Annotated in this window: 59 protein-coding genes (2 of these 59 running past the window's edge); 29 read left to right on the forward strand and 30 right to left on the reverse strand. The window is 59.1% G+C overall.

Features of this window, described 5'->3' with window-relative positions; genetic code table 11:
• From PR017_RS25175 to glpK, 7 genes are all read left to right on the forward strand, one after another.
• Positions 1-592, forward strand: partial view of an ABC transporter ATP-binding protein gene (locus PR017_RS25175; RefSeq protein WP_111221475.1) — the 3' portion only. The gene continues 485 nt to the left of window position 1, outside the view; only the last 592 of its 1,077 coding nucleotides appear in the window; its start codon lies beyond the left edge, outside the window; its stop codon occupies positions 590-592.
• Positions 593-602: 10 nt separating this feature from the next.
• Positions 603-1,679, forward strand: coding sequence for an ABC transporter ATP-binding protein (locus PR017_RS25180; protein WP_111221474.1), 1,077 nt, complete (start codon positions 603-605; stop codon positions 1,677-1,679).
• On the forward strand, positions 1,676-2,542 hold the full coding sequence (locus PR017_RS25185) for a carbohydrate ABC transporter permease (RefSeq protein WP_111221473.1): 867 nt from the start codon (positions 1,676-1,678) through the stop codon (positions 2,540-2,542). The genes PR017_RS25180 and PR017_RS25185 overlap by 4 nt, the downstream gene beginning before the upstream one ends.
• 1 nt (position 2,543) lies before the next feature.
• Positions 2,544-3,392 carry a carbohydrate ABC transporter permease gene (locus PR017_RS25190; protein ID WP_240539075.1) on the forward strand — a complete coding sequence of 283 codons (849 nt, stop codon included), beginning with the start codon at positions 2,544-2,546 and terminating at the stop codon, positions 3,390-3,392.
• Positions 3,393-3,394: 2 nt separating this feature from the next.
• Entirely contained in the window at positions 3,395-3,682 is a 288-nt protein-coding gene (locus PR017_RS25195; RefSeq protein WP_111221586.1) for a DUF2160 domain-containing protein, read from the forward strand.
• Between the two features lie 75 nt (positions 3,683-3,757).
• Positions 3,758-5,482 (forward strand): ABC transporter substrate-binding protein, encoded by a 1,725-nt coding sequence (locus PR017_RS25200; RefSeq protein ID WP_111221472.1) that lies wholly within the window; start codon positions 3,758-3,760, stop codon positions 5,480-5,482.
• Between the two features lie 142 nt (positions 5,483-5,624).
• Positions 5,625-7,118, forward strand: a complete 1,494-nt coding sequence (gene glpK, locus PR017_RS25205; protein WP_111221471.1) for a glycerol kinase GlpK — start codon at positions 5,625-5,627, stop codon at positions 7,116-7,118.
• A 1-nt stretch (position 7,119) separates the two neighbouring features.
• Here the strand turns inward: glpK and PR017_RS25210 are convergent, their stop codons facing one another.
• From PR017_RS25210 to PR017_RS25225, 4 genes are all read right to left on the reverse strand, one after another.
• Positions 7,120-7,407, reverse strand: a complete 288-nt coding sequence (locus tag PR017_RS25210; protein ID WP_275113038.1) for an RES domain-containing protein — start codon at positions 7,405-7,407, stop codon at positions 7,120-7,122.
• Positions 7,408-7,414: 7 nt separating this feature from the next.
• Positions 7,415-7,705: an RES domain-containing protein gene (locus PR017_RS25215; RefSeq protein ID WP_275113037.1), complete on the reverse strand. Its 291-nt coding sequence runs from the start codon at positions 7,703-7,705 to the stop codon at positions 7,415-7,417.
• Positions 7,702-8,349: a hypothetical protein gene (locus PR017_RS25220; protein WP_240539074.1), complete on the reverse strand. Its 648-nt coding sequence runs from the start codon at positions 8,347-8,349 to the stop codon at positions 7,702-7,704. Before PR017_RS25220 ends, PR017_RS25215 begins: the two co-directional genes overlap by 4 nt.
• A 476-nt stretch (positions 8,350-8,825) precedes the next feature.
• On the reverse strand, positions 8,826-9,389 hold the full coding sequence (locus PR017_RS25225; protein WP_111221469.1) for a TetR/AcrR family transcriptional regulator: 564 nt from the start codon (positions 9,387-9,389) through the stop codon (positions 8,826-8,828).
• Positions 9,390-9,495: 106 nt separating this feature from the next.
• Between PR017_RS25225 and PR017_RS25230 the strand changes: the two genes are divergently transcribed.
• The 6 genes from PR017_RS25230 (at position 9,496) to PR017_RS25255 (ending at position 14,497) form a co-directional block, all read left to right on the forward strand.
• Positions 9,496-10,905, forward strand: coding sequence for an amidase (locus PR017_RS25230; RefSeq protein ID WP_111221468.1), 1,410 nt, complete (start codon positions 9,496-9,498; stop codon positions 10,903-10,905).
• A 260-nt stretch (positions 10,906-11,165) separates the two neighbouring features.
• Entirely contained in the window at positions 11,166-11,471 is a 306-nt protein-coding gene (locus tag PR017_RS25235; RefSeq protein ID WP_111221467.1) for a BufA1 family periplasmic bufferin-type metallophore, read from the forward strand.
• A 37-nt stretch (positions 11,472-11,508) separates the two neighbouring features.
• On the forward strand, positions 11,509-12,435 hold the full coding sequence (gene bufB, locus PR017_RS25240) for an MNIO family bufferin maturase (RefSeq protein ID WP_111221466.1): 927 nt from the start codon (positions 11,509-11,511) through the stop codon (positions 12,433-12,435).
• Positions 12,422-13,231: an HvfC/BufC N-terminal domain-containing protein gene (locus PR017_RS25245; RefSeq protein WP_240539073.1), complete on the forward strand. Its 810-nt coding sequence runs from the start codon at positions 12,422-12,424 to the stop codon at positions 13,229-13,231. The genes bufB and PR017_RS25245 overlap by 14 nt, the downstream gene beginning before the upstream one ends.
• Positions 13,228-13,728 carry a DoxX family protein gene (locus PR017_RS25250; RefSeq protein WP_111221583.1) on the forward strand — a complete coding sequence of 167 codons (501 nt, stop codon included), beginning with the start codon at positions 13,228-13,230 and terminating at the stop codon, positions 13,726-13,728. Before PR017_RS25245 ends, PR017_RS25250 begins: the two co-directional genes overlap by 4 nt.
• Positions 13,729-13,855: 127 nt before the next feature.
• Positions 13,856-14,497 carry an NrsF family protein gene (locus PR017_RS25255; RefSeq protein WP_111221465.1) on the forward strand — a complete coding sequence of 214 codons (642 nt, stop codon included), beginning with the start codon at positions 13,856-13,858 and terminating at the stop codon, positions 14,495-14,497.
• Between the two features lie 25 nt (positions 14,498-14,522).
• Here the strand turns inward: PR017_RS25255 and PR017_RS25260 are convergent, their stop codons facing one another.
• A complete protein-coding gene (locus PR017_RS25260; RefSeq protein WP_240539072.1) occupies positions 14,523-15,104 on the reverse strand; it encodes a sigma-70 family RNA polymerase sigma factor in 582 nt (193 codons plus the stop codon).
• A 223-nt stretch (positions 15,105-15,327) separates the two neighbouring features.
• Between PR017_RS25260 and PR017_RS25265 the strand changes: the two genes are divergently transcribed.
• Positions 15,328-16,281 (forward strand): LysR family transcriptional regulator, encoded by a 954-nt coding sequence (locus tag PR017_RS25265; RefSeq protein ID WP_111221464.1) that lies wholly within the window; start codon positions 15,328-15,330, stop codon positions 16,279-16,281.
• Here PR017_RS25265 and PR017_RS25270 read toward each other — a convergent pair.
• Positions 16,267-16,911: a peroxiredoxin-like family protein gene (locus PR017_RS25270; protein ID WP_279619570.1), complete on the reverse strand. Its 645-nt coding sequence runs from the start codon at positions 16,909-16,911 to the stop codon at positions 16,267-16,269. The two genes, PR017_RS25265 and PR017_RS25270, sit on opposite strands and share 15 nt — an antisense overlap.
• A gap of 141 nt (positions 16,912-17,052) precedes the next feature.
• Here PR017_RS25270 and PR017_RS25275 point away from each other — a divergent pair, with 141 nt between their 5' ends.
• On the forward strand, positions 17,053-18,396 hold the full coding sequence (locus PR017_RS25275; RefSeq protein ID WP_111221462.1) for an NAD(P)/FAD-dependent oxidoreductase: 1,344 nt from the start codon (positions 17,053-17,055) through the stop codon (positions 18,394-18,396).
• 202 nt (positions 18,397-18,598) lie between these two features.
• Entirely contained in the window at positions 18,599-19,531 is a 933-nt protein-coding gene (locus PR017_RS25280; RefSeq protein WP_111221461.1) for an alpha/beta fold hydrolase, read from the forward strand.
• Between the two features lie 318 nt (positions 19,532-19,849).
• Here the strand turns inward: PR017_RS25280 and PR017_RS25285 are convergent, their stop codons facing one another.
• The 4 genes from PR017_RS25285 to PR017_RS25300 all read right to left on the reverse strand — a co-directional run bounded on the left by PR017_RS25285 (position 19,850) and on the right by PR017_RS25300 (position 22,490).
• On the reverse strand, positions 19,850-20,704 hold the full coding sequence (locus PR017_RS25285) for an alpha/beta fold hydrolase (RefSeq protein WP_111221460.1): 855 nt from the start codon (positions 20,702-20,704) through the stop codon (positions 19,850-19,852).
• A 75-nt stretch (positions 20,705-20,779) separates the two neighbouring features.
• A complete protein-coding gene (locus PR017_RS25290; RefSeq protein ID WP_206423206.1) occupies positions 20,780-21,250 on the reverse strand; it encodes a nuclear transport factor 2 family protein in 471 nt (156 codons plus the stop codon).
• Positions 21,250-21,879, reverse strand: coding sequence for a pyridoxamine 5'-phosphate oxidase family protein (locus PR017_RS25295; protein WP_111221458.1), 630 nt, complete (start codon positions 21,877-21,879; stop codon positions 21,250-21,252). Before PR017_RS25295 ends, PR017_RS25290 begins: the two co-directional genes overlap by 1 nt.
• Positions 21,880-21,941: 62 nt before the next feature.
• Entirely contained in the window at positions 21,942-22,490 is a 549-nt protein-coding gene (locus tag PR017_RS25300; protein ID WP_111221457.1) for a carboxymuconolactone decarboxylase family protein, read from the reverse strand.
• A gap of 119 nt (positions 22,491-22,609) precedes the next feature.
• Here PR017_RS25300 and PR017_RS25305 point away from each other — a divergent pair, with 119 nt between their 5' ends.
• Positions 22,610-23,557, forward strand: coding sequence for a LysR family transcriptional regulator (locus PR017_RS25305; RefSeq protein ID WP_111221456.1), 948 nt, complete (start codon positions 22,610-22,612; stop codon positions 23,555-23,557).
• Between the two features lie 286 nt (positions 23,558-23,843).
• Here the strand turns inward: PR017_RS25305 and PR017_RS25310 are convergent, their stop codons facing one another.
• The 8 genes from PR017_RS25310 to PR017_RS25345 form a co-directional block, all read right to left on the reverse strand.
• Positions 23,844-25,091 carry an SfnB family sulfur acquisition oxidoreductase gene (locus PR017_RS25310; RefSeq protein ID WP_111221455.1) on the reverse strand — a complete coding sequence of 416 codons (1,248 nt, stop codon included), beginning with the start codon at positions 25,089-25,091 and terminating at the stop codon, positions 23,844-23,846.
• A 31-nt stretch (positions 25,092-25,122) separates the two neighbouring features.
• A complete protein-coding gene (locus PR017_RS25315; RefSeq protein WP_111221454.1) occupies positions 25,123-25,917 on the reverse strand; it encodes an ABC transporter ATP-binding protein in 795 nt (264 codons plus the stop codon).
• 76 nt (positions 25,918-25,993) lie between these two features.
• Positions 25,994-27,325, reverse strand: coding sequence for an ABC transporter substrate-binding protein (locus PR017_RS25320; protein WP_111221453.1), 1,332 nt, complete (start codon positions 27,323-27,325; stop codon positions 25,994-25,996).
• A gap of 91 nt (positions 27,326-27,416) precedes the next feature.
• Positions 27,417-28,460, reverse strand: a complete 1,044-nt coding sequence (locus tag PR017_RS25325) for a branched-chain amino acid ABC transporter permease (RefSeq protein ID WP_111221452.1) — start codon at positions 28,458-28,460, stop codon at positions 27,417-27,419.
• 3 nt (positions 28,461-28,463) lie between these two features.
• Positions 28,464-29,360 carry a branched-chain amino acid ABC transporter permease gene (locus PR017_RS25330; protein WP_111221451.1) on the reverse strand — a complete coding sequence of 299 codons (897 nt, stop codon included), beginning with the start codon at positions 29,358-29,360 and terminating at the stop codon, positions 28,464-28,466.
• Positions 29,360-30,262 carry an ABC transporter ATP-binding protein gene (locus PR017_RS25335; protein ID WP_111221450.1) on the reverse strand — a complete coding sequence of 301 codons (903 nt, stop codon included), beginning with the start codon at positions 30,260-30,262 and terminating at the stop codon, positions 29,360-29,362. Before PR017_RS25335 ends, PR017_RS25330 begins: the two co-directional genes overlap by 1 nt.
• A gap of 120 nt (positions 30,263-30,382) precedes the next feature.
• Positions 30,383-31,483 carry a dimethylsulfone monooxygenase SfnG gene (sfnG, locus tag PR017_RS25340; RefSeq protein ID WP_111221449.1) on the reverse strand — a complete coding sequence of 367 codons (1,101 nt, stop codon included), beginning with the start codon at positions 31,481-31,483 and terminating at the stop codon, positions 30,383-30,385.
• Positions 31,484-31,911: 428 nt separating this feature from the next.
• On the reverse strand, positions 31,912-32,811 hold the full coding sequence (locus tag PR017_RS25345) for a LysR family transcriptional regulator (protein ID WP_111221448.1): 900 nt from the start codon (positions 32,809-32,811) through the stop codon (positions 31,912-31,914).
• A 127-nt stretch (positions 32,812-32,938) separates the two neighbouring features.
• Here PR017_RS25345 and PR017_RS25350 point away from each other — a divergent pair, with 127 nt between their 5' ends.
• The 4 genes from PR017_RS25350 to PR017_RS25365 all read left to right on the forward strand — a co-directional run bounded on the left by PR017_RS25350 (position 32,939) and on the right by PR017_RS25365 (position 37,126).
• Positions 32,939-34,126 (forward strand): MFS transporter, encoded by a 1,188-nt coding sequence (locus tag PR017_RS25350; RefSeq protein ID WP_111221447.1) that lies wholly within the window; start codon positions 32,939-32,941, stop codon positions 34,124-34,126.
• Between the two features lie 106 nt (positions 34,127-34,232).
• Positions 34,233-35,312, forward strand: a complete 1,080-nt coding sequence (locus tag PR017_RS25355; protein WP_111221446.1) for an alpha/beta hydrolase — start codon at positions 34,233-34,235, stop codon at positions 35,310-35,312.
• Between the two features lie 143 nt (positions 35,313-35,455).
• The gene (locus PR017_RS25360; protein ID WP_111221581.1) at positions 35,456-36,643 is read left to right on the forward strand and encodes a (R)-mandelonitrile lyase; all 1,188 of its coding nucleotides are present in this window, start codon (positions 35,456-35,458) and stop codon (positions 36,641-36,643) included.
• A gap of 72 nt (positions 36,644-36,715) precedes the next feature.
• Positions 36,716-37,126, forward strand: coding sequence for a cyclophilin-like fold protein (locus tag PR017_RS25365; RefSeq protein ID WP_111221445.1), 411 nt, complete (start codon positions 36,716-36,718; stop codon positions 37,124-37,126).
• A 164-nt stretch (positions 37,127-37,290) separates the two neighbouring features.
• Here PR017_RS25365 and PR017_RS25370 read toward each other — a convergent pair whose 3' ends face one another.
• The 6 genes from PR017_RS25370 to PR017_RS25395 form a co-directional block, all read right to left on the reverse strand.
• Entirely contained in the window at positions 37,291-38,163 is an 873-nt protein-coding gene (locus PR017_RS25370; protein ID WP_111221444.1) for a GGDEF domain-containing protein, read from the reverse strand.
• Positions 38,063-39,232, reverse strand: coding sequence for a PDC sensor domain-containing protein (locus PR017_RS25375; protein ID WP_133255636.1), 1,170 nt, complete (start codon positions 39,230-39,232; stop codon positions 38,063-38,065). The genes PR017_RS25370 and PR017_RS25375 overlap by 101 nt, the downstream gene beginning before the upstream one ends.
• Before the next feature lie 360 nt (positions 39,233-39,592).
• Positions 39,593-39,997: a host attachment family protein gene (locus tag PR017_RS25380; protein ID WP_111221442.1), complete on the reverse strand. Its 405-nt coding sequence runs from the start codon at positions 39,995-39,997 to the stop codon at positions 39,593-39,595.
• A 162-nt stretch (positions 39,998-40,159) separates the two neighbouring features.
• Positions 40,160-40,909, reverse strand: coding sequence for an ABC transporter permease (locus PR017_RS25385; RefSeq protein WP_111221441.1), 750 nt, complete (start codon positions 40,907-40,909; stop codon positions 40,160-40,162).
• 1 nt (position 40,910) lies between these two features.
• Positions 40,911-41,816 carry an ABC transporter permease gene (locus PR017_RS25390; RefSeq protein WP_279619571.1) on the reverse strand — a complete coding sequence of 302 codons (906 nt, stop codon included), beginning with the start codon at positions 41,814-41,816 and terminating at the stop codon, positions 40,911-40,913.
• 7 nt (positions 41,817-41,823) lie between these two features.
• Positions 41,824-42,939, reverse strand: coding sequence for an ABC transporter substrate-binding protein (locus PR017_RS25395; RefSeq protein WP_111221579.1), 1,116 nt, complete (start codon positions 42,937-42,939; stop codon positions 41,824-41,826).
• A gap of 297 nt (positions 42,940-43,236) precedes the next feature.
• On the opposite strand from PR017_RS25395, the gene PR017_RS25400 reads away from it, so the two are divergent.
• Both PR017_RS25400 and PR017_RS25405 read left to right on the forward strand, forming a co-directional pair.
• Positions 43,237-44,061 carry a metallophosphoesterase family protein gene (locus tag PR017_RS25400; protein ID WP_111221440.1) on the forward strand — a complete coding sequence of 275 codons (825 nt, stop codon included), beginning with the start codon at positions 43,237-43,239 and terminating at the stop codon, positions 44,059-44,061.
• A gap of 121 nt (positions 44,062-44,182) precedes the next feature.
• On the forward strand, positions 44,183-44,449 hold the full coding sequence (locus tag PR017_RS25405; protein ID WP_111221439.1) for a hypothetical protein: 267 nt from the start codon (positions 44,183-44,185) through the stop codon (positions 44,447-44,449).
• An 83-nt stretch (positions 44,450-44,532) separates the two neighbouring features.
• On the opposite strand, the gene PR017_RS25410 is transcribed toward PR017_RS25405, so the two are convergent.
• Both PR017_RS25410 and PR017_RS25415 read right to left on the reverse strand, forming a co-directional pair.
• The gene (locus tag PR017_RS25410; RefSeq protein WP_111221438.1) at positions 44,533-46,617 is read right to left on the reverse strand and encodes a carboxy terminal-processing peptidase; all 2,085 of its coding nucleotides are present in this window, start codon (positions 46,615-46,617) and stop codon (positions 44,533-44,535) included.
• Between the two features lie 277 nt (positions 46,618-46,894).
• Positions 46,895-47,614: a tellurite resistance TerB family protein gene (locus PR017_RS25415; RefSeq protein ID WP_111221437.1), complete on the reverse strand. Its 720-nt coding sequence runs from the start codon at positions 47,612-47,614 to the stop codon at positions 46,895-46,897.
• Positions 47,615-47,802: 188 nt separating this feature from the next.
• Between PR017_RS25415 and PR017_RS25420 the strand changes: the two genes are divergently transcribed.
• From PR017_RS25420 to PR017_RS25430, 3 genes are all read left to right on the forward strand, one after another.
• Positions 47,803-48,045, forward strand: a complete 243-nt coding sequence (locus tag PR017_RS25420) for a type II toxin-antitoxin system VapB family antitoxin (protein WP_111221436.1) — start codon at positions 47,803-47,805, stop codon at positions 48,043-48,045.
• A gap of 76 nt (positions 48,046-48,121) precedes the next feature.
• The gene (locus tag PR017_RS25425) at positions 48,122-48,451 is read left to right on the forward strand and encodes a type II toxin-antitoxin system VapC family toxin (protein WP_240539070.1); all 330 of its coding nucleotides are present in this window, start codon (positions 48,122-48,124) and stop codon (positions 48,449-48,451) included.
• Between the two features lie 154 nt (positions 48,452-48,605).
• Positions 48,606-49,505, forward strand: a complete 900-nt coding sequence (locus tag PR017_RS25430) for a bestrophin family protein (RefSeq protein WP_111221435.1) — start codon at positions 48,606-48,608, stop codon at positions 49,503-49,505.
• Between the two features lie 18 nt (positions 49,506-49,523).
• Here PR017_RS25430 and PR017_RS25435 read toward each other — a convergent pair whose 3' ends face one another.
• The 3 genes from PR017_RS25435 to PR017_RS25445 form a co-directional block, all read right to left on the reverse strand.
• On the reverse strand, positions 49,524-50,285 hold the full coding sequence (locus tag PR017_RS25435; RefSeq protein ID WP_111221434.1) for an amino acid ABC transporter ATP-binding protein: 762 nt from the start codon (positions 50,283-50,285) through the stop codon (positions 49,524-49,526).
• On the reverse strand, positions 50,282-50,962 hold the full coding sequence (locus tag PR017_RS25440) for an amino acid ABC transporter permease (RefSeq protein WP_111221433.1): 681 nt from the start codon (positions 50,960-50,962) through the stop codon (positions 50,282-50,284). The genes PR017_RS25435 and PR017_RS25440 overlap by 4 nt, the downstream gene beginning before the upstream one ends.
• 102 nt (positions 50,963-51,064) lie before the next feature.
• The gene (locus PR017_RS25445) at positions 51,065-51,838 is read right to left on the reverse strand and encodes an amino acid ABC transporter substrate-binding protein (RefSeq protein WP_111221432.1); all 774 of its coding nucleotides are present in this window, start codon (positions 51,836-51,838) and stop codon (positions 51,065-51,067) included.
• A 411-nt stretch (positions 51,839-52,249) separates the two neighbouring features.
• Between PR017_RS25445 and PR017_RS25450 the strand changes: the two genes are divergently transcribed.
• Genes PR017_RS25450 through PR017_RS25460 form a run of 3 tightly spaced genes read left to right on the forward strand, consistent with a single transcriptional unit; the run spans position 52,250 to position 54,871 of the window.
• Entirely contained in the window at positions 52,250-53,047 is a 798-nt protein-coding gene (locus PR017_RS25450) for an ABC transporter permease (protein WP_161959360.1), read from the forward strand.
• Complete coding sequence (locus tag PR017_RS25455) at positions 53,044-53,832, forward strand: ABC transporter ATP-binding protein (RefSeq protein ID WP_111221431.1); 789 nt, start codon at positions 53,044-53,046, stop codon at positions 53,830-53,832. The genes PR017_RS25450 and PR017_RS25455 overlap by 4 nt, the downstream gene beginning before the upstream one ends.
• 19 nt (positions 53,833-53,851) lie before the next feature.
• Positions 53,852-54,871: an ABC transporter substrate-binding protein gene (locus tag PR017_RS25460; RefSeq protein WP_111221430.1), complete on the forward strand. Its 1,020-nt coding sequence runs from the start codon at positions 53,852-53,854 to the stop codon at positions 54,869-54,871.
• Positions 54,872-55,105: 234 nt separating this feature from the next.
• Here PR017_RS25460 and PR017_RS25465 read toward each other — a convergent pair whose 3' ends face one another.
• A protein-coding gene (locus tag PR017_RS25465) for an SMP-30/gluconolactonase/LRE family protein (protein WP_111221429.1) crosses the window boundary here: on the reverse strand, positions 55,106-55,777 show its 3' portion. Its footprint extends 243 nt past the window's final position; only the last 672 of its 915 coding nucleotides appear in the window; its start codon lies off the right edge, out of view; it ends in the stop codon at positions 55,106-55,108.

Below are 55,777 nucleotides of genomic sequence, written 5' to 3' on the forward strand. Positions count from 1 at the left end.
AGATTACAAGCTCCGCGAGGAGTTGCGCGAGGAACTGCCGCGCCTGTTTGCGGCCTCGGGATCGATCTTCGTTTATGCCACGACCGAACCGTCCGAGGCCCTGCTGCTCGGCGGCAACACCGCGTCGCTCAGCGAAGGGCGTATCAGCCAGTTCGGTCCGACCATAGACGTCTATCGCAATCCCGCCGATCTCGTCACCGCCCGGACCTTCGCCGATCCGCCACTGAACACGATCGCACTGGTGCGCGCCGGCAATGCGCTGCAGCGCGACGGAGAAACGATCCTGCAGCTGCCGGACCACCTCGCCAGCGTGCCGGAAGGTCCGTGCGTCATAGCCTTCCAGCCTCACCATCTGTCCGTCGGAAGGCGGCACGAAACTTCGGCAGCCCTCAAGGCCCGGGTGATCATCTCCGAAATCGCCGGGTCCGAAAGCTTTATCCACGTGGAGGCGGCAGGCTCGCGCTGGGTGATGCTGGAACATGGCATCCACGATATCGATCCCGACACCATCGTCGACCTGTTCGTCGATACCCGCCACCTGATGGCCTTCGATACCGTGGGGCACTCGATTGCCCGCGCGGCGAACGGATAGGAGACCGGAAATGGCACGCATCACGCTCGATCACATCCGCCATGCCTATGCGCCGAACCCGACGGCAGACAAGGATTATGCGCTCCGCGAAGTCCACCACGAGTGGCGCGACGGCGGCGCCTATGCGCTGCTGGGGCCTTCCGGTTGCGGCAAGACGACCTTGCTCAACATCATCTCGGGCCTGCTGCGCCCTTCGCACGGCCGCATCCTCTTCGACGGTCGCGATGTCACCGACCTGCCGACGCAGGAGCGCAACATTGCCCAGGTCTTCCAGTTTCCGGTCGTCTACGACACCATGACGGTCTACGACAACCTGGCATTTCCGCTGCGCAACAGGGGCATGGTGGAAGCAGATGTAGACCGCCGGGTGCGCGAGACGCTCGACATGATAGATCTTGCGAGCTGGGCGAACCGCAAGGCGAGCGGTCTTACCGCCGATCAGAAGCAGAAAATCTCCCTCGGCCGTGGTCTCGTGCGCAACGACGTCAGCGCGATCCTGTTCGACGAGCCGCTGACGGTCATCGATCCGCATATGAAATGGCAGCTTCGGTCGCAACTGAAGCTGCTGCACAAGCAGTTCGGCTACACCATGGTCTATGTGACCCATGACCAGACGGAGGCGCTCACCTTCGCAGACAAGGTCGTCGTCATGTACGACGGACAGATCGTCCAGATCGGGACGCCGGCCGAGCTGTTCGAGCGGCCAAGCCACACTTTCGTCGGCTATTTCATCGGCTCGCCGGGCATGAACGTCATGGCGGCGCGCGTCGAAGGCAGCTCCGTGCATGTCGGCGACCAGACCCTGGCGCTCGGCTATGCGCCCGACACCGGCAAGGCCGTGAAGACAGAGCTCGGTATTCGCCCTGAATTCATCCGCATCGCCCGCGACGGCATGCCGGTGACGATCAGCAAGGTCGAGGATATCGGCCGCCAGAAAATCGTACGCGCAGAGTTTTCGGGCCAGCCGATTGCCATCATCGTCCCCGAAGACGGCGAGATCCCATCCGAGCCGCGGATCACCTTCGATCCCGCCGCCATCAGTATCTACGCCGATTCCTGGCGTGTCGGCCGTGAGGAACGGGCATGAACAAGCCATGGAACAACAAGGCCTGGTTCCTCGTCATGCCGGTGCTGGTGCTGGTGGCCTTTTCGGCGGTGATCCCGCTGATGACGGTGGTCAATTATTCGGTCCAGGACACGTTCGGGAACAACCAGTTCTTCTGGGCCGGTACCGACTGGTTCGTCCAGACGCTGAAATCCGACCGCTTCTGGTCGGCGCTGGAACGCAACCTTGTGTTCTCTTTCATCATCCTCGCGCTCGAAATTCCGCTCGGGATATTCATCGCGCTGAACATGCCGAAAAAGGGGCTCGGCGTCCCCGTCTGCCTGGTGCTGATGGCGCTACCGCTGCTCATTCCCTGGAACGTGGTCGGAACGATCTGGCAGGTGTTCGGACGCGGCGATATCGGGTTGCTTGGGCATACGCTGAACTCCATGGGCATCGACTACAACTACGTGCGCAATCCGCTCGATGCCTGGCTCACCGTCATCGTCATGGATGTCTGGCACTGGACGAGCCTCGTGGTGCTGCTGTGCTATGCCGGACTGGTGTCAATTCCGGATGCTTTTTACCAAGCCGCCAAGATCGACGGCGCGTCCGGCATGGCGGTATTCCGCTACATCCAGTTGCCGAAAATGAAGCGGGTGCTGACCATCGCCATCCTGCTGCGCTTCATGGACAGCTTCATGATCTACACCGAGCCTTTCGTCGTCACCGGCGGCGGACCTGGCAACTCGACCACGTTCCTGTCGATCGATTTGGTGAAGACCGCGCTCGGACAGTTCGATCTCGGCCCGGCTGCGGCCATGTCGATCATCTACTTCCTGATCATCCTGCTGCTCTCATGGGTTTTCTACACCGTGATGACCAGCTACGACGCGGAGACCTGATATGGCTATCGCTCACGCTCCATCCGCCAATCCGGTCCTCAAGGCAGAGGGATCGCGCTTCGGCTTCCTGATCCCGACGATCTATATTCTGTGCCTGCTGCTGCCGATCTACTGGCTGGTCAATATGAGCTTCAAGACCAACGAGGAAATCGTTTCCTCGATGACGCTCTATCCCCACGCCCCGACGCTGCACAACTATGTCATCATCTTTACCGACAGTGCCTGGTATTCCGGCTACATCAACTCGATCATCTATGTGGTCATGAACATGGTGATCTCGGTTTCTGCTGCGCTGCCGGCCGCCTATGCCTTCTCACGCTACCGCTTCCTCGGCGACAAACACCTGTTCTTCTGGCTGCTGACCAACCGCATGGCACCGCCAGCGGTCTTTGCCCTGCCGTTCTTCCAGCTCTACTCGGCCTTCGGACTGATCGATACGCACATCGCCGTCGCTCTCGCCCACTGCCTCTTCAACGTGCCGCTGGCGGTGTGGATTCTCGAGGGTTTCATGTCCGGTGTGCCGAAGGAGATCGATGAGATGTCCTATATCGATGGCTATTCCTTCCCGCGTTTCTTCGTGAAGATCTTTATTCCGCTGATCGCCAGCGGCATCGGGGTGGCGGCGTTCTTCTGCTTCATGTTCTCCTGGGTTGAGTTGCTACTCGCCCGGACGCTGACGACGACCGACGCCAAGCCGATAGCGGCAACGATGACCAGAACCGTCTCGGCTGCCGGTATGGACTGGGGACTGCTCGCGGCGGCAGGCGTGCTGACGCTGATCCCCGGTGCGCTCGTTATCTACTTCGTTCGAAACTACATCGCCAAGGGCTTTGCCCTCGGGAGGGTATGATCATGAACCTCGATTTCAGCTGGATGGCATGGACGCCGCCGACGATCATTTTCTTCGTGGTGATATTCGCCCTGCTGCTGGGCATGGGGCTTTGGGAATATGTCTCGCCGGGCGGGAATCCGCGCGTTGGCATCCTGCATTTCGAAACGACCCGCGGCGATCGGTTCTTCGTGTCGCTGCTCGGTTCCGCATTCATTCATCTCGCATGGCTGGGTCTTGTCGGACCCAACCTGTGGTGGGCTCTTGCTCTCTCCGTTGCCTACGCCGTCGGCGTATTCCGCTTCGTCTGAGGCAAGTCGATACGGGTCGCCGATATTCGGCGCTCCGGGACTGACACAACTGCAATCGCAATTCGGGAGGATATTATGCGAACGCATCTACTGACGACAACGGCAGCCTTGTTGCTGGCCGTGACTGGGACTGCCTATGCGGGAATGGAGGAGGCAAAGACCTTTCTCGGCAAGGAAATCGGCGACATGTCGACGCTGTCGCCGGCAGAGCAGGAAAAGGAAATGCAGTGGTTCGTGGACGCTGCCAAGCCTTTCAAAGGCATGGAAATCAAGGTCGTCTCGGAATCCCTGACCACCCACCAGTATGAATCGCAGGTGCTGGCACCGGCCTTTACCGCCATCACCGGCATCAAGGTCACCCACGACGTCATCCAGGAAGGCGACGTCGTCGAAAAGATCCAGACGCAGATGCAGACCGGCCAGAACCTCTATGACGGCTGGGTCAACGACTCCGACCTGATCGGCACCCACTGGCGCTACCAGCAGGTCCGCAACCTGACCGACTGGATGGCCGGCGAAGGCAAGGACGTGACCAATCCCGGTCTCGATCTCAAGGACTTCATCGGTACGTCCTTCACCACAGCTCCGGACAAGAAGCTCTACCAACTTCCCGACCAGCAGTTCGCCAACCTCTACTGGTTCCGGTACGATTGGTTCAACGACGCGAAGAACAAGGCCGATTTCAAGGCCAAATACGGTTACGAGCTCGGGGTGCCGGTCAACTGGTCGGCCTATGAGGATATTGCCGAATTCTTCACCGGCCGCGATGTCGGTGGCAAGAAGGTCTTCGGCCATATGGACTACGGCAAGAAGGACCCGTCGCTCGGCTGGCGCTTCACCGACGCCTGGCTTTCCATGGCCGGAAACGGCGACAAGGGGTTGCCGAACGGCCTTCCCGTCGACGAATGGGGCATCAAGGTCGACGACAAATCCCGTCCGGTCGGCTCCTGCGTTGCGCGCGGTGGCGACACCAACGGACCTGCAGCCGTCTACTCGATCCAGAAATATCTGGATTGGATCAAGGCCTATGCTCCCCAGGAATCGCAGGGCATGACCTTCTCCGAATCCGGCCCCGTGCCGGCACAGGGGAATATCGCCCAGCAGATCTTCTGGTACACGGCGTTCACTGCCGACATGGTCAAGCCCGGCCTGCCGGTCATGAACGACGACGGCACGCCGAAATGGCGCATGGCTCCAAGCCCGCATGGCGTCTACTGGAAGAACGGCATGAAGCTCGGCTACCAGGACGTCGGATCTTGGACGCTGATGAAATCGACACCGACCGACCGCGCCAAGGCCGCCTGGCTCTACGCGCAGTTCGTCACTTCGAAGACGGTCGACGTCAAGAAGAGCCATGTCGGCCTGACCTTCATCCGCGAGTCGACCATCCGCGACAAGAGCTTCACCGAGCGCGCACCGAAGCTTGGCGGCCTGATCGAGTTCTATCGCTCGCCCGCCCGCGTGCAATGGTCGCCAACAGGCACCAACGTCCCGGATTATCCGAAACTTGCCCAGCTCTGGTGGCAGGCTATCGGCGATGCGGCATCCGGTGCCAAGACGGCGCAGGCGTCCATGGATTCGCTTTGCGAAGCCCAGGAAAAGGTCATGGAGCGCATCGAGCGGTCCAAGGTCCAGGGCGATATTGGCCCCAAACTCGCCGAAGAGCATGATCTGGCCTACTGGAACAAGGATGCCGTCTCCAAGGGCAACCTTGCACCTCAGCTGAAGATTGCCGAGGAGAAGGAAAAGCCGCAGACCGTAAACTACGACGAGCTGGTGAAGAGCTGGCAGTCCAAGTAACGGGATCTACAGGCTTGGGCCCGATGGCCTGAGCCACCCCTTGGCCGCCGGTTCACCCGGCGGCCTTTTCCCCGCAAAGCCATCCCACAAACAGCTTGCCGACCGGCGGGATGGCAGCTTTCTGCCTTATCGGAGCGCATGAATGAGCAGCTATGTTCTCGCAATCGACCAGGGAACGACATCGTCTCGGGCTATCGTTTTCGATGGAGAGATGAAAATGGTCGCCTCTGCGCAGCGGGAAATTACCCAGTCATATCCGCAGCCGCGCTGGGTCGAACACGATCCGCAGGAGATCTGGCAAACCGTGGTCGACGTCGTTCGCGAGTCTTTGGAGAATGCGAAGCTTGAGGCCAACGACATCGCCGCCATCGGCATAACCAACCAGCGCGAGACGACCGTCGTCTGGGACCGCGACACGGGTGCACCACTTCACCCGGCCATTGTCTGGCAGGACCGTCGCACGGCCGAAATCTGCGAAAGCCTCAGAGCGGACGGATACGAGAAGCTATTTTCCGCCAAGACCGGACTTCTGCTCGATCCGTATTTTTCCGGAACGAAATTGCGCTGGCTGCTCGAGAATGTCGATGGCTTGAGAGACAAGGCGGAGGCCGGCTCTGTCTGCTTCGGCACGATCGATAGCTGGCTGATCTACAAACTGACCGGCGGCAAGAGGCATCTGACCGATGCCACCAATGCATGCCGGACGTTGCTCTACAATATTACCGAAAACTGCTGGGACGACGAACTTCTCGCCATCCTGGGGATACCCCCTTCCCTCCTGCCGGACGTCAGGGATTGCGCCGACGAGTTCGGTGAAACGACGCCAGACCTGTTTGGTGCCGCAATCCCGATCCTCGGCGTTGCAGGCGACCAACAGGCGGCGACCATCGGAAACGCGTGTTTTGCACCGGGCATGATGAAATCGACCTACGGCACCGGCTGTTTCGCGCTGCTCAACACGGGCGTGGAAAGGGTCAACTCCTCCCACCGCATGCTGACGACGATCGCCTATCGTCTCGACGGCGTGACCACCTATGCCCTCGAGGGCTCGATCTTCATCGCCGGCGCTGCCGTGCAGTGGTTGAGGGACGGGTTGGGGATCATCAGCAAGGCATCCGAGGCTGGCGAGCTTGCCGATGCAGCCGATGAGGAGCAGCAAGTCTACATCGTGCCGGCCTTCACCGGTCTTGGCGCGCCCTACTGGGATGCCGAGGCGCGCGGCGCGATCTTCGGCCTGACGCGCAACAGCGGCCCGGCCGAAATTGCCCGAGCCGTGCTGGAGGCGGTCGCCTACCAGACGATGGACCTGCTTTTCGCCATGAAGCGCGATTGGGGCGGCCACGATGTCGAGACAGTGCTGCGCGTCGATGGGGGCATGGCAGCCTCCGACTGGACGATGCAGCGTCTAGCCGACATCATTTCGAGCTCCGTCGATCGCGCCGCGATACTGGAAACCACCGCGCTCGGTGCCGCCTGGCTCGCCGGCCACAAGGCCAAGGTCTGGCCGGACCAGAAGGAGTTCGCCGAACGCTGGAATTGCGACCGGCGTTTCGAGCCATCGATGAGCGAGAGCAATCGCCAGGCAAAGATCGCCGGCTGGCGCGATGCGGTGTCACGCACGCTGACGGGTGGGTAGTCTAAGGGGCAAGTCCCGAGCCATATTCCCCCGCTACGCGCCAAAACCAATCCGCATCGAGATTGAGTTCGCGCTCCGTCTCACTGAGTGCCGAGGCCGCGCGGTCAAATATCGCATAGCATAACTCCGTATCGTCATGGCGCGCGTGATAGGCGATACCGTCGAATTGGTCACCGTGATCGAAAATCGCTCGGGACCATGCCTGCGGCGCGTGATAGGGCAGGCCCGAATGGGGAACCTCTGCGGTCGCTCCGGCCACGGCAAGTCCCCGACCGGTCAGGTTGACCATGCGCATCTCATGCGTGGAAGACAAGCGCACGTAAGCCTTTCTTTTTAGAAACCAGATATCGATGAGCGTGTGCCAGTGTTCGAAGGAATGTCTCGGCAAAGGCACCCTCGATCTCACGGGCAGCATAAAGGACGCCATAGGTTGCGTCTGGCGCGTTGAAACGGCCCAGATCGGATTTGTCGAAATGAATTGGTTCGAATGTCGATGTGTAGAACCGATGCACCACAGCCTTGGCAGGGATCGATATGATCTCGGGTTTGCGGCTCTCAAAATTGGCAGGTGGCAGAGGAGGGCTCAAGCGCCCTGTTCTCCATATCTGCGGGCCGCGTCGACGACGACAGAGATGTTGCCGTCACGCAATACGTCGATTGGTCGTCTTCCGCTCAGCCTGTCGTCTTCCCTTGCGAGAAAGTTCAACACAGCCCAGGGGCTTTCAACCGGTAATGCCGCTTGAACTTCCTTCAGCCCCTCAATCAAGACGCCAGACCGATCGAATTGCAATGTGGGATAGCGGCGCCGGTTACTAGGGCCTGGCACCGCTAACAAGCTGCCTTCCTGGACCCTCTTGTCCACAGCCTGGCGCGTGACGCCATTGAGAAGCGCTTGGACTTCCTCAAGGTCATAGGCTCCGCCCGCGGCCTTCAGATCGGACTGCGCTATGCGGATCCCCTGAAGGATTGCCTTGCTACGAGCATCAGGCTCGAAAGCGCTTCTGTCGATTCCATTTGTTGCATCTCTGCGGGGTGTTTCTTGGCGAGCCGTTTCCGGCTGGGCCTTGCGAACCAGAAATCCATCGCTCTGAATGCGCTCGGCCATGCTCCGCGCGACCGATCTAGCCGCTGCGGGTTTCGACGTAACGACAGCCACCCTTGCGCCTGCGGGCAGCGAAAAACCGTCTACATCTGCGAAAGGGTTGGTCTTGAGCACAAACATCGTCATCATGCCGTCAGGGTCGACGTCGGCCTTCTTGCTCCTGCGAGAGGGTGCTCTCTGTACCATGTCATCATCTCCTGGCCACAACATGGGCAATACAGGCAACTTTGTCAACCTGGACAACTCGGTTGGATGATGACGCCATCGAATTCCCGCGTATGTCAAGCTTCGGTCTACCAGCTCGCCGCTTCAGGCTGCGTGTGCCGGAAGCCGCCTCGCGAACGATGGCGAAATCGCCCAGGATGGGCCACGGGCCTCCCGCTCAAATCCACGTCCAGCATAAGCAGATAGACATAGGCATCATGGTCGTCTTTCTCTTCGGCACGCCACGCGGTTGGCAGAGGCATCTCTCGTAACTGAGCGACAAAGCTCAAGGCGAACGAAGAAACAATGGGCCGAAAAGGACGCTGAAGAGCATCAGCGCCGCGCGTCTTCAAGACGCCTATCGAGGATTGGAGGGAAAATTAGCGCTATCTCGCGCCCTGTTAGTGAAGCAGCCCTGCGGCGCGATAGCTCGAGATTGCGGAATCAAAGATGGCGATATCGGAACGGCTTCGTGCCAGAAGCTGAGCCCCGGCGATGGCGGCGAACATCGCGCGCGCACGCTCCTCAGCATTCTCGCCTGTAATCAGCAGTCCGCCCTCGATCAGTTGCTTGCGCAGCCACGCAACGTTGACGTCGGTAAAAGTCTGGACTTCCTGTCTAACCGGCTCGGGAAGATCGTCGCATTCTGCGCCAAGGAAGCTGGCCAGGCAAATTCGATTGCCGTTTTTGAGCGATACGCGGAAGCTCTCGGGATATTCGCGCAGGCTTTTCTTCGGATCCTTGTTGCGGCTCGCCACCTCATCCAGCCAAGCCTTCGTGTCCTGCCAGTAGCGCCGAGCAATCGCGGCCGCAAGCTCAGCCTTACTGGGGAAGTGGTGATAGATGCTGGCCGCCTTGATGCCTACATCGCTCGCAAGGTCGCGCATGTTCAGGCCGCCATATCCATGCGCCTGTGCGCTGCGAAGACCTGCCGCCATGATGGCTTCCTTAGCGTTAGCACTCATTTCCAGGCGCTCCGGTGATGTGACCTACCAACTGTTAGATAGGGGTTGACGAAAGAAAATGAAAGCCCTAACTTCAGGCTACCAATTGTTAGTTAGGGAAAATGCTATGTTCATCGAACTCATCTATTCCGACGCGACGAAGCTCGCTGAGCTCATCCGCACCAAGGAACTTTCGCCCGTCGAGGTCATGCAGGCTCACCTCGATCGCATCGAAGCCGTAGATGGTGACATCAATGCCATTGTCACTTTGGCCAATGGGGCGTTGGAAGCTGCCAAGCGCGCAGAAGCGGCCGTTCTTGCAGGCGAAGATCTCGGCCCACTGCACGGCGTGCCCTTCACGGTCAAAGACTCGATCGATACAGCGGGTGTATTGACCCAACGGGGCTCGCCGATCTTCAGGGGCCGTATCCCTGATGAAGACGCCACCAGTGTCGCCCGCATGAAAAAGGCTGGTGGCATTCTGCTGGCAAAGACAAATCTACCAGAATTTTCCTACTGGATCGAAAGCGACAACCTGCTTTCGGGCCGCTCCAACAATCCATGGGATCTCGAGCGCACGCCGGGTGGATCGAGCGGCGGCGAATCGGCCGCCATCGCCGCCGGTATGTCACCTCTCGGTCTCGGCACCGATCTTGCCATCTCGCTTCGCGGCCCTGCCGCCCAGACCGGGATCACCTCGATGAAGGCGACACGTGGCCGCGTGCCGATGACAGGTATCTGGCCACGGGCGCCGCGCCGTTTCTGGCATGTCGGGCCTATGGCAAGATCGGTTCGCGACATCGCGTTCGCCTTCTCCCAGTTGGCCGGATCAGACGGCAAGGACGCGTTTTCCAGCAGCACAACTCTCTTCGACGCCGGCTTAGGTCGCCAGCCGTTTCGCCAGCTTCGTGTCGGCTGGATGGTTGGCCCCGGCTTTGGCCCAGTCGATCCAGAAGTTGCTACCACCGTCAAGGCGGCAGCCGAGGCACTGAAGGACGTCGGCGTCTCGGTCGAGCATGTCGGCATTCCGGCGCTCGAGCGTGACTTCGCGCTCGACGTCTTCAACCGCCTGCATGTTATGGAAATGAAGCCCGCCTTCAAGGAGGCAACTGCTGGCCGCCGAGACGATGAACTCTACAAGATGGCAAAGACTATGCTCTCCCTGCCGGATACATCGGTGAAAGACTATATCGATGCCGAGCAGGCAGCCGAGCGGCTCCGCGATGGCTATGCTGACTACTTCTCCCGCTACGACGCGCTAATCACCCATGTGCTGCCGATCCCGGCCCACAAGCACGGCGTCGGGGAATTCGTGATTGATGGCCAGACGGTCGATGCGACCTATCTGCAGGGTGCGACAGTGCCGCTCAACATCACTGGCTTGCCGGGATTGTCCATGCGGTTCGGCACCAGTAGCGAAGGTTTGCCGATCAATGTTCAGGTTGTCGGCGCCTGGCAGGCGGAATCTACGATCTTGCACATCGCTTCGCTCCTTGAAAGCATCAGCCCGGTCCGCAGCCTGCGCCCTAATCTCTAGCGCGACGGTTCGCCGCCAACGAGACGATCACAGCATGTAAGGCTGCGCGATCGGAACAATGTCATAGAGTCCCGAAAAAAGCGCTGCTCGGCAGATTGCAGCCGGGAACAGCGCCGATGATAGCAGGCCGCAGCCTTTTCTTCGGCAAGACGGATGTCATCACAGGCTTGTGATTGCGCCTTTGTAACCTGTATGGCTGATGTGTCGGAGTTCTCCATGTGCAGCAACGACGCTGTACTCGATTTCACAGGAGAACTTCGATGTCCATCAGAACGACCGTCAACTCAGCCCTTCTTGCCAGCGCCGTCGCAACTGCGCTCGCGTCCGCAGCGTTCGCTGCTCCCCTTACCAAGGGCGAGATGGATGCTGCCACCTCGGCTCACAAGGAAAAGTGCTTCGGTATTGCGCTTAAAGGCCAGAACGATTGTGCGGCTGGTCCAGGCACCACCTGCCAGGGAACGTCTACGGTCGATTTCCAGGGCAACTCCTGGAAGTTCGTCCAGCATGGCACATGCACATCCATACACGTCCCAGGCGGCAAGACCGGCTCGACGAGCGCAATCTAACACCCCATCACAAATCTAACGGAAAGCGGAGCAGACGATGAATGCGATCCTGAAATTGGACACCCCGCAGGCACTGCCCAAGCTCCGCTTTCCGCCCTACCCGATTACAAGTTTGGCAGGTACCAGCTTTAAACACGAACACCTCGAGGCTATCCTCGCCGAGCAGCCCGACGGTGGCTTCTTCGAAGTCCACGCCGAGAACTACATGGGTGCGGGAGGACCGCCCCATCGGGCGCTCGAACGAATCCGACGCGACTATCCAATTTCGCTGCATGGCGTTTCGATGTCTATCGGCGGCCCTCAAAGGATCGACCCGACACATCTGGCGCGCTTTGCCGCCCTCGTCGAGCGGTACGAGCCGGCTCTGGTCTCCGAGCATCTGGCATGGTCCACGCATGAGACAACCTATTTCAACGATCTGCTGCCGCTTCCCTATACGGAGGCGACCCTGGCCAGGGTCGTCTCGCACATCGACGAAATGCAGAAGGCAATCGGACGACCTATCCTCCTTGAAAATCCTTCCACCTACGTGGCGTTCAGCGCATCCAGCATGAGCGAGACTGATTTCATTCGTGAAGTCGCAAAGCGTTCCGGCTGTGGCCTGTTGCTCGACGTCAACAATGTTTTCGTATCCGCGATCAACCACGGCTTCTCGGCTCTCGACTACTTGGCGGACTTTCCGCTTGAGCGCGTCGGAGAGATTCACCTCGCAGGCCATGCGGAACAGACCGACGACGAGGGTGATTTGCTCCTCATCGACAGCCATGACGGCCCGGTAGCGGATGCGATCTGGAGATTGTTCGACATCGTCCTCAGGCGCTGTGGACCAATTCCCACCCTTGTCGAATGGGATAGCAACATCCCGGACTGGGAGATCCTCAAAGGCGAGGCGATGGCCGCCCAGCAGATCCTTGATCGCCACGCTCGTGTCGCGACTGTCGGAGGCTCCTATGGAACGCGCTGACCACATGGCGCCGGACGGACTAACTCCGGATTTCGGTGCGATGTTCTCATCACCTCTGGTGGATCCAGAATGTCCGACGCCCGACGGCGTTATTGGGCCCAATGGAAAGGCTGCCGACAAACGATACAACGTCTATCGAAACAATGTGACGGTGAGCTTGATAGAGGCCCTCGTCTCGATCTACCCCGCCGTCCAGCGTCTCACCGGCATTGAGTTCTTTCGGGCAATGGCACGCTTCCATATTCGGGAAACCCCGCCTTCCTCACCTTTGCTGTTCGAATACGGGCGGGAATTTCCCGATTTCATCGAGCGCTATGAGTACGCGCAGTCGTTACCGTGGTTGGCAGATGTCGCCCGGCTCGAACGTGCCTGGCTGGATTGCTATCACGCAGCCGATGCCGCGCCTATTGCAGCGACGGCATTCGGATCCATCCCTGCCGATAGACTAGCGGAAGCGGTATTCGTGCCTCATCCAGCGGTCCGGATCACCTGCTCTCGCTTTTCCGCTATTTCGATCTTTGTCGCCAACCGTGAAGAGGGTCACGCCCGCTTGATCGATGCCGGCCAAGCGCAGGACGCGCTTATCACGCGGCCGGGACATGACGTAATCGTCCGCCATCTTCCCCCCGGCGGCGTGACATTCCTGACACGATTGATCGCGGGCGATCCACTTGGATCGGCTGTATCTGCCGCCCTCGAGGTGGCCTCCAATTTCGACTTACCCGCCAACATTGCCGGCATGCTCGATGCTGGAGTGTTCGTCTCAATCAAGGATGGAGATCTGCAATGGAAATGAACAATGGGATTTTGGCGGGCGAGAGAAGCCGCAGCCCGATCGTCATGTTGGCTGTTCGTGCGAAAACGCTTGTCCAGGCCATTGCACAGCCAGACGTCGTCCAGTTCGTGCTGCGCTTTGCGCTTTCCGTACCCTTTTTCAAATCGGGCATGCTGAAATGGGACGGCTTTTTGCAGCTTAACGATACGGCAATCACGCTGTTCACCGACGAGTTCATGATCCATCTCCCCGGAGGCCCCTATCCCTTCCCCGCCCCCGCCGTGTTTGCCTTCCTGTCAGGGACCGGAGAGATCGTGTTCCCAATCCTGCTGGTGATCGGCCTGGCCACCCGGTTTGCCGCAACGGGGCTACTGTTCATGACGTTGATTGTGGAGTTGACAGTGCCGGACGGATGGCCGATCCACATCACCTGGGCAGCGATGGCATTGGGAATCATGGCATGGGGACCAGGACGCGTCTCTGTTGACCATTTCATTCGACGACAGTTCGGAGAATGACGTCAAGAATGTGCAGCGACGGGCGTCGTTCCTTCCTGTGGGACCGCGTCCGTTCAAAACGTAGAGCTCAAGACGTCCCTTAAGGTCCTCATACCGGCCAAACAAGGCTCGCTGAAAGCGACTTGAAATGAAAACGCCCGATCTCATTCAAAAACTAGCCGGCGAATTGACACCGATTTCGCCTCGAAAGACCCGCAACGACTTGTTGATCGGCTTGGGCTGTGGCGCTGGAGTGACGCTGATCTGCGTGATTCTGATCTATGGCGTCCAGCCTGGACTGTTCAGCTTCAGCCACGGGTTACCGCTTTTGATGAAGGCGGCATACGCGCTTTCGCTGGCCGCGATCGCAGCATCCATGTTGGTGCCGATGCTTAAACCCGGCAGCCCTGTACCAGCCCGGCGCCGCTGGCTTGCGACAACGTTACTCTTGATCGCCGCTCTCGCTCTATTTCAAACGGTAACGGCAGCCAACATCGACACAAGGTCCCTTTGGCTCGGAGCCAGTTGGCAGCAATGCCCGCTTCGCATCGCCTGCCTGTCGATCCCTGTCTTGGCCGGTGCCTGCTGGGCTGTTCGCCGACAGGCTCCTGTGCAACTGCGCACTGCTGGGGCGCTTGCAGGACTGGTCGCAGGAGGAATTGCAACCTGCATCTATGCTTTGGCCTGCCCTGAAAATGGCGCCGGATTTGTGCTCGTCTGGTATTCGCTCGGAATTGGGATTACCACCGTGTTCGGCTCAATCGTCGGTCCGCGGGTATTGCGTTGGTAAGAAATTTGGATCGGGTTTAATCCCTCTATCCCGGGCGACCTGCGACGATGCCGCTCAGCGTCGTCAGGCCGCGATGGATATTGACCTTCACCAGCGCCACCGATTGGCCCGTGAGTTCGGCTGCTTCCTCAATCGTCAGGCCATCGATCTTGACGAGCTTAATGACTTGCGACTGGGCGGGCTTGAGCTTGGCGAGTAACTCTTGCAGGTAGACGGCGCTTGTGACTGCGGTGCCATGATCTTCGATGGCAATGTCATCTCCAAGGTCCTCGGCGCCGGGCGCTGCCGGATCGCGCGCCATTCCGCGCAGGCGATCGATCCACTTGTAGCGCGCGATACCGGAGAGCCATGCCTTGAATGGGCGACCAGGCTCGTAGGTGTGTCGGCGAACATGGACAGTCAGCAACGTATCTTGCACGGCATCCTCGACGAATGACGGTGGCAAGCGTCTTGCGTAATATCGGCATAGCCAGACATCGATTTCGGTGAGCAATCGGGTATAAGCGCCGCCATTGCCTCGCTGGGCGGCAGCCATGAGATCGCCCCAGAGATCGGACGCCTCGGATGCTGGTTGCCTGGATGAACAACCCTTGATGACGGTGGCCATTTAAACGGTCTCCCACAAGATGATTGTTTCGTCTTGTCGGATCAGCTTGGCTCAATAGCCAAGGCATGAGAACGTCACTGGCATGCATGGGTTTGATGCGCCCCGTGTATAGTCAATCGTCGAACTCTAAGCTATTGATTGAAATAGACTTTAGGCGGCGTTAAGCATTTTTCAGGGGTTGGCGGCAGTGAAAATAGCGGGGCAGGCATGCCGAGCAGACCGCTTGCTTGCGACCGCATTGTTCAAGGCTGCTGTATTCCCAACGGAGCTGTGCCATATTCGGCTGATGGAGATGCACCAGGTTCAATATTTTCTGGCGATGGCGCGAAACTTGAATTTCACGCGCGCCGCCGAGGAATGTAATGTCACTCAGCCATCGTTGACGCGTGCGATCCAAAAGCTTGAGGAAGAGTTTGACGGACCTCTTTTCCACCGCGAACGTTCCCGCACCCATTTGACCGCTCTCGGCGAGCAGATGCTGCCGCATCTGGAACGGACGTTTGAAGCAGCGCAAGCCGCCAAGATGCTGGCGCGAGAAATTGGAAAGGAACAGGTAGCACCCCTGAGACTTGGCGTCGCCAGTACGATCGACAACGATGTCCTGGATGAGGTGATCGCAGAAATTGGCGCCAGCCTTCCGGGTTTCGAGCTCACGCTGTCGAGCGGGTCCTCCGAGGATATGATCGAGCTCGGTATGGAAGGCAGGCTTGATCTCTTTATTGTCGAGGTGCCGGACAACAAGCCCGAAAGGCTGGAGGCCTGGGTGCTGTTCGATCATATCTACCACATGCTCACCAAAGCGGAACATCCGCTTGCAACCAACGAAACCGTGACGCTTGAAGATGTGCGGGACGAACTGTGGATCGAATATTGCGGCGATGGAGCAGTGGCTCTCCGTGATGCTGCCAAAGCTGCGGGGTTCGAGCCAGTTTTTCGTCACCGGGCCGACAGCCCGGCCCACCTTCGTCGGCTTGTTCTAGCCGGGTTTGGAAGTGCCTTCGTGCCCCCGCCGCGTGAGCGGTCGCGGATGGTCGTTTTACGGCTTGCGGGAGTTGAGGCGTCCAAGGCGGTCTCTCTGGCCGCGATTGCTGGAAGGCGCCGATCTGCTGCGGCAAGTGCTTTCGTGCGCGCATCCCGGGCTCGATCCTGGAACGTCGAAGAGTCAGCCTCTGAGTGAGGCGACTATATCTACGACGTCTTCCGGTTCGGCACGTAGCCGAAAATCAGGCTCGGCGTATGCAAACTCGATTGTCCGATCTTGTCCTATGACGAAGGTTGCCGGCACCGGGAGTATGCCCGCGATGCCGCCATAAAGATCGTTGAAGTCAACGCCGTAGCCTTCATAGGCGGCAAACATCTTCGGCCCGAGATGAAACGCAAGCCCGAGTTGCAGGGCTAGTCCATGATCCACATCGCAAAGTGCTATCGCCCCTGATCCAACTTTGTCGGCCAGCAATCGGCTTCGGCCTTGCAACTCTCCCGAAACGATCGCAAGTTTGCCTCCAGCGTTCTCGAGAGATGGCAACGCGGCGTGCCGGCCCTGCAATTCGCTGGCGCAATAGGGACACCACCCACCGCGAATGAAGCTTAGCACCAATGGCCCTTGCCTCAGAAGACTGTCGAGCGTCCGATGTCGACCAAGGTGATCAGGCAGCACGATATCTGGAAAACGGTCGCCTTGGCGCGGCGCCTGTGCGCCTACATTCAGAATGCGTAGTCTCTCCACGAATTCGTCGTACAGGCCTCGCCACGACGAGGCATTCTTCAGCGCATCGAGTTTTTCAAACAGAGAGGGTGGCTTTGTCATGGACCATCCTGAACTTCTTTTGAAGTGAATAGAAGTCGGGCAACGACATGAATTCCATACGCCGTGAGCATCGTTATCTTGTAACCAGATCGCAACGATCGCCGGAGTGAGCATTATCACAACTCCCCGGAGAACAAGACCATGCAACCGACCGAAAGCAGATTGAACAAGGCGTCGAAACCTCACATCGTCATCATCGGAGCGGGGTTTGGCGGGCTTGCTGTCGAACGGGGATTGGCGGGATCGGGCGCGATAGTAACTTTGATCGACCGACAAAACCATCACGTGTTCCAGCCGCTTCTCTACCAGGTGGCGACGGCGGGATTGTCCCCGGCTGATATCGCCGCCCCCATTCGCGCGATCGTCAAGCGCCATAAAGATACGCGCGTGCTTCTCGCGGAGGTGTCGGGCGTCGACGCCGATAACAAGCGCGTTGCCTTCTCGGATGGCTCGGGACTTGACTACGACGCGTTGGTGATCGCCACCGGCGCGCGCCACAGTTATTTCGGACGGGACGAATGGGCCAGGTTTGCACCGGGGATAAAGACGCTCGATGATGCAACGCTTGTGCGACGGAAGATTCTTCTCGCCATGGAGCGTGCCGAAACCATTCGCCAGGAGAGCCTGCCGGACAGGGAGGAGTTCCTAAACTTTGTCGTCGTTGGTGGAGGCCCCACGGGTGTCGAGATGGCCGGCGCCATCGCCGAATTGACGCGGCATGCTGCGGAAATGGACTTTCGCTTCATCACACGCACCTGCCTCAGGATTATCCTGGTCGAAGCCGGTCCTCGCTTGCTTGCCACCTTTCCAGCCAGCCTCGGGGATGCCGCGCGAAAGGCGCTCGAGGGATTGGGGGTCGTGGTGAGATTGGGTGGCCGCGTGACGGACATCGGAGATTATGGCGTAACAATTGGCGAGGAAAGAATTTTGACGTCCTCAGTCATTTGGGCGGCCGGGGTACAAGCCTCGGATGCAGCCAAATGGCTACAGGTCGATGCCGATCGAAGCGGCCGCGTCAAAGTCACGGCAGATTTGAGCGTGCCCGGACACCAGGACGTTTTCGTGATCGGCGACACCGCAACTCTGATCGACGCGAGCGGCCGCCCCGTCCCTGGGGTAGCACCTGCCGCCAAGCAGGAAGGCCTGCATGTCGCGCTCACACTTCGTGCACAATTTACCGGCAGCCGTTTACCTCCCGCGTTTCGCTATCGAAACTGGGGCAATCTCGCAACGATAGGGCGAAAGCGCGCCGTTGCGGAAATAGGTTCATTCAGGGTGTCGGGTATGATTGCCTGGCTCCTCTGGTCCACCGCACATATCTATTTTCTGGTGGGGTTTCGCAACCGCATCGTTGTTGGCGCCAACTGGCTCTGGAGCTACCTGACCTTCGAACGCGGAGCGCGGCTGATAACCGGGATGACCCATGTCAAGCCATCGCCGAAGCCCAGCGAGGTAAACCAGCCGGTGGTGATGACTTCAACATGAGAGCGCATCGACGCCGGTCGCTCCGTCCTTGACGATGAAGCAACGCAGGTTGCTACCGAAATCAAGGTCGGGCCTGGCGCACGGTTCCAAGCAAGGCGGCACAAAAGGGGCTGCCTCCCGTCGAGGCGACAGCAGCCCTTGCACTATCAAAGCAAATGCCGGGCGAAGTTCCGGCCCTCAGTTCTGTCGAAGGCGAAAAATCATGAAGAAGAAAATCCTCTCAACCGTCACAGTGGTGCTACTGGCAAGCCAGGCATGCGCTCTGGAATCCACGACAGCAACAACCACCTATCACCGGACGAATGTAGACGGCGTGAATATATTCTACCGGGAAGCGGGCCCGCAGGATGCACCAACCATCGTTCTCCTGCATGGTTTCCCTTCGTCTTCGCGGGAATACGATACGCTGCTTCCTCTCCTCGCTACACGTTATCATCTCATCGCGCCGGACTTCCCGGGGTTCGGTCAAAGCGATGCACCGGCTCCTTCGCAGTACGCCTACACCTTCGATCATCTGGCCGAGACGACAGATCATTTCCTTACGCAGTTGAACGTCACCAAGGCAGCATTTTTCGTCCATGATTATGGTGGCCCGGTAGGGTTCCGCGTCATGCTGGCAAATCCGGGGCGGGTCGATGCGCTGATTGTCCAGAATGCCAATGCTTACAAGGAGGGACTTGGTCCGAAGTGGGCGACCATCGCCAAATACTGGTCCGATCGACAGGCGAACTCAGGAGTCTTCGAGACCTTCATCTCGCTCGCCGCAGCGGAACAGCGTCACACGGCCGGATCGGCGCATCCGGAACGCTACAATCCCGATACCTGGACAGACGAATATGCCCATCTCTTGAGACCCGGACAGCGTGAAATACAGGCCGATTTGTTCTACGACTACCGAACCAACGTCTCCTCCTACCCGATCTGGCAGGCTTGGCTCCGGGACCGAAAGCCGCCTACGCTAGTTGTCTGGGGAAAGAACGATCCTTCATTCATCGTTCCTGGCGCAGAGGCGTATAGACGCGACGTCCCGGATGCAGAGATCCACGTGTTGGACGCAGGCCATTTTAGCCTGGACGAGAAAAACGACGAAATCGCTTCGTTGGTCCTTCAGTTCATGGGGAAGATTCACAAGTAAAAAACAGCGAAATCTGCTCAGTCCCGGCGAAGCATCGGGACGCACGTAGACGATTGTGGTCCGCACTTCTCGCGCCCTATGGACGATCGTGTTTCTGCTCGAGGCCTTCACACGCGCCGTGTTTCCTTCTGCGGGCAGAAAGGTTCAACTTCGGAAAACGATTATCGCACTGTCCAACCGGCGCTGTGGTTTTCTCAACCCCTTTGTGGGCGCCTTCGCGGAGCCGTAGGAAACTTTCGCCCGTGCGTGGTAAAATCTCGGCTTCGGATAATTTCGACACACCCCGCCGGGCCGCTTGGCCGACGGGGTGCGCAGCTATCAGTTATTCAAGAAGTCAGTGATTGCATCTGCGATTTCACCGGCATGCGTTTCGAGTGCGAAATGCCCCGTATCGAGAAAGCGAACCTCCGCGTCCGGCAGATCCCGCTTGAACGCTTCGGCGCCAGGCGGCAGGAAGAAGGGATCGTTCTTGCCCCAGATTGCGAGCAGCTTCGGTTGGTGCTTGCGAAAATACGCTTGGAAGGCCGGGTAAAGCGCGACGTTGCTTGCATAGTCGAGCATCAGATCGAGCTGCACTTCGTCTGCGTCCGGCCGCTCCATATACCAGCTATCGAGCGCGATGCCGTCCGGTGAAATGGTCGCTGGATCACCCACGCCATGTTCATATTGCCAACGGATGGACTTTGGCGTCAGCATTTCGCTCAGCACCTGCCTGTTGGCGTCGCTCGGATCGCGCCAATAGCGCTCGATCGGATTCCAGCCGTCGCTCAGCCCCTCCTGATAGGCGTTGCCGTTCTGCGAGATGATTGCAGTGACGCGCTCAGGATGAGCCATAGCAAGACGCAGACCGACCGGCGCGCCGTAGTCAAAGACATAGATCGCGAACCGATCTAGGCCGAGCACCTGCGTGAAGCCTCCGATGATCTTGGCGAGGTTTTCAAAGGTGTAGGCAAAGCTGCTCCGCGGCGGCAACGCCGAGAGCCCGAATCCCGGCAGGTCCGGCGCGACCAGATGGAAGCGGTGCGCCAGCAGCGGTATCAGATCGCGGAACATGTGGCTGGAGGTGGGAAAGCCGTGTAGCAGCAGCAGGGTCGGCTTCGAGCGATCTCCTGCCTCGCGGTAGAAGACTTCATAGCCATCGACATCGGCTGTTCCATAGGTAAGATGGGTCATATGCATGCTCCATGGGTGCCGAACGCTTGGCGTCCGGGGGTGATATTCGCGTGAAGTGTGAACGGTTCGACCGGACTAGAAACTGAGGTCGCTCAAACCGGGGTGATCGTCGGGACGTCTTCCAAGCGGCCAGTGGAAACGACGATCGGCATCGAGGATCGGCATATCGTTGATGCACGCCAGGCGGCGACGCATCAGGCCCTCGTCGCTGAACTCCCAGTTCTCGTTGCCATAGGAGCGAAACCAGTTGCCGCTGTCGTCACGCCATTCATAGGCAAACCTCACCGCAATTCGATTGTCATGGAAGGCCCAAAGCTCCTTGATCAGCCTGTAGTCCAACTCGCGGCGCCATTTGCGTCCGAGAAAGGCTGTAATGGCCTGCCGGCCCTGGATGAACTCGGCGCGGTTCCGCCAGAGGCTGTCGACAGTATAGGCGGTGGCCACCTTGGCGGGATCGCGGCTGTTCCAGCCGTCTTCGGCTAGCCGCACCTTTTCGAGCGCGGTATCAGTCGTGAAGGGTGGAAGCGGCGGACGCTGAATGTCCATTATCGTTCTCCTTTGGAGGTGAGCCGCGCTTGCAGGGCGGCGTTTTCGGCTTCGAGTCGCGCTAGACGCTGCTGGAGCGGTCGCACCGCATCCGCCACCTCGACTTCCGTGAAGCGCGGGGTGATGTGCTGCGGACAGTTCCAGTCGAATGCCTCAAGCCGCAGTCGAAATATGCGTTCTGCCTTCGCCCGATAATCGGGAATGGTAACGAGCTTGCTCAGAACCGGATCGGCGTCGAACGCAACAATCTCGACATGCGCGTAGATCTTCAAACGGGCACGATGGGTGTAATCCATCAGGAACAGGCAAGCACGATCGTTCGAGGCGACGTTACCGACGCTGATATATTGGCGATTGCCACGATAGTCAGCAAAGGCCAGCGTGCGTTCGTCGACGAGCCTGAGGAAACCCTGCGGGCCACCGCGATGTTGCATGTACGGCCAGCCGGTCTCGGAGACCGTCGCCATGTAGAAGCTGTCGCGCGCCGCGATGAAGGCGGCCTCGCCGTCAGTCAACCGATCGAACTCGCGATCACCTTTGAAATCCTGCCAGACGTGATCGGCACCCATCTCGGCCTGGGCAGCCCGGACGCTCGGTGTCGCAGCGATGTCGAGGAAGCTATAGGACATGACAGGTCTCCAGTTTAAGAAGTCGGCGGGCCAAGCGGAGGTCACTCGGCCCGCCAAGGCCATCAGGCGGCTGCCGCATCGACCTCGACGACAGGGAAGTCGATCTCGGTCTTGGCAACTTCGTTCAGGAAATTGGTGAAGCTGTTCTCGGCGACAAGCGCCACGATCTCGACCAGCTGCGCGTCGGTAAAGCCGGCATCGCGCACGGCGGCGATGTCTGCGTCGCTCACATGGCCACGCTGCTGCGCGACCTTGAAGGCGAATTGCACAGCTGCATTGGCCCTGGGGTCGCCAGAGGCACCCTTGCGGTTCAGCGCGATTTCTTCCGGGCCGATCTTCGCAAGGTTAAGCCCAAGATAGGTGTGTGCCGAGAGGCAGTAGCCGCAGCCGTTCACCTGCGCGACAGCCAGTGCGATGCGTTCGCGGGTCTTGACGTCAAGGGTTTTGGACAGAGCGCCCTGGAAGCTTGTGAAGGCGGTGAGCGCTGCGGGGCTGACGCCGATGAGACGGAACAGATTTGGAACGACGCCCAGTTGCTTGTGGACGGCATCGAGCGTTGCCTTGGATGCTTCCGGTGAATTGTCGCGGGTCGGGATCGCAATGCGGGACATGGACTTTCTCCTTTGGTTTGCGAACTCATCCGGTTCGACGGGAGGAGGTATGCTCCATTTCATTCAGCTGCATAATCGGCTAATATCGGTTATGACCTTACCATAATCTGGAAAGATAGATGGACAGACTGGAAGCGATGTCGCTGCTGATCGAAGTTGTGGATCGGGGAAGCTTTTCCGCAGCAGGGCGTTCGCTGCGCCTACCTGTCACGACCGTCAGCCGAAAAATTTCCGATCTGGAGGCGGCGGTCGGCGCAAAACTGCTCATCCGCACGACCCGGAAGATTGATCTGACCGACGCCGGTATTACCTACCTCAAGGCAGCGCGCAGGATTATCGATCAGGTCGAAGAAGCCGAACGTGAAGCCGCTGGCGAGTTTACTGTTCCAAAGGGCGACCTTGTCATCACCGCGCCGGTTCAGTTCGGTCAACTGCACGTCTTGCCGGTTGTGAGCGACTTCCTCGCGCTTTTTCCGCAGATCAATATCCGTTTGTTGCTGCTCGATCGCCACGTTCACCTTGTCGAGGATCACGTCGATATGGCGGTCCGCATAGGAAAACTTCCCGACAGTGCGATGATTGCGACCGGGATCGGATCGATGCGCACGGTCGTGTGCGCGAGCCCGGATTTTCTCGCCGGACACGGCATGCCGCTGACGCCGAGCGACCTGGCGAAGCTGCCTTGTGTTACGTTCGATGGGCCAATGCCGTCACCGTCGTGGCAACTCAGGAACCCGAAAACGGGAGCGTCGATTGACATTCCCATCGTCTCCCGGCTGTCCGTGACAACCACGGGGGCGGCAGTTGCCGCTGCGATCCGCCACGTCGGCGTGACACGCCTCCTGCATTATCAGGTGGCGGACGCGATCAAGGCTGGCACGCTGCGGATCGTCCTCGAAGACTACGAGCCGGAGCCAACGCCGGTGAGCCTGGTTCATGCCGCACGTGGTCAGATGGCACTCAAGATGCGCCGGTTCCTCGATTTCGCCACGCCCCGGCTGCGTGCCATACTTCCGGACTTTTACGAGGGATCGCAGGGCAAGGGCAGTCACTCCCGCGTGTCCTGATTAGACACTTTTACCACCACCTGGTGGGCCGAGAGTAACCGCAGCACTCGTCCACATGGCCATCGCGTGTTTTGTCACGTTCGTTGCCGATTGGCTGGAAAGGACGCTGAGGGCCTGGGCATGGTTCCTTCGTCATATGCTAGCCCGACAGTTGAACACAAAAGGCTATTCCACGCCTTGAAGTGATGTGGAACGGTCGGCCCTTCAATTCCATTTGAACGATACTGCATGCCAGGGACAACACCGGCGCGGTGCCTTCCGGCACCGTGCTCGAGGACCACCGGCACTAGCTCCACGCGTGAAGCGGGGGTTTTTCGCCATTGAGAAAGTACTTTCCGAGAATAGAGTATTTCCAGCGGACCGGATCGTGGAGCGTATGGGTACGGGCATTGCGCCAATGCCGATCCAGCCCATGTTCGGCGAGGGTCGATCGAGTTCCAGCCAGCTCAAACAGCTTATTGGTGGCCTCGATAGCAATCTCGGTCGAAAGTATTTTGGCTTCCGCCGTAACGATCTGGGCTTCGGCCACTGTTTCTGCATTCGGATGGGCCACGGCGCGGTCAATTGCGTAGCCAGCCTTTTCCAGAAGCGCTTGCGCTGCATGAAGGCGCAGCGTCAAGCTGCCGATGGCTTGAATAGTGTATGGGTCGTCCCAGGCATTGTCGACGCCGCTGTCCACCCAAGCCCGGCTCTTTGTTCGCACGAAACTGACCGTCTCATCAATTGCGGCCTGGGCGATGCCAGTATCCACGGCCACCTGGATGATCTGGAAAATTGCCCCATCCGCCGTCGGCACCTCGTACCCTTTGTATCCTGGCACGAGATGCGACTTGGGAACCTTCACCCTGTCAAGCAGCACTGTTCCGGACAGTGTGGTACGCTGCCCGAAAGAGGACCAATCATCGATGACGGTCAGTCCCGGTGCGTCGCGCTCGGCAATCGCATACCATGCCCTCCCCTCGTCATCGAGCGCCACAATCGGCACCAGATGCGCAAGCAGGGCGCCGGAGGAATAGAATTTCTTGCCACTGACGACGACATGGTCGCCCTCGTCGACGAATTTCGTTTCGAAATCCACGGCTCGCTTCGAGCCGTATTCCGAAAACGCATTGCCAAAGCGGACGCCTTTCAGAACCTCGCCGAACAGGAAAGTCTGTTGCTCCTTGTCGGAAACCGTGCGGATGGCCGCAACGACGCCAAGATGGTTCTGCGCAACCTGACCTATCGACGGATCGGCGGCAGAGATAATCTCGATGACCTTGGCGAGCGTGGCGTAGGACAGTTCCGGGCCGCCAAATGCCTTGGGGACGTTAATCGACCACAGGCCACTTTGCGAAAATGCATCCAGCTCGGCCACAGGCCATATCCGTTCGCGGTCACGTTTGGCGGACTCCTTGACGAATTCGGACGCGAGCGCCTTGGCAACCGCAATTGCTTCCACATCGTCCTTGATGATGTGAGCAGCCGTCCTGGGCCTCGGAATTGCGGGAACCGCCTTGGCGGCATTCTCAGTGTTGACGGTCGAGAGTGTCATGGGACGTCTCCTTTGTGATGGCCGGTCGGGTCTAGACGACGGCGGCGGCTATAGGGTTTTGGGAATTCAGTGCAGTCGAAATCGCTTTGTGGCCGAGATAGAAAGCCTTGATGTCATTCCGCGCTGCGAGGTCCTTTGCCTTGCCGCTGAGCACGGTAATGCCGTTCTCGAGAACCGACGCACGGTCGGCAAACTTTAGGGCGACGGTGGAGTTCTGTTCTGCGACGAGAACCGACAGCCCTGTGTCCCGGTTGATCTGACGCAATGTCCTGAAGATGCTTTGAACAACCAGTGGCGCCAGCCCCATGGACGGTTCGTCGAGCACCAGAAGGCGAGGCCTCGCCATCAGCGCCCTGCCAATCGCTGTCATCTGCTGTTCGCCCCCGGAAGTGAGGCCCGCGAGCGTGTGCCGCTTTTCTCTCAGCCGAGGGAAGTGGACGTAGACTTTTTCCAGATCGTCGTTGAGATCAGCGCGTTTGCTGCCACGTCCGATTCCGCCGCAGATAAGGTTCTCCTCGACGGAAAGGCTCTTGAAGCAATGGCGGCCCTCAAGCACTTGGACCAATCCATTGCGGACGAGTTCGGACGGCTTCACTTTGAGGACATCGACACCTTCGAAAAGGATAGATCCTTCGGTAATCTGTCCTCTCTGGGCCGGAAGCAGGTTCGATATTGCCTTGAGCGTCGTTGATTTGCCGGCGCCGTTTGAGCCTAGGAGGGCTACGATCTCTCCACGCCCAACCGTCAGGTTCACCCCGTGGAGAGCTGAAACAGCATTGTTGTAGGTTGCCTTCAGGGCGCTGACGGTGAGGATGATGTCGGTCACGAATGCCTCCTTCGAATGGGACGGCTGTGCAAAGCCGGGCGCACGCTACCCGGCCGGTTGACGGACCCGCGAGTCCTCAATTGGTCGCGGGTGTTTCCCCGGAGGTGCGGACCGTAATGCCCTTTTCCTTCGCATAGGCCTCGGATGATTTCTCGATGATTGGACGAAGCAGCGCCCAGTCGGGAGCAATCCAGTCAGACACGACATTCCATTTCTTGCCGTCCCACTGTTGGAAAGTCACGTAGCCGTTGCCCTCGTGATTATCCCAGGAGACGTCAATCGAGTGGAACAGATCTTTGGCGCCCAGGGCTTCGACACGGGCCGGATCGAGCTTCAGATGTTCGAAGCCCCAGCGCACCTCGTCGCCGGTCAATGTACGATTGCCGAACTTCGCCTGCGCAATGCGGATGGCTTCAACGTTGAGAATGCCGTTGACGATACCGAGGTTGTGATAGACGGAGCCGATGCGCTTCCTGTCCTGCAGGTTACCCTTGCCGGCATCGTAGACCGTCTTGACGATTTCCTTGACAACGGGGTATTCGGCGCCCGATGCCTGGGTGGTGATTGCGGTATAACCCTTGGCGGCGTCCCCTGCCGGAATGACGTCCTCTTCAGAATTCGACCAGACGTTGCCGACGATATGATCTGCCGGAAAGCCGACTTTGGCGGCCGTCTTCAGAGCCACCGGGTTCATGACGCCCCATCCACGCAGAACCACATAGTCAGGCTTGGCGCGACGGATGGTTAGCCACTGCGACTGCTGTTCATTGCCGGGATGAGGTACCTCGATCTGTTGCAGGTCGAAACCGTATTTCTTCGAAAGCAACTCGTAAATCGGTATCGTTTCCTTGCCATAGGGCGAGCCGTGATAGAGCACGACGATCTTCTTGCCCTTCAAGCTCTCAAGGCCGCCAAGCTTGGAAGCAATGTAGTTCACGATACCAGAGCTTTCGCTGTAGGGATTGAGCAGCAGCGGGAAGACATAGGGGAAGATGCGTCCGTCTGTGGAATCTGTGCGACCGTGATTGATGGTGATCAGCGGTATCTTGTCCTGCGTCACCCGGTCGATCATGGCATAGGCTATACCGACGGAAAGCGGGTTCCAGGCCGCCGCATTGGGATGGCTCTTCTGGCGCTCGTAGCATTCGACACCGCGCTCGACCTCATACTGGGTTTCGCATTCGTCCCAGGTGAGCTTTACGCCATTGACGCCACCGTCGCGGGTGTTGATCAGGTTGAGATAGTCGATGAAACCGCCGAAGAAACCGGTGCCGCCAGCTGCGTAAGGCCCGACGCGGTAGCTCTGCAGCGGAAAATATTGCTCGTCGGCATGGGCAGCCGGAAGCCCGATGATCAGCGCGATGCCGGTCGCCATCGCCGCCAGTTTCAGTCTACTGAAAATCGTCATTTAGGCGAACCCTTGGTATGGACCGGCGCAATGCCGCTCCTGGTTGATAGAATGTTGAATTTCTTCTGCTTGTTGGCGATGGCGCCGAGCGCTACGCGCGTCGGAATACCGCGCCGACGCGCTGTCGGCCCCTGTCCCAAAGCGCGACCAGTCCGTCGGGCTCCATGACGAGGAATAGGATGATGAGGGCCCCGAGGATGACCCTCTGGCTCATGTCGAGAACACCGGAATCGAAGATGTCGCCGAGGAAAAATGCACCCAACCGCGAGAGGATCAGGGGAAAGATGACGATGAGTGCCGCGCCGAAAAAGGCGCCGCGTACCGATGCGAGCCCGCCAATGATCACGATGAAGAGTATCTGAAAGCTGCGATCGAGATTGAAGCCTGCAGGCTCCACCGTCTTTAGGTAGGTGAAAGCCCAGAGAACGCCGGCAATGCCGATGATAAAGGATGAGATCGAGAACGCCAGAAGTTTGGTCTTCAGCACGGGGACGCCGATGATCCGCGCGGCGGTCTCGTTGTCGCGCACGGCGATGAAATTGCGGCCTGTCTGAGACTTCACCAGCCTCGCCGTTGCCCATGTTATCAACAGCACGGTCGTCAACGAGAACAGGTAGCGACCGATGCCGCCGTTGAATGAAAGTCCGGCGATGCTCAGCGACGGCGCATCGATGACGCCTGAAGCGGATTCGTTGGAGAACCAGCTGAATTTCGTGAGTGCCCATTGCACAAAAAACTGCGCCGCAAGGGTCGATACCGCGAGGTAGAAGCCCTTGAGGCGGAGGCTTGGGAGGCCGAATATAAGTCCGATCGCTGCCGCCGACAGCCCTGCAAGGACAAATGTCGCGATCAATGGCAGGCCGGGAACCCGAAGATTGACATTATAGGCGGCAAACGCGCCTGCAGCCATGAAAGCGGCGCTCCCAAGCGATACCTGTCCGGCATAGCCAGTCAGGATATTCAACCCAAGTGCTGCCAGGCTCAACGATAGAAAGGGAAGGAGGATAGCTTCCAGCAGATAGTTGTTTCCGATCAGGGGCACCGCCACGTATGCGATCAACAGCAGCGCTGCCAACGGAAGCCTCGGTGTGGTAACCTGCGGCAAGCGATCGGCCTGGGAAAGGACAGCGGACATGCGTCAGACCCTCTCGACAAGCTTCTGGCCAAACAGACCAGAGGGGCGGACTAGCAGAAATGCTAGCGCAACCACATAGGCAAACCAGCTCTCGATACCGCCGCCGAAATAATCGCCGATGTAGACCTCGGCAAGCTTCTCCGCTGCGCCGATGATGAGACCACCGACGATCGCGCCAAGGATTGAGTCAAAGCCGCCGAGAACGAGGACCGGCAGAGCCTTCAGGACCACCAGGGACAACGAAAACTGCACGCCCAGCCGCGCGCCCCACAGAAGGCCGGCAACCAGTGCAATAAGCCCTGCAGTCGCCCAGACGGTCGCCCAGATAAATGGAAGTTTGAGGCCCACGGCTAAGGCTGCGAACTGATCGTCAGCAACGGCACGAAACGATAGACCGATCCGGGTATAGCGGAAAAACACGGAAAGCAGCGCCACCATAGCGGCCGCGACGACGGCCGCGAAAATGTCAAACTGGCTCACCAGCACGCCGCCGAATTCCAGCGGCACGTCATCAATTCCGAGTTCCAGGCCATGGACCTGTGTGCCCCAGATGAGCTGGGCGGCACCTTCGATGACATAGGACAATCCGAGGGTGGCCATGAACAGCGTGATCGGTGGCTTGTTGGTCAGCGGTCGAAGGACAGTCCGCTCGATAGCGAGGCCGAGCAGCACCATGATCGCAAATGTGATGACGAAAGCCAGCCAGAAAGGAATGCCACGTTCGGTGAGGCTGACGAAGGTAAGGGCCGCGAACAAAAGCATGGCGCCTTGCGCGAAGTTGAGCACGCCCGATGTCTTGTAAATGAGTACGAAACCGATGGCGACGAGCGAATACATTACGCCGGAGAGAAGTCCGCCGATGAGTACTTCGATAAAAAATTGCCAGTCGACGTCCGCCATCAAATACCCTCCCCTTCCTCGTTCTCGGGAGCGACACCGAGATAGGCATCGATGACGCGCTGGTCAGAGCGAATGGCATCCGGCCTTCCATCGGCAATCTTGCGGCCGTAGTCGAGCACGGCAATGTGGTCGGACAGATCCATCACCACGCCGATGTCGTGCTCGATCAGAATGATCGTCGTTCCGTATTCGTCGCGCGCAGCGCGCACGAAGCCCGCCATTTCCCCTTTCTCCGTAGCGGTCATCCCAGCCATTGGCTCGTCCAGAAGCAGAATTTGAGGTTCCGCGACCAGCGCCCTCGCCAGTTCGACCCGCTTCTGCAGCCCATACGGCAATGTCGACACCAAGCGGTTGCGAACATGGGCAAGACGCAGGAATTCGAGCAGGCGGTCGGCTCGCTCCTGGCTGTCCCTCTCTTCCAACCGCGAGCGACCCAGCCCGGTGATCTGACCAATGAAGTTCGAACGGACCTTGAACGCCCTGCCTGCCGTTACGTTCTCGATGACGCTCAAACCCTTGAAGAGGGCAAGGTTCTGGAAGGTTCTGGCGACACCTAGCTGAGCTAGTCTCTGTGTCGGCACCTGTTTGTAGCCAACACCATTGATGTGCACATGACCGCGATCGGGACGATAGACACCGCTGATGACGTTGAGCAGCGAGCTCTTTCCCGCGCCGTTCGGCCCGATGATCGCGCGTATCTCGCCCGCTGCGACTGACAGATCGATATCCGTCAACGCCGTCACGCCGCCGAACGAGAGGTTGACGCCATGAAGCTGCAACTCGCCAGTGCGGGGAGCAGTTGGCGCAACGGCCGCAAACGCGCCTCGCTCGATGTGTTCGGGGGCTGCCGTCCGGAACGACGGGGCAGCATCCATGAACAGCGGATAGGTTATTGCGTACATTTGCGGCTCTTCGGTAGGTGCGAAAGGTGGTCTCAGCACGGGTCACAGCAGTTTGTTCGCCGACCAGCCGATCAGCGTTGCCAGGGGTCGTCGGATGGCGACCTTCTGTACTTCAGCTATTTATTCTGCAGCGATAGCAGCCGTGCTCTCACGCTCTTCCAGCTTCCGGACGAGAGGTAGGACATGCTTTCCGAAGTACTCGACCTCCTCCTGGAAGTGCAGGAATGCGAGAAGGATCAGATCCGCACCCGCATGCTTCAACGCGACGATGCGTTCTGCCACCTGTTGCGGTGTTCCGATGAGGTTTGACCGGAAGCCGTCATTGTATTGCACGAGATCTTCAAAGCTCGATTTTGCCCAGTTTCCCTCACCTTCCGGAGAGGATTTGCCGGCATTCTTGACCTCATGGCCGAACGCATTGACGGCCTCTGGATTTGCCTTTTCGATAATTTCCGCGAGAACGGCCTTAGCTTCTTCCTCCGTTTCGCGGACGATGGCAAAAGCGTTGACGCCGACGCGCACGGAATGATTGTTGGCCTTGGCTTTGTCCTGGATATCGTCGACCTGCTTGGCAATCTCTTCCGGCGTATTGCCATTGGTAAAATACCAGTCGGACACGCGGGACGCCATGTCGCGCGCAGCACGCGATGAGCCGCCCTGGAAAATTTCTGGCTGCGGATCGAGCGGCTTCGGCTTCAGGGAGTATTCGTTGAAGCGGTAGAAATCGCCTTTGAAGGTGAAGTTGTCTTCGGTCCAGATGCCGCGAAGCGCCCGGATGAATTCCTCCGACCGGCGATAGCGTTCGTCATGGTCGAGCCAGTGCTCGCCGATGGCATGGAATTCGCCGCGGAACCATCCGCTGACGACGTTGACCGCGACGCGGCCGTTGGTCAGGTGATTGATGGTGGCAATCTGCTTGGCGGCAAGTGCCGGGTTCCATGGCCCTGGCAAAAGCGCTGCAATAACTTTCAGCGTTGTTGTCGATTCGAGCAGCGAGTGGCTGAAAGCAACGGATTCGTGCTGAAATTCAGCACCGTAACCAGCGGTGAACCGGATCTGGCTCAGGGCATATTCGAAGCCGCTCGCCTCGGCAATCTGCGCGAGCTTGCGATTATACTCGATCGTCCAGCTCGTCCGCTGTTCGATGTTGGAAATGACCAAACCGCCAGAGACGTTTGGAACCCAGTAGGCAAACTTTAGAGCTTCTCTGGTCTGCGACATTGTGTTCTCTCCCTCAGATCAATTACCCGACAAGCCGGCGCACCTGCTGTATGGAGATAGTCTATCAATCGGATAGAGAACTAAAACAAACCTTTGCCAATGGTGGGGGTAAAGGTCTCTTCTCTGCGTCCCTCCTGTCGTATTTTTTGGAATAAAAATCTAAAGGGAGGCTTAGTATGGCTGAGCCGGCGAAAGGCCGCCGTACGGCTCACGCGCTGTCATTTAGACAAGCGAAGGCGCAGGTTGCGGGTGCTGTCGCCGTGATGTCTTTCCGTGGGGCAGTTCGATCACGCCATCTCGAACCAAGGCGTTCGCGCAGGTACGCAGTTCAAACGTCAAACATGCGCGTGCCAACCAAACAACGCGAAAGGGCGCAGCCGAGATAGGGCTTGGTCTGCAGGACGTCTGACCACTCCCAAGGCTGTTTCTCAACGCCTGTTCCGATGCCGGAGTGCGTCGACAATCACAGTCATGGCCGGAGACATCTGGCGTCGGCTTGGATAGTAAAGGTGGTAGCCGGCGAACGGCTGGCTCCAGTCGTCCAGAACGGCTTGTAATCTGCCTGCCGCAACGTGTTCTTCGACGATATCTTCTGGAACGTAAGCAATCCCGTACCCTTGAAGGACCGCTTCGATCTGTGCGATCGACGAATTGAAGCTGAGCTGGCCTTCCACCCTGACCCGCAGTTCTCGCCCGTCTTTCTCGAAGTCCCACAAGTAGAACCCGCCCCAGGTTGCCTGGCGCATGTTGATGCAGACGTGTCGAACGAGATCCTGGGGCGTGACTGGGATGCCTTGCTTAACGAAGTAGTCTGGCGAGGCCACCGCCCGGAGCCGCCAATCTGGCCCGATGCGCACCGCAATCATGTCCTTGTCGACGCTCTCCCCGAGCCGCACGCCTGCATCGAAGCGCTCTTCGACGATGTTGCGCATGCCGTTATCGCTGTAGAGTTCCACTCGGATATCGGGGTAGTCCGCCAGTACGCGGCTCAATTTCGGCCATACCGTCGTCTGCAGGACATGGTCTGATAGCGTCAGTCGAACGGTGCCGGAGGGCTTCTCCCGGAAGGCGACAAGTGCTGCCAGATCTGCCTCGATCTCCTCAAATCGAGGAGCCAGCGACTGCAACAGGCGCTCGCCCGCTTCCGTCGTCGCTACGCTGCGTGTTGTTCGCGTGAGCAGCCGGACGCCAAGGCGAGCCTCCAACTGCTTGATCGTGTAGCTGAGCGTCGGCTGCGACGTTCCAAGCGCTGCCGCCGCCTTGGTGAAGCTCTTTTCCTTCGCGACCTCCAGAAACCAGAGCAGGTCCTTCATGTCCTCGCGCTGCATCGGGCACTCCATCATTCATATCAAGATCCGATAGGTCCATGTGGATTAGCACGGATAGTTCATAAAGTCCGTTGGCACTACCTTGTTCCCCAGAAGCAAAACCGAAATCTCCAACGAAATCGCGACAATGACGCTGACCTATAACGAAACCATCGAAAGCAGACGATCAGCCTGGGGCGCAGTGTTCTCCATGACCTTGTGCGTGTTTGTACTGATCGCCTCGGAGTTCATGCCCGTAAGCCTGCTGACGCCGATCGCTGCCGATCTCGGCGTTTCAGAGGGAAACACCGGGCAGGCGATCTCGATCTCAGGCATCTTTGCAGTGTTCACCAGCCTGTTCATTGCAGGTCTGACACAGCGGCTGGATAGGCGCGTGGTCGTGCTCGCATTGACGATCCTGCTGATGCTGTCCGGAATTGTCGTCACGCTGGCGCCGTCCTATCCGGTCCTGATGCTGGGCCGCGCACTGCTGGGGATTTCCATCGGCGGATTTTGGTCGATGTCGACATCGATCTTGATGCGCTTGGTCACAAACGATCAGGTACCGAAGGCACTCGCCCTCCTCAACGCTGGCAATGCAATCGCGGCGACCATCTCCGCACCCTTGGGAAGTCTCCTTGGAGCCTATGTCGGTTGGCGCGGCGCCTTCTTCCTTGTCGTCCCTGTCGGGTTTCTCGCGCTCGTCTGGCAGTGGATCACCCTGCCGACGCTTCCACCCCGCCGGGACCGAGCAACCTTGAACGTGTTCCGATTGCTGCGGCGTCCGCCGGTGGCACTGGGCATGGCCGCTATCCTGCTTCTGTTCATGGGCCAGTTCGCCCTCTTCACCTATCTGCGACCGTTCCTGGAGCAAGTAACTCATCTTGGCATCGAAACCCTCTCGCTCGCCCTCCTCCTGATGGGACTGGCGGGAGCCGTGGGAACGTGGGTCGTGGGTCGACTGCTGAACCATCGTCTGTTCAGCATACTGATCGTCATCCCGGCTCTCATGGCCTGTATCGCTCTGGCGACGATCGCCGTCGGTGACAAGCAGGTTCCCGTCTTCATCTCCCTTGTCTGCTGGGGCTTTCTCGGAACTGCAGCGCCGGTTGGCTGGGGCACGTGGCTGAGCCGGATCCTCGCCGATGACGCAGAGGCAGGAGGCGGTCTTCAGGTCGCGGTCATCCAGTTCGCCATCACTGCCGGAGCATCTGTGGGTGGGCTTCTGTTCGACGCTGCCGGTTGGCAGTCGACCTTCGTGCTCAGCGCCGCCCTTCTGTGCGGTTCTTCTTTCGCGGCCTTCGCCGCATGGCGTGCGTCCAGGACGCCATCATGAGCAGGGCAGTTTTTCTAATCGGACGTCCAGGACGCTCTGACCCGCAGTTTCCGGCTTCGCCCGGGCGTCCACCGTATCACAACCTCAATGTCAAAAGGATCGCAGGATGAGCAAGCACATCGATAACAACGACACCGTCAACGCCAGCAAGCGCAGTCTGATGAAGGGAGCAGGCCTCGCCGTCGCGGCAATGAGCATGATCCCCGCTGTGACGGCAACACAGGCTCTCGCGCAGACCTCGTCCTGGGACAAGGTGTTTCCCAAGAGCGACAATGTCGATCACCAGAAGGTGTCGTTCAAAAACCGCTACGGTATCACCATCGTCGCCGATCTCTACCTCCCGAAGAACCGCGGCAGCCAACCATTGCCAGCTCTTGCCATCGGTGGCCCCTTCGGTGCCGTCAAGGAGCAATCTTCGGGGTTGTACGCTCAGACCATGGCCCAACGCGGCTTTGCGGCCTTGGCATTTGACCCTTCCTATACCGGCGAAAGTGGCGGCGAACCCCGCAACGTCGCTTCACCGGACATCAACACCGAAGACTTCAGCGCTGCGGTCGATTACCTGGGGCTGCAGCCCTCCATCGATCGTGAGCGGATCGGCGTTATCGGTATCTGCGGCTGGGGCGGCATGGCTCTGAATGCCGTCGCAATGGACAAGCGCGTCAAGGCTGTCGTTGCGACCACGATGTATGACATGACCCGCGTCATGTCGAAGGGCTACAACGACAGCGTCACCCCGGAACAGCGGACGCAGGCGCTTGAGCAGATGAGCCGACAGCGCTGGGCGGACGCGGAAAAGAAGACGCCGGCTTACCAGCCGCGCTACAATGAACTCAAGGGCGGCGAGGCTCAGTTTTTGGTCGATTACCACGACTACTACATGACGCCCCGCGGCTATCATCCGCGCGCTGTCAACTCCGGCAATGCCTGGACACAGACGACGCCGCTGTCCTTCATGAACATGCCGATCATGACCTATATTGCCGAGATCTCCCCTCGCCCGCTCCTGCTCGTCCATGGCGAGAACGCCCACTCGCGGTACTTCAGCGAAACAGCCTTTGCCGCCGCAGCGGAGCCGAAGGAACTGATGATCATCCCGAACGCCAGGCACACGGATCTCTACGACCGCATGGACAAGATCCCGTTCGACCGGATCGCTGCGTTTTTCGGGCAGCATCTGGCGTAGCCAAAGCTGCGACGTCAAGGCCGCGTACGGCAGCGCAGGTTTGCGCTGTCGCCGCCCTACGTTTGGTGCGTCTAAGATTATCCGATGTGCGATGCTTTCAACATGACCTCGCTGTCCCTGACATGAAATTTAAGGATATCAAGATGAAGAACATTGCCGCAAGCATTGCCATCTCCGCTCTCGCCGCAACAAGTGTGGACGCGCAGGAAGAGCGCCGCGTCGCGCCATCAGCCGTCTATGCCGTCGCGCCTGGGCTTGGCCATTTCACCGATGATGTCCTTTTCGGCGAAGTGTGGGAGCGGACCGAACTTATGCCTCGCGACCGCAGCCTCGTCAACCTCTCGGCGATAGTCGCAACGGGAAAAACTGGGCAGATTGCCGCGCATGTCAGCCGAGCGTTGGACAATGGTGTGAAGCCCGCCGAGATCGGTGAACTCATCACGCATCTTGCGTTTTATACGGGCTGGCCCAATGCCATCTCCGCCGTGATGGAGACAAAGAAGGCATTCGATGAACGGGAAATCGGTCCGGTCACGAATAGCGATGCCTCGCGGATCGAATTCGACCCGGCATCCGAGGCTGCTCGGAGCACGGCGGTTAATACCACAGTTGCACCGACAGCGGCGGCACTGGCCGAATTCACCAACCGCGTGCTGTTCGACGATCTGTGGAAGCGACCAGATCTTGTCGCGCGGGACCGGAGCCTAGTGACGATGGCCGCCTTGATCGCAGTTGGTCAGCCGGAAAAATTGCCGTTTCATGCCAACCGCGCCATGGATAACGGCTTGACGTCGTCAGAAGCTTCCGAGGTGCTGACGCAGGTCGCCTTCTACGCCGGCTGGCCGAGAGCCATGTCCGCCGTACCTGTCCTCAAACAGGTTTTCGAAAACAGGAAAGGAAATCAGGTGAGCGCTCCTCAGGCAAACCTTACCGTCACTCCCGCCGGCACCGGTGCTGCGGCAGCTCCAGATGCGTATTTCACAGGCAGCGTCCAGATCTCGGGCCGCTATCAAGCCGACGCTCCTGCGCGCATTGGCGGGGCCATCGTCTCCTTCTCGGCTGGTGCTCGCACGGCATGGCACACACATCCTCTCGGGCAAACCCTGTTCATCGTCAGCGGACGCGGCTGGGTCCAGAAAGAGGGTGAGCCAGTTCAGCATGTCGGCCCGGGAGACGTGGTCTGGATACCACCTTTGATCCGGCACTGGCATGGCGCTTCCAGCAGTGAGCCAATGGCGCATTTCGCCGTGGCCGAGGCGCTTGATGGAAGCTCGGTAACCTGGATGGAGAAGGTGTCCGACGAGGACTACGGCAAGGGCGCCGGAGAGTAGAGCCGAAACCGATGACGGCGGGCGGGTGTCCAATCCGAGCGCTCGAAGCAAAAGCGAAACGGAGACGAACACGTGCCCAAGACAATATTGGCATCTGCTGTCGTCGCACTGGGGTTGGCGGGACCGGCCATGGCTCAACAAAGCATCCGAATTTCCTGCGCGTGGGGCGAAGTTACCGCCACCCTCGCCGACAATCAAGCCGCCAGATCCTTGGCCCGGATGCTACCACTGACGATCGAGATGTCCGACCATCTCCGCCAGGAGAAGACGGGAGACCTGCCCTCCGCGCTGCCTAAGCTCACACGGCAGCGAGATTTCTCGGTCGGCACGCTCGGCCTGTGGAATGCCGATCATTTCGTGATCTACTATCGGACAGGCCGCGTACCCACCCCCGGCATCATCATCCTTGGGCAGGTGACGGGCGATGTTGCGATCTTCGACCGCCCCGGATCCGTCACTGTAAAGCTCGAAGTGGTCAACTGAACGACGCATGAAGCGGTGCCTTGGCTAGTTGGTTGGGAGCGGCTTGATGAGTAAGATTTCAAGAGCGGCGGCTGCATCGCGGCCGCTCGAACAACACGCTTGTCCCCCGGAACGGCTCCCCGGCAGGTGCGAAACAGAGGTCCGATAGCAGATCTCGTGCAAACTTACGGCGCAGCCGCCAGCGAATTGGTCATCGCGGGGATCTTTGGTTCGACGGGTCCGAAAGAAGCTACGCTCTTGTTGCGACCCGTTCGTTTCGCTTCGTAAAGTGCTTGATCGGCAGCCACCATAACCTCGTCCTCCGATCCGGCTCGCCAAAGCAGCTCAGTGGCGTGGCCCAAGCTTACGGTAACATATCCATAGGGCGCGTTCGGCTCGTGTGGAATTTCGAGCGCCAGAATTCCCTGGCGGATATTTTCGGCAATCCGGCCTGCATCTTCGGCGTCGGCACCAGGCATCAGGACGGCAATTTCTTCGCCCCCTACCCGTGCTGCGATGGCATCGCGTCCAACCAAGATTTCCCTTATGGTGGCTGCCACGTCGCGTAAGCACTTGTCGCCTTGGAGATGGCCGTAGGTATCGTTGAATTTCTTAAAAAGATCGAGGTCGATCATTATAAGCGAATTCATTCTCTGCTGGCGCTTGTTGCTCAATTTCTTCAGCGCGCTCGCGAAGTACCGCTTGTTGAATAGCCCGGTCAATTCGTCCGTGATGGCGAGGACACCAAGTTCCCTTTTTGCGACTTCTTGCTGGGTGACATCGCGAGTGACCACGACGTAGCCATCGCTCATGCCGCCGGTCGACAGTGGAACGGAAGAAATAACGCTTTCAAGCCATATGACATCCTCGTCGGGACGCCTCCTGCTGGAAAGCACCGTCTGGTTCGACATCCCCTCGTGTAGTTTCGCCAGTGCGTCCTGCCACACCTTTGCTTCCTCAGCGTCCGCCAAGTTGTAAATGCTGCTCCCGATCAGATCCTGAGGGGTGCTGGCCGAACACTTTTTCTGCGGCTCGCGATACATACTGTCGGCTTCCATTCATATCTATCTTCTGGATGACATCGGCAGACGCATCGGCAATGACGCGAAACTCCGCTTCGCGAGCCGCGATCTTTTGCTCGACAATTTCACTCTGCCGTCGCTGCCTGAGCCATCTGATAGCGATCGCTGCTGCGGCCAACGCTGTTAACAACAGACAGAGCCACGGATACTGGGAGTAACGAACCCAACTCTTAAACAAGACGGATTTCGACCGCGCCGCCAGTACGGTTACGCCCGTCTGTTTACTTTTGTAGAAGCCCCCGATGCGATCTGTGCCGTCGAATGGCGAGACATACCTGTAAACTCCTTGCTCTTCTTTCGACGAGTGCTCGCGGTAGAATGGCGTTGAAGCGATACTGGCTCCCATGGCGTTTGGATCCACAGGCAATCTCACGATTATTTTCCCGTCGCCCCGCATCAAAGCGAACGAGCTGTCGTCCCCGAGGTTGAAGCCCTGCATGAACGAGAAAAAGTGATCGAGATCGATCGTTGCAACCATGACCCCGCCGAAACTTCCGTCGGGGCGGTCTATTCTTTGGGTTATGGGCAGGAACCATCGTCCATCCGACTGGCTTTTGGACGGGAGACCAAGGCGCGCATTCCGGTCGGGATTGAACTGATGAAATTGGAAGTACTCGCGGTACGCGACGTCTGTACCTGCCGAATTGGTATTCAACGTCGACTCGATCAGCTTTCCGGAGGCATCGGCATAGGCGACGCTCCTGAAAAGGCTCGTACTTGCGGCAATTCGGTGCATTTCCTCGACAACAGCGACCATCCCCGTCCCATCCGACAAAGATTTTTCAGCGCCAACGACCAGTTCTTCGAGTGGCATCTTGGCCAACGCATAAACATCGTCGGTGTGGGTTGCGATGGAATGCGCTGTTTCCACCAGTCGAACTTCGGTGGAGGACAACAACGTCGACCAACTATCCGACTGGCTCCACAGTGTGAAGGCTACAAATAACAGTGCCATGGTGATCAAAGACAGTGGCCGCAGATCCAGTGTCTTCTTCTTGAATAATAAGGGCATGTGGAATTTACCAGCAAAGAACGAGGCCAACACATACAAAACAGTCCTTTAGAAACGGTGACCTTTGTTATAATCTGCGCCGATGAAGTTGTGTCTTTATGCCGCGATACAGTCGCGCAAGTGGCAACGCCCGCTCCCGTTGAGGTCGATGCCGACGCGAGCATATCGTCGGGGCAACATCTGACGGTCCGGGTGGCGATAGACATTAGCTGAATGGAAAGCTGTCCCTGCGCCACGCAGCGGAGTCATGTGGGTCTTGACAAATTCGCGTCCACGAAAAGGAGAAGCCCGACTCTCTAGGCTTTACGCGAATCTCGGTGGCGGCGCGGTATGCACAAAAAAATACACCGGCCGCAAGGGGCCGGTGCAACTCAAACATTCGTTCTGCTGCTGTTAAGCAGCAGCCAGGGCCTTTTCGATGTCCTGCATGGAATGACCTGTGAGGTCCTTGGCGAGTTCGCCGATGAGCACGTCGGATACAGTCTTGTGGTAGCCTTTGCGCAATTCGCCAAGTGTCCGGGGCGCCGCTATCACGACGAGGTTTTTGATCTTCCCCGCCAGCACCTTCTTGTTCAAAAGATCGGCTACACCGGCACCGAAACCATCTTCATCCTGTTGGCTGTCATCCGGATTGGCGGAGCTGCTCGAATGGCGGCTGCCGGAGCCGATTTTGGAACTATCAACTGCCTCGTCGGGCATGGCCTTCAGCTTGACGTTGGCAGCATCACCCTCGTTCTGGAAGAGGTTGAGCTTTTCGCCGTCGGCGACGGCAATGACGGTGTGCTGAGGAATTTGCATATCTGATTTCCATTCACAAAGTGGCATTTCGCCGGTTTGGCCGACTGACATCAGCTCCTCCAATAACCCCTTGCGCGCTTATCTGTTCCGCCCTGGCATAGCGACGGATGGTGCGTCTCTAAGCGTTTTCACTGCGCGCGACTGTTGGCGCTGACCCGAAACTCATGTTTTCCGGCCAAATACCATCATGACCAGCATCGCCAGCCAGGTGAGGAAGAAGCTGATCATCGACAGGGCGGCGGCCTGCGTCGGAGAGCTTTTGCCGACCTCATTGATTGCCACCGGCAAGGTCGGAAACAGCAGGATGTTGGAGACCGTGAATTCTCCGATGACGACGGTGAATGTCAGCAGCGCACAGTTGACGGCTGCCGCGCGGATGCCGGGAACAACGACCAGCCGGATCGTCGTCAGCCCTCCTGCCCCAAGGCTTTCCGCGGCTTCCTTCAAGGTGCGGATATCGAGCGCCGCAAGGCCGACATCGAGTGCCCGGAACGCGAAGGGCAACGCCACGAAGAAATAGGGGATGACGAGATAGAACGGCGATCCGATCAGCCACATCGGGCCTTTGACGAGCATCGAAAGACCACCGACAAGGGCTATCGCCGGCACCACGAAGGGCAGGATCGCGACGAACTCGATGACCGCACGCATGCGCGGCATGTAGAGATGTGCGGCGATGACTGCGGGTGCGAGGATGACGTAGATCGCCGCTATCGTTGCCGCCCCCAGTTCCAGCGACAGGACCAGGGGTCGCAGCAGGGCCTTGTGGCTGAAGACGGCGGCATAGGAGGACAGCCCGTAGGCGGCGCCGCCTTCCCAAAGGCTGAAGATTGCAGTCATCGCCAATGGCAGCACGAAATATGTCGCCGCGAGACCGAGGATCAGCCAACGCAGCATCTTACCGGCGTTCATCTCACATTCCCCGACGCCGGGCGCGGCGCATCAGCAGGTTGCTCGTGGCAACGACCACCGCCATCGTCGCAATCATGGCAACGGAGAGCGCCGCTCCGGTCTGGGGCGAGTTCATGACATCACCGGACAGCACATTTCCGATTTCCGTGGTCAGCAGCACGAGATTGCCGGAGGTCAAGGCATAGGCGGTGGCATAGCCGGAGAAGGCTGACCCAAACAGCAGGATGAATGCCGATATCAGCGACGGAGCGAGGATTGGCAGGACGACCAGTCGCCCATATTGCCAAGGCGTTGCGCCAAGGCTTTCTGCCGCTTCCGCCCATTCGCGGCGAAGGGCTTTCAAGGCCGGTACGATGATGATGATCATCAGCGGGATCTGGAAATAGGCATAGACGATCGTCAATCCGGTCAGCGAGAACAAGCTGAAGCCGGCGGCATAGATATCGATGCCTACGAGCTTCAGCGCCCGGGTGAGAAGGCCGAACATGCCGAGGCTGGAAATGAATGCGAAGGCGAGCGGCACGCCGGCAAAGTTTGCCGCGACTGCGCTGAAACTCGAGGCGATAGAACCGAGTGCCGGGTGCGCATCACGATGAACGACGGTTGCCGCAATGGCGCCGCCACAGGTGACGCCGACCGCTGCTGACGCAACGGAGAGCACGATCGAATTGTAGGTGGCAAGACGGAATGTCTCGCCACCCAAAGCCACAATGTATTCCAGCGTGAAGCCGGTGCGGGTGCTGACCGACTGCACGACAAGCATGAGCGCGGGCGCCACCATGAATGCCAGTGAGAACAGCAGGAACGGTGCCACCAGCAGTACCGGCAGGCCCCACTGCCTGAGCATCGAGCCAAGGAAGTACCCGGAGCGGGACCGTCTCCTCGGGGGGTCGAAGGGCTGCACCATGCTGGGCTTAGTTTGTCTTGACGGTCTTGGGCCACAGGTCGGCGACTACCTTCTTCGCGGCATCGATCTGCGCCTGGCTTGCAAAACGCACACTCTTGTAGGCCTCCGGAGATGGCAACTTGGCCAGCAGCGCGGCAGGCAGGACGCCGGCGTCGAGCATCTTGGCAAAGCGGATCGGATGGGCGTAGCCGGCAAGAAAGCCGAGCTGTCCTTCATCGCTGTACAGATATTCCTGCCACAGCTTGGCGGCGTTCGGGTGCGGCGCATAGGCACTGATCGCCTCGCAATAATAGTTGCCGAACGGGGCGCCATCATTGGGAACGACGACTTCGAAATCGACCTTGCCGGCCTCGTCGTCGCGAATCGTCAGGTTGAGGTAGTCCCAGCGCAGCGCTATCGGCGTCTGGCCGCTCATCATGGTACCCTTGTCGCTCTGCATCGGATTGTAGTTGCCGGCTGCTGCAAGCTTGCCAAAAAACTCCACGCCGGGTGCGATGTTGTCGAAGCTGCCACCGTTTGCAAGAGCTGCCGCCATCACGGCTGCGAAGGAATCGCCGGCCCGCACGGGACTGCCGCCCATCGACACCATGCCCTTGTATTCCGGCTTCAGGAGGTCAGCCCAGCTACGCGGCACGGTCTTGACGACGCTCTTGTTCACGGCGAATGAGATGATGCCGTAATAGCAGCCCTGCCAGAGGCCATCGGGGTTTTTGACCTCCGAGGGAATATCGTTCCAGGTCGCGACCTTGTAGGGCTGCAGCAGGTTGTCGGTGACGGCCTGCAGCGCGAAGGACGGCGCCAGATCGAGCGTGTCCGGACCGCGATCCTGGCCCTTCAGGCTGCGAACGGCCTGCAGTTCTTCGGCCGACGAACCCTCCGGGTTGGCGGCATTCACCTCGATCCCGTAGAGCTTGGAGAAGTCGGTCATCATCTTGCCGAAGACCCAATTCGGCGACAGGGCCACGACGTTCAGCGCGCCTTCTTTCTTGGCGGCAGCGACGAGAGCTTCCGGCATGGTGGTCGCAGCCTCGGCACGCAGCGGGCCGAGGTTGAGCAGCGATGCGCCGAGCGCCGCCGAGCCCGCCTGCAGTAAAGTCCTGCGATTGATGTGAAACGAGTTCATCGAAAAATCCTTCGGGTTGCATATCGCCTGATGGCCATTTGGGAGAGCCGTCAAAAGCTTGTGGCGATTTGCCAATAGGGATCGTCAGTGACAGGCAATTGACAGATTTAAGAAGTTTCAAAAGCGTGACGGGTCATATCGCGCCAAGGTATCTAATTGAAATATATTCGCTTTCTGCGTGCGCCTTCTGGCGGGAAGCTGTCACCGGACTGTCGCGTCGATCCGTTACGGGAATGCGGCCCTTGCGTCGGAGGGCCGACAAACCGTGCGCCACCGGACAGAACCAGAGAGGCCATCATGCAGATTGCGATCCTCGCAGATCCCCATATCGGCGCGAAGACCGATGATTTTGTTGCTAACTGGAATGCAGCGGTAGCGCACGTCAACGATCTCGATGTGGCATTCACGATTGTGCTGGGAGACCTGACGCTCGATGGCGCTAATCTTGAAGCGGACATCGTTTTCGCGCGACAATCGCTCGACACACTCCGCCGGCCGGTTCTCGTGCTGCCCGGCAACCACGACGTTGGCGATATCTCGCGCGCCAGCCGCCAGCCGGCAAGCCACGAAAGGATGGTGCGCTGGAACCGGCATCTCGGCGCAGACCGCTGGATTTGCGACGATATTCCGGGATGGCGGCTGATCGGCATCGACAGCCAGGTTATAGCGACAGGATTGCCGCAAGAAGCCGAGCAGTGGCATTGGCTTGACGAGGCGTTTGGCGGACGGGGCGAGCGCGTCCCTGTCTTGCTCACCCACATGCCGCTGTTTCTGGAAAGCTGGGACGAAGCCGATCGACCCTACTGGGCCATCCCGACTGCGGCGCGGCATCGGTTGCGGATGCTGGTGGAGAGCACCGGAACGGCTGCCATCGTCAGCGCCCATATCCACCGGACCCTCGATCTTCCCGGCGCCGATGGTCCTCGCCAGATCTGGGCAGCGGCGACGAGCTTCCTGTCACGCGATGCGTCGATGCCGTCACAGCCGGGCGCGGCAAACCTCGGTGTCACGATACTCGACTTTACCGATGGCGCGCTCAAGGTCCGCTTCGACAGCGTTGCGGGAATTTCGGAAACCTACATCGAGGATTATAACGGCTCGATCTATCCGAAACCGGAATAGCGGTCTTCGTTCCGGGCATCGCAATTGCAGATTTGGATCGTGGCTGGCTAACGACGTCGTTTTATGGCAAACGTTGGGGCATCAGTCCAACGCAGGCGACGACGTCAATCGGAACGCGAGAATGATCGAAAGTCAAACTAGGCAGGCAGATTGGCGCCGTGCCAACCCGATGAAGTACAATGCTCATCTTGCCGTGCAGCGTGCCATTGTCGCCGGCGATCTCGAAAAGCTCGGCTGTGAAGTCTGTGGTCACGACGCCGTCGACGCCCATCACGACGAGTATGACGAACCCCTGAGGGTTCGTTGGCTTTGCCGCAGACATCACACGCGTCTTCATCGCTACGGCGAAGATATGTTTCCGCTGCGGTCGAAAACAGACCAACGCTGATCCTTTTTTGAATTTTGCTGTCCTGTCGTCTCCGACAGTTTTTGGGCCACTGGCAATGTCGATCGCCGGTGGCCTTCTTCGTTTTACTTCGAGGTCGCCGCCTGAATGCCGGCGTCGTCGGCCATGATGGATGCCGCCTCGTTCAAGAGGACATCCTTGGCGTTCTTGCGGGCGGTTTCGATAGCGATATCGGCGCTCAGGCTGCGTTCGTTCGCCTGCAGGCCATCGTCTTCCCCGGGGTCGACGCCATCGTTTATCTTCTCGCGTGATTTGTCACGGGTAGCCTGGGCTGCCAGTTCCTTGCGACGCTCTGCCTCGTTGAGGGAAACGATGCCCTTCTCGCGCTGCGCCTTCAACTCGGCGATGTCTCCGACCAGACGCTTGAAATCCGGATCGTTGGCAACGCGTGCGTCGTGGCGGCTCTGCAGCTGCGGTATCTTTGCCGCCACATCGCCTTCCGGCTTGTAGTTTGCCGGCTTGATCTGCGTCCATGGAAGAGCATTGTCGTAGCTGGCCTCGCCAAAGGTCTTCGGGTCCGACAGGCTCGGCAGCCCGATATCTGGTGTTACGCCGCGCAGTTGGGTGGTGCCGCCATTGATGCGGAAGAACTGCGCTATCGTCATTTTAAGTTCGCCGAACTTCGGTTTGGCGTTGTGGGCGACCTGGTCAAGGTTGACGACCGTCTGCACGGTGCCCTTGCCAAAGCTCGGTTCGCCGATGATGACACCGCGGCCATAGTCCTGGATTGCGGCCGCGAAAATCTCGGATGCCGATGCAGAGCCGCGGTTAATGAGAACGCCGACCGGACCTGTCCAGGCAGCTGGCGAGCGGTCGTCGCCCTCGATGGCAACCTTGCCGCCAGCATCGCGCTGTTGGACGACGGGACCCTTGCCCGTAAACAGACCGGTGAGATCGATCGCTTCGGCGAGCGACCCGCCGCCATTGTTGCGCAGGTCGATGAGAACGCCGTCGGCCTTGTCCTCTTTCAATTCGTCGATGAGCTTGGCCACATCACGGCTGGCGCTACGGTAATCCTTGTCACCCTTGCGGCGAGCGTCGAAGTCCTCGTAGAAGGCCGGTAGCGTGATCACGCCAATCTTGCGCGTCGCATCGCCGTCCTTGATGGAGAGCAGCGTTTTCTTGGCGGCCTGCTTTTCGAGGCTGATCTTGTCGCGCGTCAGGTTGACGATGTGATGGGCGCCATCGGCGCCTGCTTCCGCCGGCAGGATATCGAGGCGAACGATGGAGTCCTTGGCGCCGCGGATCATCTGGACGATCTCGTCGAGGCGAGTGCCGACCACTTCCTTCACCGGACCATCGGCGCCCTGGCCAACGCCGATAATGCGGTCGCCGACGGCAAGCTTGCCCGACACCTGCGCCGGGCCACCCGGAACGAGCTCGCGGATCGTGGTGTAATCGTCGCGTTCCTGCAGCACTGCGCCGATGCCGACCAGCGACAGCTTCATCGAGATATCGAATTCAGCCGATGCGGTGGCGCCGAAATAGTCCGTGTGCGGGTCGATGGACGTCGTGTAGGCATCCATGAACGACTGGAACACGTCTTCGCTCTTGTATTTGTAGGCCCGCTCCAGCGAATTTTCATAGCGCTTGTCGAGGGTATCGCGAATGGCCGCGTCGTCCTTGCCTGCAAGTTTCAGGCGCAGCCAATCCCCTTTGACGCGCTTGCGCCAAAGGTCATCGATCTCGGCTTCCGACTTCGGCCAGGGCGCATCTTCGCGCAGGAAGGAATAGCTCTCGTCCTTGTTGAAATCGAAGCTCGTCTTCAGCAAGTCGCGCGCATAATTCATACGGTCGACGACACGCTGCTCGTAGAGATTGAACATCGAGAAAGGGATCTGCAAGTCTTCCTTGTTGACGGCATCGTCCAGCTTGGCGTCCTGAGCCTTGAACTTGTCGATGTCGGCCTGCAGGAACAGCATCCGGTCCGGATCCAGCGACTTGATGAACCTGTCCATGATCTTCACCGACAAAGCGTCGTCGAGCGGAACCGGTTTGTAGCTGAAGCGCGTGAGGAACTGGGCGCTGAGATGTGCAGCCTGTCCCTGTTGCGGTAGTGGCGCCAATACGGGCAGCGGTCCCATTTCCAGAGCATAAGCCGAAGATGAAAGCGCCAGAAAGATGCCGAGGAAACCAGAAAGTCTACGCATTCAGCTTTGATCCAATTCGTAATGCCGAGTCTCGATGCTTAGCGTTGGTGGAACAATTTTAGACTTTTGGCAACCGAGGGGATGAGCAAAGCGTATGGCGTTTCTCAAACGTCGTTACCCCTATAGTCCGAAGGCTGGCCTGGAAATCGGCTGAAGATGCCGCTCGAGCGCCGCCTTGTACGCATTCCAGCGAATTTATAATGGAAATTCCGGCATGAAAGCGGCAGTCAGGGGCTGCCGCCGTCACCAAAGCGTGAATGCCAATTTCGCACGATTGTTATTGTGGGGCAGCGTTCTTCGTCTGCGCCACCATTGCCTCGATGTGATCGACGAGACCGTCGGCAAGGCCAAGGCGTCCTGCGAGAAGATCCAGATAGCCTCGCTCTGCGCGAGTATCCGGCTCGATCGTCAGCCTCGAGGCTGTGTAGAGTTCGACCTTCTGTTCCTCGCTGACGGCCGCTGCGATCAGGGCGTCGAGGTCAGTTGGCACGGTCAATTCTCGCTGGATGAAATTGGCAGCCTCGCCGGTCACGTCGGCCGCTGCAATCTTGTCCATGATCAGCGCCCGCTCGTCATCGTCTACATGGCCATCGGCCTTGGCAGCGGCAATCATTGCGCGGATAAGCACCAGCACGAACTCGTTGCTGTTGGCAGGCGAAGACGGTGCGAAGGGGGAATTATCCGGCGGCGGCAGCACGGCCTGTTGTCCCTGCGAGGAAACCTGTGGCGATGTTACAGGCGCAGAGCCCGACTGGTAATTCTTATAGGCCTGGTAGCCAAGCCCTGCGATGGCGGCAAGGCCGCCGACAGCAAGCGTATTTCCAGCGATGCTGCGCCCGGTCTTGGTGCCAAGCAACATGCCGAGGATCGCGCTTGTTGCCATCGGGTTTTCCCGGGCTTTGCCGATCGCATCTCCCGCCCGGTCCCGCACTGTCCCTCCGAGCCCGGGAACCTGCGACGTCAGGAACTGGTCGAGAAGTTTCTTCGCATCGAACATAGTCAACTGCCTCCTTGATGATGATTGATAGATAGGAGCAGTCCGCACGAATACAAATTCCGCCAAATCGGAACGCAACCGGATGGGAGGGTTGATGGCTCTATCAGCTGTCGTCAGGCGTGGCGGCGCATGGTATGTCGATAGGAAAATCTATATCTTCTGATGTGAGGATCTACAGGGAGATACCGATGGCCATCAACGTCAACAACCCGCAGGCCGATGCTCTGACCCGCAAGTTCGCAAGTGTCGCCGGTGTGAGCATCACGGATGCCATCGTCATCGCCATGAAGGAAGCGCTGGAGCGACGCCTTGATCTGGAGAGCACGGAAACGGCTGCGCGGCTGCGCGCCAAGCACGGCCTCGTCTTGTCCGCCCGGGGCAAGGAGCCTCTTCCCAGGTCGGTTTTTGACGAGATGTGGGACGGGAAATAATGTACGTTGACGCGTGCGCCATCATTGCTCTTGCATCTGACGAACCTGAAGCGAAGCGTGTCGGAGATGCCCTTTTTTGTCCGCAAAGACGCGGATCACATCCGCCGTCGCTGTCCTCGAAGCAGCAATGGCCTTGGCAAGGCCCGATAAGTTCGACCGGTCGATTGCTGACATCGAGCCATTCTTGATGGAATTCCTGGAGGCGCGCGGCATCGAATTATACGACCTGCCGCCCGGCAAGAGCGCCACGACCCTATCAACGATGGCGGCCGACAAATACGGTAGCGGTCGCAACGGACTAAACCCTGGCGATTGCCTCCATTATGCATGCGCCAAATATTACCAAGTGCCGATGCTCGCGACTCATGACGAGTTTCGTCACACCGATCTCCAGACAATTCCCTGACGCCATCGCGCGCTGTTCGACACGCGCGCGAGCAGCTCGGCGGCATTTCTCGCGCGGGCTGCAGTCAAAAAGCAGCCGTGTTTCATTCGCAAAATGCTGCAACGCACACTATCTGATTTGACGTCGCTTCGATTTTCACAACGGGAACCGCTGCATGGTTTTGCCCCAGTCAGCTCGTCTACACCGGATGCTCGGCTATATCGGCTGGCCTCTTGCCCTGCTCTTCCTCTGGGATATCGCCGTCACTCTGGCCTATGTCTATCTTCCCCACCCGTGGCTGGATCTGCCAGCGCTGCCGATGAGCCTGCTCGGATCGGCACTGGCCCTGTTTCTGGGTTTCCGGAACAACAACGCCTATAATCGCTGGTGGGAGGCGCGGACGCTTTGGGGGGCGATGGTGAACGCGTCGCGCTCCTACGGGCGAGAGGTGTTCCACCTGATCGACAAAAACGGTGAAAGCTTCGATCTGCGCCACGACCTCGTTCGACGCCAGATCGCCTATGTGAACGCGCTGCGCTGTCATCTGCGTCGGCAGCCGAACGAGGAGGAGATCCGAGCCTTCCTCTGCGACAACGAACTCGAGTCGTTGAAGGGGGTGACGAATGTGCCGAACGCAATCCTCAACGAGACTGCCGCGCTACTGGCCGAGGCACGCCAGCAAGGCTGGATCGATTCGATGCGCAGTATCCAGATCGAAAGCGTCATCGTCGACATGAGCAATGCCCAGGGCGGAATGGAGCGGATCAAGAATACCCCTCTGCCGCGTGAATATGGCTACTACCCGACGCTATTCGTGCACATTTTCTGCATTCTGCTGCCGATCGGTCTTGTCGATAGCCTGACGATCTACACACCGCTTGCATCGACCATCGTAGGTTTCATGCTGCTGGCCATGGATCGCATCGGCTCCGATCTGCAGGATCCGTTCGAAAACCGTGCCCACGACGTGCCCCTGACCTCGCTTTGCCGGACAATACAGATCGACCTCGAGCAGCTGGTCGGCGGAGGCAATGCCACGAAGCCGATCCGACCGGTCGGGAATGTCCTCTGGTAAACCGCCAGACCGCCGCGCTCAGATATCGTAGGTGTTGGCGGCATTGATGGTCGAGATGAACTGCCTGGTGCGGTCGCGCTGTGGCGCAGTGAACAGGAGCCTTGCATCGCCGGTCTCGACGACGCTGCCGGCCTCCAGAAACACCACGTTGTTGGCGATCTTCGACGCCAGCCGGAGGTCGTGCGTCGCCATCACCATGGTCGTCCCCTCAGACGCAAGCTTGCTCAGGACATCGACAACCTCGGCGGCAAGTTCCGGATCTAGCGCCGATGTCGGTTCGTCGCAAAGCAGGACGCGGGGCGACGGAGCGAGCGCCCGGGCGATTGCTATCCGCTGCTGCTGGCCGCCGGACAGGGTCGCGGGCCACGCATCTGCCTTGTGCTCCATACCGACCTTCTTCAGAAGATCCATAGCGCTGGCACGCGCTTTGTCACGTGGCCATTTCAGCACTGTGACCAGGCTTTCCATGACGTTTTCAATGGCAGTCTGATGCGGAAAGAGCTGGAAATTCTGGAAGACCATGCCGGTCTGGCGGCGGATTTTCTGGATCGCCTGCCAGCTGGTTTTTTTGCCCGGTGCGAAGGTCAGCGTCTCCCCGCCGAGGCGGATTGCGCCCGAGGTCGGGATTTCCAGCAGGTTGATGCACCGCAGCAGTGTGCTCTTGCCGCCGCCGGAAGGGCCGACTAGCGCAGTCACGCTGCCCTCCGGGATGGTGATATTGATATCCTTGAGGACGACTATGTCGCCGAAACGCTTCTCGATGTTGGTAAGCTCGATCATGCGTTGGCCTCCATCATGCCACCATACCGGGCGAAGCGTCGCTCCAGTCGCACTTGCAGCGTCGATAGGACCGAGCTCAGTGCAAGGTAGATCAGGGCAGCCTCGATATAGAGAATGAGCGGCTCGTAGGTGGTGGCGACGACACGCTGTGCGGCCTGGAACAGTTCCGGCACCGTGATCGCTGCGGCGAGCGACGTGTCTTTCACCAGCGAAATGAAGGTATTCGACAAGGGCGGGACCGCGACGCGGGCGGCCTGGGGCAGGATCGTCCGGATCATCGCCTGCCGCCAGCTCATGCCGATCGAATAGGCCGCCTCCCACTGTCCCTTCGGAACCGATGAAATGACGGCACGGATGATCTCGGAGCTGTAGGCGCCGATATTCAGCGTGAAGCCGATCAGGGCTGCCGGAAACGCATCGAGCAGGATCCCGACGCTCGGCAGGCCGTAGAAGATTACGAAGAGCTGCACCAGCAGTGGCGTCCCACGAATGATCCAGACGTAAAAGCGAGCGATCGCTGCCACAGGAGCCGGGCCGAACAGGCGCGCTATTGCCGTGACAAGTCCGAGAATAAGCCCAAAGGCAAAGGACATCAGGGTCAGCGGTATCGTAAAGATCAGCCCTGCCCAGAGCAGCGGCGCGAGCGAATCCGCCATCAATTGAAGCCAGTGCGGCAAGGGTATCTCCCTTAAAAAGCGATGCGCCCAGCGAAAGATCACTGAGCGCCCGTTCGTTCACTATCGCGGTTTTCAGAATTTGGAAACGGCTTTCGCCTTCCGCTACTTGGAGACGTCCTGGCCGAAGTACTTTTCGGAGATCGTCTTGTAGGTACCATCAGCCTTGATGTCGGCCAGCGCCTTGTTGATGGCAGCCAGCAACTCGGGCTCCTGCTTGCGGATGATGACGCCCGAATAGTTGGCGTCGGCCTCCTCTGCGACAACCTTCACAGGCGCATCCGGCTTGTGCTTCTTGAAGTCGAGGAAGGACAGGCTGTCATTGATCGTCGCATCGGCGCGGCGGGTGAGGACCAGCTGAATCGACTGGTCGAAGCCATCCGTGCCCACGAGCTCGGCACCGGATTGCTCGGCCAGCTTGCCATAGTTGCTCGTCAAAGACTGCGCTGCCTTCTTTCCCTTCAGATCGGCAAAGCCCTTGATGCTGTCGTCGTTGTCGCGGACGATGAGTGCGGCTTTCGATGCGATGTATGGGTCCGAGAAATCGTACTTCTGCTTGCGGGCATCAGTGATGCCTACTTCGTTGATGACGCTGTCATAGCGCTTGGCATCGAGGCCGGCGATCAGCCCATCCCACTTGCCTTCGACAAATTCGGCTTTGACACCCAGCTTGGCAGCGATCGCCTCGGCGATCTCGACATCGAAGCCGGCGAGCTTGCCGTTGGCATCATGAAAGGTGAAAGGCGCGTAGGTGCCTTCCGTCCCGACCTTGAAGACACCGGCGGATTTGATGGCAGCGAGGTTTTCGCTAGCATGGGCCGGCAACAGCAATGCTGCCTGAACGAGCGCGATGGCGGCGATGGATTTCAGCAGTGTCATGTCGGTACCGATCCGGTGTTGATGTTCGAGTGCGAAAGATCGCAGAAACTGTCTCTCAAATATGCACAGGAAACTGCGAAGGAAATGAGCAATTGCAAATAATTTTCTCAATTCCGCGTCATTCGGTGATGATCTGTCTCCAAGAGCCCGCGTCACCCTCCAGCGGCCCAGAGCGCGGGTGGTCCGAGCGCGCCAGTGGGCCCCGCTCCCTGCAGCCTATAGACACTTCCGGCACAGCGGCATCGACGTCTACGATACCGTTCGCGACGATTTGAAATTCCTGTTTACGTCCATGTATTTGCGATCTAATGCTTTATGCGTGTCATGCAAAGGCGCTACCAAGATCCAAGGCAGGGCCGCGAAGGGCCTGGACCCGATTTCAATCCAGTTTGTCACCCGTAGATAAGTTCAATGAACAACCTGCCTGCGCTGTTGCCGGTCATTCGTGCCATTGCAAGGAACTGGCCGGCCTTGGCGTTAATGACGGGTCTGCTCGTCGCCTGGGAACTCTATGCCCGCTATTCCGGCATCCGGCCGACGACCCTGCCTGCGCCGTCGCGGGTGTTCGAGCAGATCGTCGTCAACTGGCAGGCGCTTCTCGAAAATGCCATCCCGACCGTTGCGGCCACGTTTACCGGCTTCGGCTTCTCGCTGACCGTGGCGTTCCTGATGTCTGTCGTGGTCGATTTCTTCCAGCCGGCGCGCCGCGCGCTGGTGCCGGTCTTCATCGTCAGCCAGACGTTGCCGCTGGTCGCCATTGCGCCTCTGGTGGTGCTGTGGTTCGGCTTCGGGCTGCTGCCGAAAATACTGCTGGTGGCGCTCGTAACGTTCTTCCCGATGATGGTGGCCCTCGTGCAGGGCTATGAATCGACCGAGCGTGAGATGGAATGGCTGCTGTCCTCCATGGGTGCCTCCCGATGGCGGGTCTTCATTCTGGCGCGCCTGCCGTCGGCCATTCCCTACTTTTTTACCGGACTGCGCATTTCCATCACCTATGCGGTCGTCGGCGCCATCTTTGCGGAATATGCTGGCGCGGCAAAAGGGCTCGGCATCTACATGCTATCGGCGAAGAACAATTTCCGACCGGACCTGGTGCTGGCGGCGGTGACTGTCAGTTCTTGCCTGACACTATTGCTGTTCGGACTGGCGGTTGGCGCGGAGCGTCTCGCTACACCCTGGAATACGGATCGCAAGGACCGCCAGCCATGAGCCAACCGGCCCGCCTGTCGCTTGCCGGCATCCGCAAATCCTTCGGTCCGGTGGACGTGCTTGCGGACGTGACGCTGCATGTCGGGCACGGCGAGTTCGTGTCCATGCTTGGGCCTTCCGGCGCCGGCAAATCCACGCTGTTCCAGGTGCTGACCGGGGCCATTGCCGCCGATGCCGGCCATATCGTCTTCGATGGCGCGCCCTTGGAAAAGGCGAGCGACAAGTTCGCCTTCATGCCGCAGCGCGATGCCCTCATGCCGTGGCGCCGGATCATCGACAACGCGACGCTCGGGCTGGAGGTGCAGGGGCTATCGAAAAGGATGGCCCGTGCGCAGGTCGAGCCCTTGCTGGAAACCTTCGGGCTTGCGGGTTTCGAGCGGCACTACCCCAACCAGCTATCCGGCGGCATGCGACAGCGCGTCGCGCTACTGCGCACCGTCGTCCAGCAACGCAAGATGCTGCTGCTTGACGAACCCTTTGGCGCCCTCGACGCGCTGACGCGGATTTCCATGCAGCGTTGGCTCGAGCAGATGTGGGAGCACAACAGGTGGACCGCGCTGCTGATCACCCATGACATCAGGGAGGCGATTTTCCTCTCCGACCGGATCTACGTTCTCTCGGCTCGACCCGCCCGGGTGCTTGCTGAAATCGATGTCCCTCTACCGCGCCCCAGGACACTTGCGGACCTCGCCTCCCCCGCTGCCGCCCGTATCGAGGCGGCGCTGCTGGAGGCGCTGATCGGTCCGGAAAATCCGCCCGGTTTCCCACCCAATCCCATCACTTAATATCAAAGCAGGAGTTCCCATGCCCTCATTCACTCGCCGCAGCGCCTTCGGGCTCGCGCTGTCCGCTTTCTCTGCCCTCGCCTCGATTGGCCCTGCCGCGGCGGCGGATCTGAAAACCGTCAATATCGCGCTGGATTGGACGCCGAATACCAACCATGTCGGATTGTTCGTGGCCGAGCAGAAAGGCTATTTCCGGGATGCGGGCCTCGACGTCAAGATCCTGCCCTACACCGATACGGCGGCTGGTACGCTGGTCAGCAACCACATTGCAGATTTCGGCATCGCCGGCATCGGCTTCTATTCGCAGAGGGCTGCCGGAGCGGACCTCAAGGCAGTCTATGCGGTCGTCCAGAAAGAAACTGGTCGGTTGATCGTCGATGCCAAGCGCACCGACATCCAGTCGCCGAAAAATCTCGACGGCCTCACCTATGGCGGTTTCGGCAGTGCCTGGGAAAATGCGCTGATCACCGACATCATCAAGCACGATGGTGGCAAGGGTGATTTCAAAACGGTGACGCTGGGCACATCCGCCTATGAGGCGCTGGCCAACGGTTCCGTCGATTTCACCCTGGAAGTGGCCACCTGGGAAGGCGTCGAGGCCGAACTGCGCGGCGCCAAGCTCAAGGAATTCACGTACAGCGATTATGGCGTGCCTGACGAGTACACCACCTTCATCGTCTCCAGTGACGGCTACCTGAAGGCCAATGGCGACACCGCCAAGGCGTTTCTGGCCGCCGTCCAGAAGGGATATGCCTTTGCTGCAGATCATCCCGATAAAGCCGGAGACATTCTGATCGCCGCCAATCCGGACACGCTCACCAACCACGCCCTTGTGGCGCAGTCGATGAAGGTACTGGGCTCCGGCCATTACCTGCGCAGCGCCGATGGTGTCATCGGCAATATGGATCTCGCCAAGATCGATGCCTTTGGCCAGTATCTGGTGAAGGCCAAGATCCTCGTCGATGGCGACGGCAAGGTCCTGACCTCAGCGCCGGACTTTTCGACCTTCGTCACCAACGATTATCTTCCGAAGAAGTAAACGCCACGTCGCCAGCCGAGAGACGCCCGACACTCCGGCTGGCGCGGCTTCAGATCACGGCACAGGCCGTCTTTGTAGCCAGTATTTATCACGGCCCGGTACACCGTTGGGACGAGTTCGACCACGGTGACCAGATCCTCCAGACGTTCACGGCCGCCGCGTCGCGGGCAAACCTCTCGGCCATCTGGATCGACAAACTGACGGCCAGCCGGTCAGACGAGAGGACTTCCGGTGCTACGGGCGCTGCGCACCGTTGGTCGTGAGGTAGATGGCGTAGACCGACGTCGTCGCTGTTATGAAAAGGCGGTTGCGGCGTGGTCCGCCGAAGGTGAGGTTGGCAACGGTTTGCGGCACCTTGATCTTGCCGAGCAATATACCATCTGGCGAGAAGCAATGCACACCGTCCGCAGCACTGGACCAGAGGTTGCCCTGGTCATCGAACCGGATGCCATCCGGTATGCCTGCATCGATGTGGCAGAACACCTTCGGGTTCTGAAGGCTGCTGCCATCAACGACGTCGAAGACGCGGATGTGGCGCGGCGCTGACGGTTCGTGGCTGGCCCCGCTATCGGCAATATAGAGCTTCGTCTCGTCCGGTGAGAAGGCTAGCCCGTTCGGTTGCAGGAAGTCGCTGACAACGGCGGTGAGATCGCCGGTCTCTGGATCCAGCCGTAAGACATTGCGTTGGCCCTGTTCCGGGTCGGACTTGTAGCCCTCGTAGTCCGACAGGATTCCGTAGGTCGGGTCGGTGAACCAGATCGTCCCGTCCGAGCGGACGATCACATCGTTGGGCGAGTTCAGGCGCTTGCCTTCGAAGCTGTGGGCAAGAACGGTGATGCTGCCATCGACCTCCGTGCGGGTGACGCGGCGCGTGCCGTGCTCGCAGGAGATCAACCGGCCCTCCCG

This window comes from Rhizobium tumorigenes (genome assembly GCF_003240565.2).
Taxonomy (GTDB): Bacteria; Pseudomonadota; Alphaproteobacteria; order Rhizobiales; family Rhizobiaceae; genus Rhizobium; species Rhizobium tumorigenes.

Excerpts from the sequence above, each read along its gene's own strand:
- PR017_RS25180 (WP_111221474.1), top strand. The coding sequence starts at position 603 with ATGGCACGCATCACGCTCGATCACATCCGCCATGCCTATGCGCCGAAC.
- PR017_RS25185 (WP_111221473.1), top strand. The coding sequence starts at position 1,676 with ATGAACAAGCCATGGAACAACAAGGCCTGGTTCCTCGTCATGCCGGTG.
- PR017_RS25190 (WP_240539075.1), top strand. The coding sequence starts at position 2,544 with ATGGCTATCGCTCACGCTCCATCCGCCAATCCGGTCCTCAAGGCAGAG.
- PR017_RS25195 (WP_111221586.1), top strand. The coding sequence starts at position 3,395 with ATGAACCTCGATTTCAGCTGGATGGCATGGACGCCGCCGACGATCATT.
- PR017_RS25200 (WP_111221472.1), top strand. The coding sequence starts at position 3,758 with ATGCGAACGCATCTACTGACGACAACGGCAGCCTTGTTGCTGGCCGTG.
- glpK (WP_111221471.1), top strand. The coding sequence starts at position 5,625 with ATGAGCAGCTATGTTCTCGCAATCGACCAGGGAACGACATCGTCTCGG.
- PR017_RS25210 (WP_275113038.1), bottom strand. The coding sequence starts at position 7,407 with ATGGTCAACCTGACCGGTCGGGGACTTGCCGTGGCCGGAGCGACCGCA.
- PR017_RS25220 (WP_240539074.1), bottom strand. The coding sequence starts at position 8,349 with ATGATGACGATGTTTGTGCTCAAGACCAACCCTTTCGCAGATGTAGAC.
- PR017_RS25225 (WP_111221469.1), bottom strand. The coding sequence starts at position 9,389 with ATGAGTGCTAACGCTAAGGAAGCCATCATGGCGGCAGGTCTTCGCAGC.
- PR017_RS25230 (WP_111221468.1), top strand. The coding sequence starts at position 9,496 with ATGTTCATCGAACTCATCTATTCCGACGCGACGAAGCTCGCTGAGCTC.
- PR017_RS25235 (WP_111221467.1), top strand. The coding sequence starts at position 11,166 with ATGTCCATCAGAACGACCGTCAACTCAGCCCTTCTTGCCAGCGCCGTC.
- bufB (WP_111221466.1), top strand. The coding sequence starts at position 11,509 with ATGAATGCGATCCTGAAATTGGACACCCCGCAGGCACTGCCCAAGCTC.
- PR017_RS25245 (WP_240539073.1), top strand. The coding sequence starts at position 12,422 with ATGGAACGCGCTGACCACATGGCGCCGGACGGACTAACTCCGGATTTC.
- PR017_RS25250 (WP_111221583.1), top strand. The coding sequence starts at position 13,228 with ATGAACAATGGGATTTTGGCGGGCGAGAGAAGCCGCAGCCCGATCGTC.
- PR017_RS25255 (WP_111221465.1), top strand. The coding sequence starts at position 13,856 with ATGAAAACGCCCGATCTCATTCAAAAACTAGCCGGCGAATTGACACCG.
- PR017_RS25260 (WP_240539072.1), bottom strand. The coding sequence starts at position 15,104 with ATGGCCACCGTCATCAAGGGTTGTTCATCCAGGCAACCAGCATCCGAG.
- PR017_RS25270 (WP_279619570.1), bottom strand. The coding sequence starts at position 16,911 with ATGACAAAGCCACCCTCTCTGTTTGAAAAACTCGATGCGCTGAAGAAT.
- PR017_RS25275 (WP_111221462.1), top strand. The coding sequence starts at position 17,053 with ATGCAACCGACCGAAAGCAGATTGAACAAGGCGTCGAAACCTCACATC.
- PR017_RS25280 (WP_111221461.1), top strand. The coding sequence starts at position 18,599 with ATGAAGAAGAAAATCCTCTCAACCGTCACAGTGGTGCTACTGGCAAGC.
- PR017_RS25285 (WP_111221460.1), bottom strand. The coding sequence starts at position 20,704 with ATGACCCATCTTACCTATGGAACAGCCGATGTCGATGGCTATGAAGTC.
- PR017_RS25290 (WP_206423206.1), bottom strand. The coding sequence starts at position 21,250 with ATGGACATTCAGCGTCCGCCGCTTCCACCCTTCACGACTGATACCGCG.
- PR017_RS25295 (WP_111221458.1), bottom strand. The coding sequence starts at position 21,879 with ATGTCCTATAGCTTCCTCGACATCGCTGCGACACCGAGCGTCCGGGCT.
- PR017_RS25300 (WP_111221457.1), bottom strand. The coding sequence starts at position 22,490 with ATGTCCCGCATTGCGATCCCGACCCGCGACAATTCACCGGAAGCATCC.
- PR017_RS25305 (WP_111221456.1), top strand. The coding sequence starts at position 22,610 with ATGGACAGACTGGAAGCGATGTCGCTGCTGATCGAAGTTGTGGATCGG.
- PR017_RS25310 (WP_111221455.1), bottom strand. The coding sequence starts at position 25,091 with ATGACACTCTCGACCGTCAACACTGAGAATGCCGCCAAGGCGGTTCCC.
- PR017_RS25320 (WP_111221453.1), bottom strand. The coding sequence starts at position 27,325 with ATGACGATTTTCAGTAGACTGAAACTGGCGGCGATGGCGACCGGCATC.
- PR017_RS25325 (WP_111221452.1), bottom strand. The coding sequence starts at position 28,460 with ATGTCCGCTGTCCTTTCCCAGGCCGATCGCTTGCCGCAGGTTACCACA.
- PR017_RS25330 (WP_111221451.1), bottom strand. The coding sequence starts at position 29,360 with ATGGCGGACGTCGACTGGCAATTTTTTATCGAAGTACTCATCGGCGGA.
- PR017_RS25335 (WP_111221450.1), bottom strand. The coding sequence starts at position 30,262 with ATGTACGCAATAACCTATCCGCTGTTCATGGATGCTGCCCCGTCGTTC.
- sfnG (WP_111221449.1), bottom strand. The coding sequence starts at position 31,483 with ATGTCGCAGACCAGAGAAGCTCTAAAGTTTGCCTACTGGGTTCCAAAC.
- PR017_RS25345 (WP_111221448.1), bottom strand. The coding sequence starts at position 32,811 with ATGCAGCGCGAGGACATGAAGGACCTGCTCTGGTTTCTGGAGGTCGCG.
- PR017_RS25350 (WP_111221447.1), top strand. The coding sequence starts at position 32,939 with ATGACGCTGACCTATAACGAAACCATCGAAAGCAGACGATCAGCCTGG.
- PR017_RS25355 (WP_111221446.1), top strand. The coding sequence starts at position 34,233 with ATGAGCAAGCACATCGATAACAACGACACCGTCAACGCCAGCAAGCGC.
- PR017_RS25360 (WP_111221581.1), top strand. The coding sequence starts at position 35,456 with ATGAAGAACATTGCCGCAAGCATTGCCATCTCCGCTCTCGCCGCAACA.
- PR017_RS25370 (WP_111221444.1), bottom strand. The coding sequence starts at position 38,163 with ATGGAAGCCGACAGTATGTATCGCGAGCCGCAGAAAAAGTGTTCGGCC.
- PR017_RS25380 (WP_111221442.1), bottom strand. The coding sequence starts at position 39,997 with ATGCAAATTCCTCAGCACACCGTCATTGCCGTCGCCGACGGCGAAAAG.
- PR017_RS25385 (WP_111221441.1), bottom strand. The coding sequence starts at position 40,909 with ATGAACGCCGGTAAGATGCTGCGTTGGCTGATCCTCGGTCTCGCGGCG.
- PR017_RS25390 (WP_279619571.1), bottom strand. The coding sequence starts at position 41,816 with ATGGTGCAGCCCTTCGACCCCCCGAGGAGACGGTCCCGCTCCGGGTAC.
- PR017_RS25395 (WP_111221579.1), bottom strand. The coding sequence starts at position 42,939 with ATGAACTCGTTTCACATCAATCGCAGGACTTTACTGCAGGCGGGCTCG.
- PR017_RS25400 (WP_111221440.1), top strand. The coding sequence starts at position 43,237 with ATGCAGATTGCGATCCTCGCAGATCCCCATATCGGCGCGAAGACCGAT.
- PR017_RS25405 (WP_111221439.1), top strand. The coding sequence starts at position 44,183 with ATGATCGAAAGTCAAACTAGGCAGGCAGATTGGCGCCGTGCCAACCCG.
- PR017_RS25410 (WP_111221438.1), bottom strand. The coding sequence starts at position 46,617 with ATGCGTAGACTTTCTGGTTTCCTCGGCATCTTTCTGGCGCTTTCATCT.
- PR017_RS25415 (WP_111221437.1), bottom strand. The coding sequence starts at position 47,614 with ATGTTCGATGCGAAGAAACTTCTCGACCAGTTCCTGACGTCGCAGGTT.
- PR017_RS25420 (WP_111221436.1), top strand. The coding sequence starts at position 47,803 with ATGGCCATCAACGTCAACAACCCGCAGGCCGATGCTCTGACCCGCAAG.
- PR017_RS25430 (WP_111221435.1), top strand. The coding sequence starts at position 48,606 with ATGGTTTTGCCCCAGTCAGCTCGTCTACACCGGATGCTCGGCTATATC.
- PR017_RS25435 (WP_111221434.1), bottom strand. The coding sequence starts at position 50,285 with ATGATCGAGCTTACCAACATCGAGAAGCGTTTCGGCGACATAGTCGTC.
- PR017_RS25445 (WP_111221432.1), bottom strand. The coding sequence starts at position 51,838 with ATGACACTGCTGAAATCCATCGCCGCCATCGCGCTCGTTCAGGCAGCA.
- PR017_RS25450 (WP_161959360.1), top strand. The coding sequence starts at position 52,250 with ATGAACAACCTGCCTGCGCTGTTGCCGGTCATTCGTGCCATTGCAAGG.
- PR017_RS25455 (WP_111221431.1), top strand. The coding sequence starts at position 53,044 with ATGAGCCAACCGGCCCGCCTGTCGCTTGCCGGCATCCGCAAATCCTTC.
- PR017_RS25460 (WP_111221430.1), top strand. The coding sequence starts at position 53,852 with ATGCCCTCATTCACTCGCCGCAGCGCCTTCGGGCTCGCGCTGTCCGCT.